This window comes from Geodermatophilus sp. SYSU D01045 (assembly GCF_054050295.1).
On the sequence record NZ_JBJGZB010000012.1, the window covers coordinates 1 to 54,282 of the forward strand.

Below are 54,282 nucleotides of genomic sequence, written 5' to 3' on the forward strand. Positions count from 1 at the left end.
CGAGATCACGTGATCTCGACGCTCCGGGGGCCCGTACGTGCCGAGATCACGTGATCTCGACGGGGCTGTGGACGGCGTCAGCGGACAGCTGTGGTCCCGCGGCAAGGTGCCGCGGTGCCCAGCCGACGCCGTCAGCGCATCACCGGACCCACGACCCGCGCCGCCGCGCACGCGGCAGGACTCGGCGACCGGCACCTGCGCCACCCCACGATGCAGCGGCTGTCACGCGACACCTACCTGCCGCGTGCCCTGGTGGACGACGTCGGCGCGCGGGTCGCCGCGGTGCTGATGACCGCCCCGCCCGGTGCCGTCGTCAGCCACCGGACCGCTGCGGACCTGTGGGGTCTCCGGCTCCCGCTGCAGGACGTCGCCGACCGCCGCGTCGACCTGACCGTCCCGGGAGCCACCCGCGCGGAGAGCCGCCGGGACCGGCGCGTGCACCGGCTGCCCCTGGCAGGCGACGAGGTGACGCACCGGTGGGGGCAACCGGTCACCACCCCGTCGCGCACGTGGCGCGATCTGGCCGGGGTGCTCGAGCCGCCGGCCCTGCTGGCGGCGACCGACCAGCTCCTGGGCGGCCTGTGCTCGACCGCCGACCTCCGGCGTCAGCTCGCCCGCCGGCCGACGGGCCGGGGCGCGGCCCGGGCCCGGAGGGTCGTCCCCGTCGCCGACGCGCGGTCCGAGTCACCGATGGAGTCGGTGCTGCGCTGGCTGCTGCACCAGGCCCGGACACCCGCTCCGGTGGTCCAGTACGAGATCCGCGACGCGGCCGGGTTCGTGGCGCGCGTCGACCTCGCCTGGCCTGATCACCGCGTCGTCGTCGAGTTCGACGGCGACGGGCACCGCGACCGCGACGTGTTCGTCAACGACGCCCGACGCCAGAACCGCCTGGTCGCCGCCGGCTGGACCGTCCTCCGGTTCACCTCCGCCGACGTCCTTGGCCGGCCCGACGACGTCGTCGCCACCATCCGCGCGGCGCTGCGCTGACGAGATCACGTGATCTCGACCGTCTCCGGCCCGGGCGGGGGCGAGATCGCGCGATCTCGACCGTCTCCGGCCCACACGGCGGCGAGATCACGTGATCTCGACCGCGGGGACAGCGCCGGTCTCGCAGGGACGAACCGGCCGGGTGCGGGCGCCCGGTAGGCTCGGGAGCCGTGCCGCAGGTGGTCGTCGACGTCGTCCTCAAGCCGGAGATCTCCGACCCGCAGGGGCAGGCGGTGCTCGGCGCACTCGGCCGGCTCGGCCACACGCAGGTCACCGGGGTCCGTCAGGGCAAGCACTTCGTGCTCGACGTCGAGGGCACCCCGGACGAGGCGGAGCTGAAGCAGATCGCGGAGACGCTGCTGGCCAACCCGGTCATCGAGGACGTCGAGCTGCACCTGCCGGGGGCCTGAGCCGTGCGCATCGGTGTCATCACCTTCCCCGGCTCCCTCGACGACGTCGACGCCGCCCGCGCGGTGCGGCTGGCCGGCGCCGAGCCCGTCGTCCTCTGGCACGCCGACCACGACCTCAAGGACGTCGACGCGGTCGTCCTGCCCGGCGGCTTCTCCTACGGCGACTACCTGCGCGCCGGCGCCATCGCCGCCCGCGCGCCCCTGATGCAGGACGTCGTCGACCGGGCGCGCCAGGGCATGCCGGTCCTCGGCATCTGCAACGGCTTCCAGGTCCTCTGCGAGGCGGGGCTGCTGCCCGGCGCGCTCACCCGCAACAGCCACCTGCACTTCCGCAACCGCGACCAGCGGCTGCGCATCGAGCGGGCCGACACCGCGTGGACGTCCGCCTACGCCGAGGGCCAGGAGATCGTCGTCCCGGTCAAGAACGGCGAGGGGCGCTACGTCGCCGCGCCGGCCGAGCTCGAGCGGCTCGAGGGCGAGGGCCGGGTCGCGGTCCGCTACGTGGGCGGGAACCCGAACGGCAGCCTCCGCGACGTCGCCGGGGTCACCAGCGAGGACGGCCGGGTGGTCGGGCTCATGCCCCACCCCGAGCACGCCGTCGAGGACCTCACCGGGCCGTCGACCGACGGGCTCGGCTTCTTCACCAGCGTCCTGAAGGCGGTCGTCAGCGCATGACGCAGGGTCTCTCCGACCTCGACACGGGCCCCGGCCCGCTGGCCGACCGGCTCGACACCGTCGCGCTCGCGGAGAGCACCCCGGACGTCGAGCAGCCCTTCGCCGAGCTCGGCCTCAAGAGCGACGAGTACGCGCGGATCCGCGACATCCTCGGCCGCCGGCCCACCACCGCCGAGCTGGCGATGTACTCGGTCATGTGGAGCGAGCACTGCTCCTACAAGAGCTCCAAGGTGCACCTGCGGCAGTTCGGCGACCTGCCGCGCAGCGAGCACCTGCTCGTCGGCATCGGCGAGAACGCCGGCGTGGTCGACGTCGGCGACGGCTACGCGGTCACCTTCAAGGTCGAGTCGCACAACCACCCCAGCTACGTCGAGCCGTACCAGGGCGCGGCCACCGGGGTCGGCGGCATCGTCCGCGACATCCTCACCATGGGCGCCCGGCCGGTCGCCGTCATGGACTCGCTGCGCTTCGGCCGCGCCGACGCCCCCGACACCGCCCGCGTGCTGCCCGGCGTCGTCGCCGGCGTCGGCGGCTACGGCAACTGCCTGGGCCTGCCCAACATCGGCGGCGAGCTGCTGTTCGACGAGTGCTACGCCGGCAACCCGCTGGTCAACGCGCTGTGCGTCGGGGTTATGAAGCACGAGGACGTCCGCCTGGCCAAGGCCGAGGGCGTGGGCAACAAGGTCGTCCTGTTCGGCGCCCGCACCGGCGGCGACGGCATCGGCGGCGTGAGCGTGCTGGCCAGCGAGACCTTCGACCAGGAGGGGCCGGCCAAGCGCCCGAGCGTGCAGGTCGGCGACCCGTTCACCGAGAAGCTGCTCATCGAGGCGTGCCTGGAGATCTTCGCCGCCGACCTGGTCACCGGGATCCAGGACCTCGGCGGCGCCGGGCTGTCCTGCGCCACCTCCGAGCTGGCCAGCGCCGGCACCGGCGGCATGCACGTCGACCTCGACCGCGTCCCGCTGCGCGACAGCACCCTGACGCCCGCCGAGATCCTCATGAGCGAGTCGCAGGAGCGCATGTGCGCGATCGTCGAGCCGGGCAAGGTGGACGCCTTCCTCGCCGTCTGCCGCAGGTGGGACGTGCTGGCCACCGTCATCGGTGAGGTGACCGAGGGCGACCGGCTGACCGTCGACTGGCACGGCGAGCGCATCGTCGACGTCCCGCCGCGCACCGTCGCCCACGAGGGCCCGGTCTACGAACGGCCGGTGCAGCGCCCCGCCGACCTCGACGCCCTGCAGGCCGACGACCCGGCCGCGCTGCCCCGCCCGGCCACGCCGGCGGAGCTCACCGCGCACTGGCTGGCCGTCGTCGCCAGCCCCGACGGCGCGGACAAGACCTGGGTCACCGAGCAGTACGACCGCTACGTCCGTGGCAACACCGTGCTCGCCCAGCCCGACGACGCCGGCGTGGTCCGCATCGACGAGGAGTCGCACCGCGGCATCGCCCTCGCCCTGGACGGCAACGCCCGGTTCGCCCGGCTGGACCCCTACGCCGGCGCGCAGCTCAACCTCGCCGAGGCCTACCGCAACGTCGCCGTCACCGGCGCCCGGCCGCTGGCGGTCACCAACTGCCTGAACTTCGGCTCCCCGGAGGAGCCCGAGGTCATGTGGCAGTTCGCCGAGGCCGTCCGGGGCCTGGCCGACGCCTGCCGCGACCTCGGCCTGCCGGTCACCGGCGGCAACGTGAGCCTCTACAACCAGACCGGCGACGTCGCCATCAACCCGACCCCGGTCATCGGCGTCCTGGGCGTGCACGACGACGTCCGCACGCGGATCCCCACCGGCTGGCGGGCCGGCGGCGAGACCGTGCTGCTGCTCGGCGAGACCCGGCCGGAGTTCGGCGGGTCGGCGTGGGCGAGCGTCGTCCACGGCCACCTCGGCGGCCGCCCGCCGGCCGTGGACCTCGAGGCCGAGCGCACCCTGGGCGAGCTTCTCGGCGCGCTGGGCCGCGAGGGCCTGGTCACCTCCGCGCACGACCTGGCCGACGGCGGCCTCGCCCAGGCGCTGGCCGAGTCCGCGCTCCGCTACGGCACCGGGGCCACGCTGCGGCTCGGCGGTCCCGACGGCATCGACGCGTTCACCGCACTGTTCAGCGAGTCCGGTGCCCGCGTCGTCGTCACCACGACCGACCCCGAGGCGGTGCGCGCCACCGCCGAGTGGGCCGGCGTCGCGGTCACCGAGCTCGGCACCACCGGCGGGGACGTCCTCGCCGTCGAGGGCGTCGGCGAGCTGCCGCTGGCCGAGCTGCGGGCGGCGTGGACGGCGACCCTCCCGGCGCTGTTCGGCTCGCCGGAGGCCACGGTGGGCACCGTCCCCGCGGGCACCGTCCCCACCAGCTGATGCCCGCGCAGCAGCCGATCCCCGCCGAGGAGCTGCGCGCCGCCGTCGACGCCGTCCGCCCCTGGCTGGCCGGGGAGGCCGAGCAGCCCGCGCGGTCGGTGCTGGGCGCGGCGGTGAAGACCACCGCCCGGTGGCTGGCCCAGCAGGTGCCCGGCCGCTCCGTGGAGCTGCGGGTGCCGCCGCACGTCGCCGTCCAGCTGGTGCCCGGGCCGCGGCACACCCGCGGTACGCCGCCGAACGTCGTCGAGACCGACGCGGGCACCTGGCTGCGGCTGGCCACCGGCGAGCTCGGCTGGGCCGAGGCCGTCGCCGGGGGCCGGGTCAGCGCCAGCGGCAACCGCGCCGACCTGTCGGCCCACCTGCCCCTGCGCCCGCTGAGGAGCCACTAGCGCGACAGAGGCTCCCCACCCGGGCGGGGCGTCAGCCGGTGAAGAGGGTCAGCGCGGTCTTGACCGTCTGGTACAGGCCGTAGGCCAGCGGGACGCCGACCAGCGTCCACGCGAACGCGATCAGCCCGGTGGGCGTGTGCACGGGCTGCTGCCCGTCGGGGGAGGTCTGCTGCGACAGCGGCGTGCTCATCGGGCGGCGCTCCGTTCCGGGGTCGAGGGGGCGGCCGGGGCGGCGTCGCGGTGCGGCTCGTGCCACTTGCCGGCCACCGGCCGCACCAGCAGGTTCGCGACGAACCCGACGGCGAGCAGGCCGACCATGATGAACAGCGCCGGCCGGTAGTTGGCCGCCACGAGGCTGCCCGGCTCGCCCTGGGTGTCGAGGACGCTGTTGACGATCAACGGACCGGCCACGCCGGCCGCCGACCACGCGGTGAGCAGCCGGCCGTGGATGGCGCCCACCTGGTAGGTGCCGAACAGGTCGCGCAGGTAGGCCGGGATGGTCGCGAACCCGCCGCCGTAGAACGAGATGATCACCGCGGCGAGCAGGACGAACACCCAGGTGGCGCTGCTGCCGATGGTGGCCAGCGCGACGTACAGGACCAGGCCGACGCCGAGGTACACCATGTAGATCGGCTTGCGGCCGATGAAGTCCGACGTCGAGGACCACACGAACCGGCCGGCCATGTTGAACAGCGACAGGACGCCGACGAAGCCGGCGGCCGCGGTGGCGGCGACCGTCGAGGTGTCCCCGCTGCGGAAGAAGTCCTGGATCATCGGCGCGGCCTGCTCGAGGATGCCGATGCCCGCGGTGACGTTGCAGAACAGCACGGTCCACAGCAGCCAGAACTGCGGCGTCTTGACGGCGTTGGCGGCCGAGACGCTCTCCGTGGTGACCAGCGCCTTCTGCTTGACCGAGGCCGGGTCGAAGCCGGCCGGCCTCCAGCCCTCGGCCGGCACCCGGACGATGAAGGCGCCGAACATCATGAAGACCAGGTAGACCGCGGCGAAGGTGAAGAACAGCGCCGCGACGGCGCCGCCGTTGGGCACCGTGCCGGCGGTGCCGTCGTAGCCGGGGTCGTACCAGCTCATCAGCTGCCGGGACAGCGGCGAGGCGATGAGCGCACCGCCGCCGAAGCCCATGATCGCCATTCCGGTGGCCAGGCCCGGCCGGTCGGGGAACCACTTGATCAGCGTGGAGACCGGCGAGATGTAGCCGATGCCCAGCCCGATGCCGCCGATGACGCCGTAGCCGAGGTAGAGCAGCCACAGCTGCCGGGTCTCGATGCCCAGGCCGCCGACGAGGAAGCCGGTGACCCAGAAGCACGCCGACACGAACATCGCCGCGCGCGGGCCGTTGCGGTCGACCCAGGTGCCGAACAGGGCGGCCGAGAGGCCCAGCATCACGATCGCGATGGAGAAGACGACGCCGATCGCCGTCTGGGAGGTGCCGAAGTCCTCGACCAGCGCGGTCTTGTAGACGCTGGTGGCGTAGGCCTGCCCGATGCACAGGTGCACCGCCAGGGCCGCCGGCGGGATCAGCCAGCGGTTGAAGCCGGGACGGGCGACGATGCGCTCACGGCGCAGGAAGCCGGGTAGCGCCACGGGGGACCTCCAGGGGACGGCGGCTGTGGGGAACGCTACGGCCGGGTTCGGGAACCTGCCCGTCGGGACGGGGTTCCCGGCCAGCGGGAGCAGCGGGCGCGGACCCCCCGGGCCGCCCATAGGCTCCCGGCATGGCCTACGAGGTGAGGGGCGTCGTCGCCCGCGGCAAGGGAGAACCGGTCAGCGTCGAGACGGTCCTGGTGCCCGATCCGGGGCCGGGCGAGGCGGTGGTCGACGTCGCGGCCTGCGGGGTGTGCGCCACCGACCTGCACTACCGCCAGGGCAACATCAACGACGACTTCCCCTTCCTGCTCGGCCACGAGGCCGCCGGGACCGTCGCCGCGGTCGGCGAGGGCGTGACCGACGTGGCCGTCGGCGACTTCGTCGTCCTCAACTGGCGGGCGGTGTGCGGGCAGTGCCGCGCCTGCCTCAAGGGCCAGCTGCAGTACTGCTTCAACACCCACAACGCCACGCAGAAGATGACCCTCGAGGACGGCACGGAGCTGTCCCCGGCGCTGGGCATCGGCGCGTTCGTGGAGAAGACGCTGGTCGCCTCCGGCCAGTGCACCAAGGTCGACCCCGAGGCGCCGGCCACCGCCGCCGGGCTGATCGGCTGCGGCGTGATGGCCGGCGTGGGCGCGGCGATCAACACCGGCGCGGTGCAGCGCGGGGAGTCCGTCGCCGTGTTCGGCTGCGGCGGCGTCGGGAACGCCGCGATCGCCGGGGCGGAGCTGGCCGGCGCGACGACGATCGTCGCCGTCGACGTCGACGACCGGAAGCTCGAGTGGGCGAGGCAGTTCGGCGCCACCCACACGGTCAACTCGCGGGAGAGCGACGCCGTCGAGGCGATCAAGGGGTTCACCGGCGGGTTCGGCGTCGACGTCGCGATCGACGCCGTCGGCCGCCCGGAGGTGTTCGAGCAGGCCTTCTACGCCCGCGACCTGGCCGGCCGGGTCGTGCTGGTCGGCGTCCCGACCCCGGACATGCAGCTCACCCTGCCGATGATCGAGCTGTTCGGCCGCGGCGGGGCGCTGAAGTCCTCCTGGTACGGCGACTGCCTGCCCAGCCGCGACTTCCCGATGCTGGTCGACCTCTACCGGCAGGGCCGCTTCCCGCTGGAGGACTTCGTCAGCGAGACCGTCGGCATCGACGACGTCGAGGCCGCCTTCGAGAAGATGCGCTCCGGCGACGTGCTGCGCTCGGTCGTGGTGTTGGAGAAGTGACCGCCCGCATCGACAAGGCCGTCGTCTCCGGGGTGTTCAGCCTCGACGGGCAGGACTTCGACGTCGACAACAACGTCTGGCTCGTCGGCGACGACGACGAGGTGCTGGTGGTCGACGCGCCGCACCGCGCCGAGCCGATCGTCGAGGCGATCGGCGGGCGGAGGGTCACCGCGATCGTGCTCACCCACGGGCACAACGACCACATCACCGCCGCGGTCGACCTGCGCGAGGCCACCGGCGCGCCGGTCTGGTTCCACCCCGCCGACCGGATGCTGTGGGAGATGGTCCACCAGAGCGCCGAGCCCGACGAGGCGCTGGCCGAGGGCACCCGGTTCCGGGTGGCCGGCACGTCGCTGACCGCGCTGCACACCCCGGGTCACTCGCCGGGCAGCACCTGCCTGCACGCGCCGGACCTGGCCGCCGTCTTCACCGGCGACACGCTGTTCCACGGCGGCCCGGGCGCCACCGGCCGCAGCTTCAGCGACCACCCGACGATCGTGCGGTCCATCCGCAGCAAGCTGCTGACCCTGCACGGCGACACGGTGGTGCACACCGGCCACGGCGAGGACACCCGCATCTCCGCCGAGATCGGCACCGTCCGGTAGGACGGCGCCGACCCCGACGTCACGCCGGGCCGGCGTCGTCCCCGGCCGTGGTCCCGTCGGTGCGGGGCTCCGCGGCCGGGGCCTCCGGCGTGCCCGACCGCTCCAGGCGCTGGCGGATCGCCGCGACGTTGAGCGCCAGGTCCTCCAGCGCCTCGACGGCGCGGGTGGCGAGCGCGAACGTGAGGTTCTCCCGCCGCTCCTCGGCGCTGGGCCCGTGGTGGCGCTGCCGCGTGTCGCGGTCGGTCGCCCGCCGCCACGGGTCGTCGTCCTCGCCCTCGGCGCCGCGCGACGGGTCGAACAGCCCGCGCAGCATGCGCTGGGCCATCTCGAGGAAGTCGTTGGGGTCGGGCCGGTCGCTGCTCATGTCGGCTCCTCTCAGGTGGACCGTCCGTCAACGCGCCGGACCCCGGCCGGGGTTCCGCACGCCCGTGACGCACGCGGACCTGCGCGGGTCCGCGGCCGGGTGGTCACGATCACGGCTCGGACAGGAGGTACCCACGGGGGCGCCGGTACTCTCGTCGGTGTGCCTCGCGGTGACGGACGGCTGACGCACGACCTCGACCCCCACGCTCCCGGCCCCCAGGACGCCTGCGGCGTCTTCGGTGTCTGGGCCCCGGGGGAGGAGGTCGCGAAGCTGACCTACTTCGGCCTGTACGCCCTCCAGCACCGCGGTCAGGAGGCGGCGGGCATCGCGGTCTCCGACGGTGCCTCGGTGGTCGTCTACAAGGACCTCGGCCTGGTCAGCCAGGTGTTCGACGAGTCCACCCTGGGCAGCCTGCGCGGCCACCTCGCCGTCGGGCACACCCGCTACTCCACCACCGGCGCGTCCACCTGGGAGAACGCCCAGCCGACGTTCCGCACCACCGACGCCGGCACCGGCCTGGCGCTGTGCCACAACGGCAACCTGGTCAACACCGCGGAGCTCGCGAGCCGGGCCGCCGACGCCGGCGTCCCCGGCGCCTTCACCGCCAGCACCGACTCCGACCTCGTCACCTCGCTCATCGCCGCCCGCCCCGACATGAGCATCGAGGCCGCGGCCATGGAGGTGCTCCCGCAGCTGCGCGGCGCGTTCAGCCTCACCTTCATGGACGAGGACACCCTGTACGCCGCCCGCGACCCGCAGGGCGTGCGCCCGCTGGTCCTCGGCCGGCTGGAGCGCGGCTGGGTGGTGGCCAGCGAGACCGCGGCCCTCGACATCGTCGGCGCCTCCGTGGTCCGCGAGGTCGAGCCCGGCGAGCTGCTGGCCATCGACGAGAACGGCCTGCGCAGCCAGCACTTCGCCCCGGCCGAGCCCAAGGGCTGCGTCTTCGAGTACGTCTACCTCGCCCGGCCCGACACCACGATCGGCGGCCGCAGCGTGCACGCCGCCCGCGTCGAGATCGGCCGCCGGCTGGCCAAGGAGCAGCCCGCCGACGCCGACCTGGTGATCCCGGTCCCGGAGTCCGGCACGCCGGCCGCGGTCGGGTACGCCGAGGCGAGCGGCATCCCCTACGGGCTCGGGCTGGTCAAGAACTCCTACGTCGGCCGCACGTTCATCCAGCCGTCGCAGACCATCCGGCAGCTCGGCATCCGGCTCAAGCTCAACCCGCTGCGTGACGTCATCCGCGGCAAGCGGCTGGTCGTCGTCGACGACTCGATCGTGCGCGGCAACACCCAGCGCGCGCTGATCCGCATGCTGCGCGAGGCCGGCGCGGTCGAGGTGCACGTGCGCATCTCCAGCCCGCCGGTGAAGTGGCCGTGCTTCTACGGCATCGACTTCGCCAGCCGCGCCGAGCTGATCGCCAACGGCCTCGACGTCGACGGCGTGCGCGCCTCCATCAACGCCGACTCCCTCGGCTACGTCTCCGAGCAGGGCCTGATCGCGGCCACCGAGCAGCCGGTCAACCGGCTGTGCACCGCCTGCTTCACCGGCCGGTACCCGATCCCGCTCGGCGAGTCCGGGGTGCTCGGCAAGCACGTCCTCGAGGGCGGTCTCCCCGCCGGCGTGGCCCGCACGCCGATGCCGCGCGTCGACGACGGCGAGCGCGCGGTCACCGGCTGGACCGGCCAGCAGGCCGGCAGCCCCGCCCTGCCCGGTGGTGCCGACGACGCCCTGCGCCGTCCGTGAGCCCGACGTCCGGGGGGCAGGCGTCCGGGGACAGTGGCTTCACCTACGCGGCGTCCGGCGTCGACATCGCCGCCGGTGAGCGGGCCGTCGACCTCATGCGGACGGCGGTCGAGCGGACCCGCCGGCCCGAGGTGGTCGGCGGCCTGGGCGGCTTCGCCGGGCTGTTCGCGCTCGACACCACGCGCTACCGGCGCCCGCTGATCGCCTCGTCCACCGACGGCGTCGGCACCAAGATCGCCCTGGCGCGGCAGCTGGACCGGCACGACACCGTGGGCATCGACCTCGTCGCCATGGTCGTCGACGACCTGGTGGCCTGCGGCGCCGAGCCGCTGTTCCTCCAGGACTACGTCGCCTGCGGGAAGGTCGTCCCCGAGAGGATCGCCGCGATCGTCACCGGCATCGCGGCCGGGTGCGCGCAGGCCGGGGCCTCGCTGGTCGGCGGGGAGACCGCCGAGCACGGCGACCTCATGGCCGCCGACGAGTACGACCTGGCCGCCACCGCGGTCGGCGTCGTCGAGGCCGACGCGGTGCTCGGGCCCGAGCGGGTCCGCGACGGCGACGTCGTCGTCGCGATGGCCTCGAGCGGGTTCCACTCCAACGGCTACTCCCTGGTGCGCCGCGTGGTGTCCGCCGCCGGGCTGGACCTCGCCGCCACCCCGGCCGGGCTGGACCGGCCGCTGGGCGACGTGCTGCTCGAGCCCACGCGGATCTACGCCCTCGACTGCCTGGCGCTGGTGGCCGGGCTCGGCGTCGACGGCGTGCACGCGTTCGCGCACGTCACCGGCGGCGGGCTCACCGGCAACACCGCGCGGGTGGTGCCCGACGGGCTGGAGGCGGTGCTCGACCGCGGCACCTGGGCGCTGCCGGCCGTGGTGTCCCTGCTCGAGGAGCACGGCGTGCCGCGCGAGGAGTCCGAGCGGGCGTTCAACTGCGGCGTCGGCATGGTCGCCGTCGTCGCGGCCGACGAGGCCGAGCGGGCGGTGGGCCTGCTGACCGGCCGCGGGGTGCCGGCCTGGGTGGCGGGCACCGTCGGCACCGGCGGGACCGGCGCCCGGCTGGTGGGGTCCTACCGCTGACCACGGCACACACCGCCGCCCCGCGGGGGACGGCGGTGTGTCGTGTCGATCAGACCGGCGGGGAGCCGACCCTCAGCGACTGGCTGCCCAGTCGTCCTCGGAGTCGTCGTCCGCCCACCGGTCGGTGTACTCGTCGTCGTCCTCGTCGTCGTCCTTGGCGGCACGCGACGCGGTGTACGGAGACGGAGAACCGGCCAGCTCGCGCTGCAGCGCGGAGAGGTCGGTGTTGGGTGAGCTGTACTTGAGCTCACGGGCCACGCGTGTCTGCTTGGCCTTCGCTCGGCCGCGCCCCATCGGCTCGACCCCCTCGTGACGGAGAACGGGAGTCCAGCTCACGGGCTGGACGGCCCGCGTGGCGACCCCGACTGAGTGACTGTGTCTTGACCCAGCCTACGACACGGACGAGGCGCGGGCACGGGTCCTCCCCCGCGGTCCCCCGACCGGGGCGTGGTCCGCGCCACGCCGCGGCCGAGGGCGCAGGTCAGCGGGGCAGCCGGATGGTCGCCAGCCGCCCGACCGAGGCGATCCGCTGCTCGGCCAGCCGGTCGGCGGCGACGGCGGGGGAGACGCCCTCGGTCGCGGCGGTCTCGAACACCCGCAGCGCGACGTCGAAGATGCCGGCCGCCTTGGCCTCGGCACGGGCGAAGGAGAAGCCGTGCCGCTCGTCCTCGACCTGGATGACCCCGCCGGCGTTCACCAGGTAGTCGGGGGCGTAGAGGATGCCGCGCGCGGTCAGCTGGTCCGGGATGCCCTCGTGCGCGAGCTGGTTGTTCGCGCCGCCGCACACCACCTCGGCCTGCAGGGCTGCGACCGTCGCGTCGTCGAGCGCGCCGCCGAGGGCGCAGGGCGCGTAGACGTCGGCGGGGCAGCGCACCAGGGTCGCGGTGTCGGCGACCGCCTCCACGCCGGGGTGCCGGGCGAGGACCCGCTGCACCGCGGCGGGGTCGACGTCGGTGACGAGGACGTCGGCGCCGTCGGCCACCAGCCGGTCGACCAGCCAGCCGCCCACCTTGCCGACGCCGGCGACGGCGACGGTGCGCCCGGACAGCGTCGGCTCGCCCCAGCGGTGTTGGGCGGCGGCGCGCATGCCCTGGAAGACGCCGAACGCGGTGAGCACCGAGGAGTCCCCGCACCCGCCGTAGACCTCGGAGCGGCCGTGGGCGAAGCGGGTCTCCCGGCCCACGAGGTCGAGGTCGGCGTTGGTCGTGCCGACGTCGCACGCGGTCAGGTACCGGCCGCCGAGGGCCTCGACGAACCGGCCGTAGGCGCGCAGCAGCGCCTCGGTCTTGTCGGTCCGCGGATCCCCGATGACGACGGCCTTGCCCCCGCCGAGGTCGAGGCCGGCCAGGCTGTTCTTGTACGTCATCGCCCGCGCCAGGCGCAGCGCGTCGGCGACCGCCTCGTCCTCGGTGGCGTAGGGGTGGAAGCGGGTGCCGCCGAGCGCGGGACCCAGCGCCGTCGAGTGGACGGCGATCACCGCCCTCAGGCCCGAGGCCGGGTCGGAGCAGAAGACCACCTGTTCAGCACCGGAGCCGAAGACGTCCACGACCGCCGAGCCTAGAACGTGCGGAAGTGCCGTCCGTCACCCCCGAGGGGTCTCAAGTCCCGCGCCCCGGGTGTCGACAAGTGGTGTGACGGATGTCGATGACTGTGTCGTGCGGTCACGGTGTGACATCCGTGCCGCGTGTTGCCACTGTGACGCGTGTCCGCCGGACGACGCTGACGCCGCGACCCCGCACCACCTCCTCTTCCCCAAGGAGTGCCCGAATGCCGCAGTGCCGTCCCGCCCGGACCGGCCGTCGCCGTGGAGGCGTGCGCACCGCCCTGGTCGGCCTGCTCTCCTGCGTGGTGCTCCTCGGCACCGCCGGGCCCGCGTCGGCCGTGCCGCCGCCGCCGGTGAACCCGAGCGACGGCGAGATCGCCGACGCGCAGGCCGCCCAGGACGCCGCCGCCGCGGAGGTGGGCCGCCTGGCCGCCGAGGTGGCCGCGGCCGAGAGCGAGCTGGAGCGGCTCGGCGTGCAGGCCGAGGCCGCCGGCACCGCCTTCCTCGCCGCCGAGGAGGCCCTCGTCCAGGCCCAGGCGGCCGCCGCGCAGGCCGCCGCCGACCTGCAGGCCGCGACCGACGACGTCGACGCCGCGATCGGCCGCATCGCGGGGTTCGCCCGCGACAGCTACGTCAACGACCCCACCCTGGCCACCGCGTCCGCGCTGCTGGACTCCGCCGGCCCCGGTGAGCTCGTCCAGCGGGCCGCGCTGCTGGAGTACGTCGCCGACACCCAGGTCGACGTGCTCGAGGAGTTCGAGGTGGCCCGGGTCCGGCAGGCCAACGCCGAGTCCGCCGCGCGGGCCACCCGGGACGCGGCCGCGGCCGCCGAGCAGCAGGCCGCCGACGCCAAGGCGGCCGCCGACGCCCAGGTGGCCGCGCAGCAGGACGCCGTCGCCGCGGCCGAGGCGAACAAGGCCGCGCTGGACCAGCAGCTGCAGGCGGCGCAGATCCACCTGCTCGAGCTGCAGGGCGCCCGCGACGCCTACCAGGAGTGGCAGCGGCAGAAGGCCGAGGAGGAGGCCGCCGCGGCTGCGGCCGCCGCCCGCGCTGCCGAGGAGGCCGCCGCCGCGGCCGCCGCCGCCCGCGCCGCGGCGTCGAGCGCCGCGTCGTCGAGCACCGCGTCGTCGGGGACGGCGACGGCCGCCGCCTCCGAGGTCAGCGGGTCCGGCTACGTGAAGCCGACCTCGGGCCGGACGTCGAGCTGCTTCGGCTCCCGCTGGGGCGTGCTGCACGGCGGCGTCGACATCGCCGCCCCGATCGGGACGCCGATCTACGCCGCCACCTCCGGCGTCGTGGTCCGGCACGGCCCGGCGACCGGCTTCGGCCTGGCGATCTACGTCCGCGGCGACGACGGCGCGGTCACCGTGTACGGCCACGTCAACGCCGAGTACGTCGGCACCGGGGAGCGCGTCGTCGCGGGCGACCTGATCGCCGAGGTCGGCAACCGCGGCCAGTCCACCGGCCCGCACCTGCACTTCGAGGTCCACCCCTCGGGCGCCCTCTACGGCGGCCAGGTCGACCCGGTGCCGTGGCTGCGCGCCCGCGGGGTGTCGATCAGCGGCTGCTGAGCCGGGCGCGCCGGGCCGCGCCGATCCGCTGCAGCGCCGCCAGCGCGGCGGCGGTCGCCGGGGGGCGCGGCCCCGGCAGCACCGCCGCCTGCACCCGGCGGGAACCGGGCTCGTCGGCCAGCGGGCGCAGCACCAGGTCGTGCCCGCCGACGACCACGGTGAGCTCGTGGGTCAGCGCGACGCCGCGGCCGGCCGCCACGAGCGCCTGGGTCTCCACCGGCTCGTCCCCGTGGCCGGCCAGCAGCAGCGGGGGCGTCACCCCGGCGCGGGCGAGCACCGCGTCCAGCCGGCGGGCGGCCGAGCCGTCGTGCGGGCGGATCCAGGTGTCCGCGGCCAGGTCGCGCACCCGCACCGCGGCGGCGCCGGCCAGGCGGTGGCCGGCCGGCAGCGCGACGCGCAGCGGGTCGTCGAACAGCGGGTGCAGCTCGACGTCGTCGGCGGGAGGGGCGGGCTCCAGGTCGGGCTCGAAGACGAGGGCGAGGTCGAGCCCGCCGCGGCGCAGCCGGGCCAGGGCGGCGGCGCGGTCGACCAGCTCGTCGACGACGACGAGGCCGGGATGGCGCTCGCCGAGCGCCGCGGCCAGCTCGGCGGACAGGTGCACGAGGGCGGAGAAGAAGGAGCCCAGCCGCACGGTGCCGCGGGCCAGGCCGGCCAGCTCGCGCACCTCCCGCTCGGCCCGCTCCAGGCCCGCGAGCAGCGTCTCCGCGTGGGCGAGCAGCAGGCGGCCGGCCTCGGTGGGCCGCACGCCCTGCTGCGTGCGGTGGACCAGCAGCGTGCCGAGCTGCCGCTCCAGCAGGCTCACCTGCCGGGAGACCGCGGGCTGAGTGAGGTGCAGCGCGGCCGCCGCCGCGGTGAACGAGCCGTGCGTGAGGACGGCGTGCAGCGTCGCGAGCCTCGTCGTGTCCAGCACGGCCCGCAGTGTCCCCGCCCCATGACCGCGTGTCAGGACCGTCCCCGCCGATCCTGATGGATGGTCATGGCCGCGGCGGGGATGCCTCCCGGGTGACCGCCGAGCACCCCGTCCCGGTCCGGGCCCTGACGGCGGCCCGGGTCCTCTTCCTCCTCACCGGCCTGCTCGCGGCAAGCTGGGCCGGGCGGGTCCCGGCGGTGCAGGAACGGCTGGACCTGTCGCCGGGCGGCCTGGCGGTCGCGGTCCTCGGCATCGAGGGTGGGGCGCTGCTCGGCCTGCCGCTGGGCGGCGCGCTGGTCACCCGCCTCGGCAGCCGCGCCGGGGCGGCGCTCGGCCTGGCCGGCTACGCGCCGCTGCTGCCCGTCGCGGCGGCGGCGCCGTCGTTGCCCTGGCTGGCGGCCGCGCTGGCCGGCTGGGCCGCCGCCAACAGCGTCGTCGACGTCGCGCTCAACGCCCAGGGCGTGGAGCTGGAGCGGCGGTGCGGGCGCCCGGTGCTGTCCGGCCTGCACGCCGCCCAGGGGCTCGGGCTGCTGCTCGGTGCGCTCGGGGCGACGGCGGCCGCCGCCGCGGACGTCCCGCTCGGCGTGCACCTCGGCGCGGCCACCGCGGCCGGCCTCCTCGCGGGCGGGCCCGCGACGCGGCTGCTGGTGCGCGGGCCCCGGGTGCCCGCGCACCCGCGCCCCGCCGGGTCCCGCCGGGGCCTGCTCGGCCTGGGCGCGGTGGCCTCGTGCGCGTTCCTGGTCGACGCCTCGGCCACCCAGTGGGTCGCCGTCCACCTGCGGACCGACCACGGCGCCGGGCCGGGGCTGGCCGCCGCGGGCCTGCTGGCCGTCACCGCCGCGCTGGTCGTGGGCCGGCTGCCCGGGGACCGGTTGCTCCTGCGGTACCGCCGCGCCACCGTCGTCCGGGGCTGCGGGCTGGCCGTCGCAGCCGGGGCGGGGCTGGCGGTGCTGGCGCCCACCGCGGGGTGGGCGCTCGCCGGCTGGGCGTTCGTCGGGCTGGCCGTGGCCCCGCTGGCGCCGGTCGTGCTCGGCGCCGCCCCGGACGCGCCGCGCCGTCGGAGCGCCGGGATCCCGGCCCCGGTGGCGATCGCCACGGTCACCACCGTCGGCTACCTCAGCTCGGCCGCCGGTCCGCCCGCCGTCGGCGCGCTCGCCGAGGGCGTCGGGCTGTCCGCGGCGCTGCTGCTCGTCGTGCTCGCCGGCCTGGCCGCCGCGGTGCTCGCCGGGACCGTCCCCGCCCGCCGCTGACCGGGCCGGACACCACGACGGCCCGCCCCCGGGCGGGGAGCGGGCCGTGTCGTGTCCGGGGACTAGCTCGTGGGGGCGGCGGCGCCGCAGTTCTCCTCGCCGAACCGGGCCACGTTGGTGGCCTCCGGGCCCTGCGCGACGGTCACGAACTGCTGGGCGGCGGTCTGGAGCTGGGCCTGCCCGTCGGGGGTGGAGAGGTCGACGGAGTTGGCGGTGTCGGAGAAGGCCTGCACGGCGTCGCCCACGACCTGCCAGTCGTTCGCGATCTCGGCCGGCGGCTGCACGGAGTCGAACGCGGCGGCCGCCTGCTGCAGCAGGCCGGGCAGCTGCTCGGTCGTCGCGGCGGAGAGCTGGTTGCCGAGCTCCTCGTACTGCGCGGCCTGCTCGCAGAACGCCGCGACGGCGGCGTCGTCGCCGCCCGCGGAGGACGAGCTGCCCGAGCCGCCGCTGGAGTCGGCGGAGCTGGAGGTGCTCGCGGCGGTGGACTCGGCGGTCTCCTCGCTGCCCGACCCGTCGGCCCCGCCGCAGGCGGTGAGCACGACGGCCGCGGCCGCGGCGACGACGGCGGAGCGGGACGGGGACGCGATCGATCGCATGCCCGGAGGCTAACGGCCGGGCGGGCGGTACGCGTCCGGGCGCGGCTACCGTGCGGGCGTGCGCGCCCCCGCCGACCCCCGCGTCACCTGGGACCTCCCCGCCCCCGGCGGGCTGCCGCGGACGGCGGACCTCGAGCCGCTGGTCACCCGCGTGCTGGCCCCCAACCCGTCGGACATGACCCTCGACGGCACCAACACCTACGTCGTCGGCGCGCCGGGCAGCGGCCAGGCCGTCGTGGTCGACCCCGGCCCCGACGACCCCGCCCACCTCGCCGCGGTGGAGGAGGTGCTGGCCGCCCGCGACGCGCGCTGCGTCGCCGTCCTCGTGACCCACCACCACGGCGACCACGCCGAGGCCGCGCAGCCGTGGGGAGCCCGTTTCGACGCGCCGGTCGCCGCCGCCGACGCCACCGTCGCCGGCCCCGGTGGCCGGGTGCTCGAGCCGGGGGAGCGGCTGCGGCTGGCGGGCACCGCGCTGGACGTCGTCCCGACGCCCGGGCACACGGCCGACCACCTGGCCTTCCGGCTGGAGTCCGGGGCGGTGCTGGTCGGCGACCACGTCCTGGGGCGCGGCACGTCGGTGGTCACCCACCCGGAGGGCGACGTCGTCGCCTACCTGGAGTCGCTGCGGCGGGTGCACGACCTCGGGCCGAGCGCGCTGTACTGCGGGCACGGGCCGGAGCTGACCGAGGACCCGGGCGCCGTCCTCGACTTCTACCTGGCCCACCGGGCGTTCCGGGAGTCGCAGCTGCTGGCCGCGCTGGTCCGCGGGGCGGGCACGGTCGACGCGGTGGTGGCCGACGTCTACGCCGAGGTGCCGCGGGAGCTGTGGCCGGCGGCCGCGCAGTCCACCCGCGCCACGCTGGCCAAGCTCGCCGCCGACGGGCACGTCGTCGTCGAGGGCGAGCGGGTGCGGCTGCCGTGAGCGACGGGGTCGCCGTCGTCCGGGCCGCCGACAGCGAGCGCGACCAGCGGCGGGCCGCGGCCGCGCTGCGGGCGGCCGGGCTGCGGCGCGGCGACCGGCTGCTGGTCTCGGCGGCGTCCTCCCCGGCGCTGCTGGCGGTCGTCCTCGGCGCGCTGCGCACCGGGATCGTGCCCGTGGTGCTCGACCCGGCGCTGCCCGCCGCCGAGCGGGCCGCCCTCGCCGACGACGCCGACGCCGCCCTCGACGCCGGCGCGGCGCCCGAGCGGCTGCTCGCCGCCGACGACGAGGCCGGCCTGGCCGACGTGCCGCTGGCCCGGCCGATGCACTACACGTCGGGCACCACCGGGCGGCGCAAGGGCGTGTGGTCCGGCGTCCTCGACGACGGCGACGCCCGCGCGCTGGCCGCCGAGGAGATCGGCCTCTGGGGCTTCACCGCCGCCGACCGGCACCTGGTGCTCTCGCCGCTGCACCACTCCGCGCCGCTGCGCTTCGCCGTGCACACGCTGCTGGCCGGCGGCGAGGTGCTGCTGCCCGGCCCGTTCGACGCCGTCCGGGCGGCCGCGGCGATCAGCGGGCTCGCCCCCACGACGACGTTCTGCGTCCCCACCCACCTGCGCCGGCTGCTCGCCCGCGACGACGTGGACTGGTCCTCCTTCCGCGTCCTCGCGCACGCCGGCGCGCCCTGCCCCGAGCCGCTCAAGCGGGCGGTGCTCGACGCGCTGCCGGCGGGCAGCGTCTGGGAGTTCTACGGCTCCACCGAGGCCCAGTTCACCGTCTGCTCCACCGAGGACTGGCTGGCGCACCCGGGCAGCGTCGGCCGCGCCCGGCCGGGCCGGCGGCTGGAGACCGACGAGCGGGGCCAGCTGTGGTGCGCCGTGCCGCGGTGGGCACGGTTCGAGTACTGGCGCGCGCCGGAGAAGACGGCGGCGGCGTGGCGCGGCGACCGGGTGACCGTCGGCGACCTCGGCCGGGTCGACGCCGACGGCACCGTCTGGCTCGACGGCCGCCGCGAGGACCTGGTCATCTCCGGCGGGGTGAACGTCTACCCGGCCGAGGTCGAGGCGGTCCTCGACGCCCACCCGGGCGTGGTGGAGAGCGCGGTCGTCGGCGTCCCCGACGACGAGTGGGGGCAGCGGGTGGTCGCCGCCTACGTGGGCGCCGCGGACCCCGCCGACCTCGCCGCCTGGGCGCGGGAGCGGCTGTCCCCGGCCAAGCGGCCCAAGAGCCTGCACCCGGTGGGGGGGCTGCCGCGCACCTCCACCGGCAAGGTCCGGCGGCTGGACCTGCCGGGGGTCCTCGGCCTGTGAGCGGGGACGCCGGCGGCTGGGACGTCGTCGTGGTGGGCGCCGGCTCGTCCGGCTGCGCGCTGGCCGCCCGCCTCGCCGACACCGGCCGCCGGGTGCTGCTGCTCGAGGCCGGCGCCGACCACCCCCGGCCCGCCGACTTCCCCGACGACCTGCGCGACCCCGCCACGCTGCGCGCCACCGTGCCGGGACACCCGGCGAACTGGTCGTTCACCACCGAGCTGACCCCGGGCAGGACCGCCCCGCTGCCGCGCGGGCGCGTGGTCGGCGGGTCCAGCGCCGTCAACGGCGGCTACTTCGTCCGCGCCACCCCTGCCGACCACGCCGGCTGGGCCGCCGCCGGCAACGACCTGTGGAGCCTGGCGGCCACGCTGCCGGCCTGGCGGCGGCTCGAGGACGACCGCCAGTACGGCGACCGGCCGGGGCACGGCCGTGGCGGTCCGCTGCCGGTCACCCGGCCCGGTGGTGGCTCGCCGCTGACCGAGGCGCTCGCCGCGGCGGCCGCCGAGCTCGGCGTCCCGGAGGAGCCGGACAAGAACGCCGGCGGCCCGCCGGGCTACGGGCCGGTGCCGTTCACCGTCGACGGCGGCCTGCGGGTCAACGCGGCGATGGCCTACCTGTCCCCGCGGCGCGGGTCGCCGCTGCTGACCGTGCGCGGCGGGGTGCGGGTGCGGCGGGTGCTCGTCGAGCGCGGCCGCGCGGTGGGCGTGGCCACCGACGCCGGCACGGTGCGCGCCGCCGAGGTGGTGCTGGCCGCGGGCGCCGTCGGCTCGCCGCACCTGCTGCTGCTGTCCGGCATCGGCCCGGCCGCGCACCTGCGCGCGCACGGCCTCGATGTCGTCGCCGACCTGCCCGGGGTGGGCGCCGGGCTGACCGACCACCCGCTGGTGTACCTGCCCTGGGTCCCGGTGCCGGGGCTGCCCGAGGGCGACTGGCCGCTGCCGCTGCACGGATCGCTGAACGCCACCTCCTCGGACTCGCCCGTGCCCGGCGACCTGGAGGTGCTGCCGTGGCTGCGGCCCTGGGGGCGGGTGGTCCCCGGCGGGGGCGGGGACGACCGCACGCTGTCGCTGGCCGCCGGCCTGTACCGGGAGGAGAGCCGCGGCCGGCTGACGCTGACGTCGGCGGACCCGGCGGCGCCGCCGCGCATCGAGCACCGGTACCTGGCCACGGCGACCGACCGGCGGCGGCTTCGCGAGGTGGTGCGCCTGGCCGACGGCCTGCTGCGCACCCGCGCGCTGGCCCCGCTGGTCGCCGCCCGCCCCGGCCCGCCGGCCGGCGTCCTCACCGACGACGCCGCCCTCGACGGCTGGGTCCGCGCGCACCTCACGACCGCGGTGCACCTCGCCGGCAGCGCCCGGATGGGGCCCGGTGACGACCCGGGCGCCGTCGTCGACCAGCGCCTGCGCGTGCGCGGCGTCGACGGGCTCCGGGTGGCCGACACGTCGGTGCTGCCGGCGGCGCCCTCGCGCGGGCCGGCGGCGACCGCGGTGATGCTCGGCGAGCGGGCCGCGGAGCTGGTGGCCGGCGGCTGACCCCGGGTGCGACGCAGGTCACGTCCTCGGTAGCGTCCCGGTCCCCGGACGGCGCCGTCCGGGACGGCCCAGAGGAGGACCCGTTGCCCCAGGTGCAGACCGTTCGCGGCCCCGTCGACACCGCCGAACTCGGCCCGACCCTCATGCACGAGCACGTGTTCGTGCTCAACGCCGACGTCCAGCAGAACTACCCCGGCGAGTGGGGCAGCGAGGACGACCGGGTCGCCGACGCGGTGCAGAAGCTGCGGAAGCTGGCCGGGACCGGCGTGCGCACCATCGTCGACCCCACCGTCATCGGCCTCGGCCGCTACATCCCGCGCATCCAGCGGATCGCCGAGCAGGTCGACCTCAACATCGTCGTCGCGACCGGCTGCTACACCTACGACGACGTCCCGTTCTTCTTCCACTACCGCGGCCCGGCGCTGAACGAGGCCGTCGGCGCCGAGGTGCCCGACCCGATGGTCGACATGTTCGTCGGCGACATCCGGGACGGGATCGCCGGCACCGGGGTCCGGGCGGCGTTCCTCAAGTGCGCCATCGACCACCAGGGCCTCACGCCCGGCGTGGAGCGGGTCATGCGCGCCGTCGCCAAGGCGCACCGCGCCACCGGCGCCCCGATCACCGTGCACACCCACCCGGGCAGCCACACCGGGCTCGACGTGCAGAAGGTGCTGGCGGACGAGGGCGTCGACCCGGGCCGGGTCGTGCTCGGGCACAGCGGGGACACCACCGACGTCGACCACCTGTCCGAGCTCGCCGACGCGGGCTTCGTCCTCGGCATGGACCGCTTCGGCATCAACCTGGACACGACCTTCGAGGCCCGCGCCGACACGCTGGTCGAGATGTGCCGCCGCGGCTACGCCGACCGGATGGTGCTCTCCCAGGACGCCTCCTGCTACATCGACTGGCTGGCCCCCGGCGTCATGGACCTCCTGCCGCAGTGGCACTACACGCACATCCACGACGACGTCCTGCCCTACGTGCGCGAGCACGGCGTCACCGAGGAGCAGATCACCACGATGCTGGTGGACGTCCCGCGCCGGTACTTCGAGAACGTGGGGACGTACTGAGATGGCGCTGCACCCCTTCGACGAGGCAGGGGTCGAGCGCGACGCGGCCGGCGTCAAGCACTACACCGACCTGCCGGAGTCCGTCGTCGCGATGCTGCGGGCCTCGGTCGAGCGCGATCCGGGCGGCGAGGCGGTCGTCGAGGTCGACGGCCCGCGGCTGACCTTCCAGGAGCTGTGGGACGGCGCGGCGCGGGTCGCCGGCGGGCTCCGCGAGGCCGGTGTCGGCCGCGGCGACCGGGTGGCGATCCGGCTGGGCAACGGCGTCGACTGGGTGCTGGGCTTCTTCGGCACGCTGCTGGCCGGTGGCGTCGCGGTGCCGGTGAACACCCGGTTCACCGAGCCCGAGGCGCAGTACGTGGTCGACGACAGCGGGGCCCGGGTGGTGCTGGCGCCGGGGGACCCGCTGCCCGACGGCGCCCCGTACGCCGAGGAGGGGCTCGCCCTGTCGGACCTCGCGGCGATCTTCTACACCTCGGGGACGACCGGCTTCCCCAAGGGCGCGATGACCAGCCACGAGAACTTCCTGACCAACACGGAGAACGCGCGCCGGGTGGTCGGGCTGGGCCGGCACGACCCGTCGCTGCGGAACCTGGTCAGCGTGCCGCTGTTCCACGTCACCGGCTGCAACAGCCAGCTGCTGCCGGCGCTGCAGGGCGGCGCGGCGGCCGTGGTCATGCCGGCGTTCGAGGTCGGCCGGTTCCTGCGGGTGATCCCGGAGGAGCGGATCGCGGTCGTCACCTCGGTGCCCGCGGTGTTCTGGCTGGCGGTCAACCAGCCCGCCTTCGCCGACGTCGACGTGAGCGGGGTGCGGTTCGCCACCTACGGCGGGGCGCCGATCGCACCGGAGCTGGTCGCGCGGATCAAGCAGGCGTTCCCGGCGGCGCGGGTGGGCAACGGGTTCGGCCTGTCGGAGACGTCGTCGATCTCGACGTTCCTGCCGCACGAGTACGCCGGCACGCACGCCGACTCGGTGGGCTTCCCCGCGCCCGTGGTCGACCTCCAGGTGGCCGACCCCGATCCGGAGACCGGCGTCGGGGAGCTGCTGATCCGCGGCGCCAACGTCGTGCAGGGCTACTGGAACAAGCCGGAGGCGACCGCGCAGGCGTTCACCGACGGCTGGCTGCACTCCGGCGACCTGGCCCGCATCGACGACGACGGGTTCACCTACGTCGTCGACCGCGCCAAGGACATGATCAACCGCGGCGGCGAGAACGTGTACTGCGTCGAGGTGGAGAACGCGCTGGCGGCCGCGCCGGGGGTCTTCGAGGTCGCCGTCGTCGGGGTGCCCGACCCGGTGATGGGGGAGAAGGTCGGCGCCGTCGTCGTGCCGGTGCCCGGCACCGAGCTCGACGTCGAGGCGTTCATGGTGCACGCCCGCGCGCACCTGGCCGACTTCAAGGTGCCGCAGTTCGTGTCCGTGCGGACGGCGGTGCTGCCCCGCAACCCCGGCGGCAAGGTGCTCAAGCCGGTGCTGCGCGCCGAGTCGGAGTGGGCGCCGGTGCGCCGCTGAGGGGACGGGTCGTCCCGGCGGCGCGCCGTCCGCAGCCGCCGGGACGCCGGACCAGGGGCCCGGTCAGCGGACCGGGCGGATCTCCGTCGTCGTGGTGATCGGCGACCACGCGTCGGGGTGGGGGCGGCCGGCGTCGGCCACCCAGCCGGCCGAGCGCTCACCGGGCCGCGGAGCGGTGCGGGGAGCAGGCCGGGAACTCAGGGCGACGATCAGGGCCAGCAGCAGGAGCAGCCCGGCGAGGACCCCGCCGGTGACCAGGAGCGTCGTGAGCACTGACCGACCGTATGCGGCGGATTGCTCCGTGTCACAGGCAAGGAACGACGGACATCCCGCCCGGCCACCGGCAGGTCCTGCCGGTTGACGAACGACACGTGCAGGGCCCGGGGGCGCGGGTAGGGCAGCGGCGTGCACGACCTCGCGAGACTGGCCGGACGACTGGCCGCGGTGCCGCTCGGTGCGCTGGCGCGCCGGCGCCGCGGCAAGCCCATGCACCCTCGCGGCGCCGTCGTCACGGCCGTGCTCGAGCGGACCGGCCTCCCCGGCTCCTGGGGCGTCCCGTGGCTGGAGGAGCCCGCGCGCGAGGCCGCCGTCGTCCGGCTGTCCCGCGGGGCGGGCCTGCCCGCCCCGCTGCCGGACCTCCTGGGCCTCGCGGTCCGCCTGCCCGACGGCGGCCGGCCCGTGGACCTGCTGCTGTCGAGCACCGGCTCCGGCCGCTGGACGCGGCTCCTGCCGGTGCTCCGCGTCGACGCCGCGACCACCTACTCGTCGATCATGGGCTACCGCTCGGCCGCGGGGACGCTCCGGCTCGCCGCGGTCCCGGACCGGCCGGAGGCCCTGCCGTCGGACCCGGCGCCGGTCGCCGCCGCGGCCCCCGGGACCACGTTCCGCCTGGTGGTCGCCCGCGGGGCGGGCGAGTGGGTGCCCTTCGCCCGGCTGACCCTCGGGGACCCGGTCGACGGCCTCGACCCGGACCTGCGCTTCGACGCCGTCCGCAACCCGCCGCCGGGGCTGCTCGCCGACGGCCCGATCGCCCGGTTCCGGGCCCCGGCGTACGCCGCCGCGCGGGAGGCGCGCAGCAGCGCCGGCTGAGCCCCCATCGGGTGACGCAGGCCACCCGGTGAGGCTCCACACGGTTGTGCGGCACCATCCTGGGTACCGGAACTCCCCGGAGTTCATCGAGGAGCACCGCCCCTGCTGTCGCAGTGCTCGACCGCAGGAGGAGTGCACCACCGAGTGATGCACGCACTACCGACGTCCGCGTCGCCCGCGCGGATCCGCGTCGCGACGGTGCCGCACGCCGACCCCTACGTCGACGCCGTGCTGCCCGCCTCCGCGGTGCGGGTGGGGCCCGCCCACGACCCCAGCCCCTGGCTGGACCCGGCGTACCTCACCGCGCACGCCGGCCTGGTCGACGTCGTGCACCTGCACGCCGGCTACGGGCACCTGCACGAGGACGAGGTGGTCAGCTGGACCGAGGCGCTGCGCCGCACCGGCGTGCCGCTGGTCGTCACCGTGCACCAGTCGCGCGACCCCGCCCAGCCCGCCCGGCACCGGCACGACGCCCACCTGGCCGCGCTGCTGGCCACCGCGGAGGTCGTCTTCACGCTGACCCCCGGCGCCGCCGACGAGATCGCCGAGCGCTTCGGGCGGACGGCGATCGTCGTCGCCCACCCCTCGGTGGCCGCGGCCGACCCGGACGCCGGCGCCGAGCGCGGCCTGGTCGGGCTGGCGCTCGGGATCGCGGGGACGACGGTGACCGACCCGGGCGCGATGGTGCGGGCCGCGCTGTCGGGGGCGGTCTCCGGCGGCGGGCGGCTGCGGGTGTTCCTCGAGCCCGGGCAGGCGCTCGCCCTCGACCCGGACCTGGCCCGCGCCGAGGGGCTGGAGGTGGTCGTCCGGGACCCGGCGCGCTGGGCCGCGCAGTTGCAGGAGCTGCACGTGGCGGTGCTGCCGCAGCGCTGCGGCACGCACTCCCGGGACCTGGAGGTGTGCCGCGACGTCGGCACGCGGGTGGTGGCGCCCCGCTGCGGGTGGTTCGCCGACCAGTGGTCCGACGTCGTCGGCTACGGCAACGACGAGGAGTGCGGGTTCGACCCGGTGTCGCTCGGCGTGGCCGTCGGCGCGGCGCTGACCCGGCCGATGCCCCGCCCGGCCGACCGCGCCTGGCGGGCGGAGCAGCGGGCAGCGGTGCAGGCCGTGCACGAGCAGGTCTACGACCAGGTGGTGGCCGACCGCGCCGTCGGCGTCTGAGGCGGGCTGCGGGGCGGGTGGAGCGGGTCGACCACCCACAGGCCCGGCAGCACCTCGCGCCCGCCCACCTCGGCGAACCCGGCCCGGGCGTAGAGCCGGCGGGCCGGGGTGTTGGCGCGGCCGGTGGACACGGTGACCGGGCGGTCCCCGGCCCGCTCCAGCACGGCGGCGACCAGGGCCAGCCCGGTGCCGCGGCGCGCGTGCGCCGGGTCGACGACGAGCCGGTCGACGTCGACACCGCCAGCGGTGTCCCGCCGGCCGAGGGCGCCGAGGACGGTCCCGCCGTCGCGGGCGACCAGCCAGGACAGGCCGGCGGCCCGCAGGGCGGCCAGATCCTCGTGCAGGGCGGGGATGCGGTCGTCGCCGATGAGCCGCGCCTCGACGGCGTAGGCGGCGTGCTGGACCTCGAGCAGGCGGGCGGCGAGGGCGGCGTCCCGGGCCGGGTCGCGCTCCTCGACGACCACCGGGCTCCGTGGGGGAGAGAGTGTGTGGGCAGGGGCGGGGTCGAACCGCCGACCTCTCGCTTTTCAGGCGAGCGCTCGTACCGACTGAGCTACCTGCCCCTCCCGGTGACGCTGCACCGGGGAAGCGACCCTGACGGGACTCGAACCCGCGACCTCCGCCGTGACAGGGCGGCGCGCTAACCAACTGCGCTACAGGGCCTTGCTGGTATTGCTGGTGGTGCCGTGCCCCCAACGGGGTTCGAACCCGTGCTACCGCCTTGAAAGGGCGGCGTCCTGGACCGCTAGACGATGGGGGCTCGTGTTCGCCGGGGGCAGGGAGAACGATACACGGCCCCCGGAGGGCCCCTGACACCACCCCTCGGCCAGGCGTGGCGGGCCCGCCCGGAACCCGCCGGCTGTCACGATCCGCGGGTGTCCCGCCGTGCGCTCGCCCCCGTCTCCACCCTGCTCACCGCGGCGCTCCTGCTGACCGGCTGCGGCGGGGAGGAGCAGCCGGCGGCCGGCGAGTCCTCGACCGCGGCGCCGTCCTCCACGACGTCCTCGACCGCGGCGTCGTCCTCCACGGCGTCGTCCTCCGCGACGTCGTCGGCCGGCGGGTCCGCCTCGCCGACCCAGAGGGAGACCGACGGGGACGCCGGCACCGCCGCGCCCTCGTTCCCCGCCGACACGCGGCCCGACACCGCCGGCGCCTCCGCCGGCGCGGCCGTGACGGTGCGCGACGTCCGCACCGGCCGCCACGACGGCTTCGACCGCGTGGTGTTCGAGGCCGGCGGCACGGGGACGCCGGGCTGGGACGTCCGCTACGTCGACGTCGCCAGCTCGCAGGGCAGCGGCGAGGAGGTCGACGTGGCCGGCGAGGCGGTCCTGCAGGTGACGATCACCGGCGCCGGCTACCCGTACGACACCGGCGTCGAGGAGTACGCGGGCCCCGACCCCCTGCCGGGCGCGGGCACCGCCACGGTCACCGAGGTGGTCTTCGACGCGACCTTCGAGGGGACGACGGTCGCCTTCGTCGGCACCCGCTCGCAGGCGCCGTTCCGGGTCTACGCGCTCGAGGCCCCGACCCGGGTGGTCGTCGAGGTCGCCGACGCCGGCTAGGTGCGGCCCCGCTGCAGGGGCCCGCCGCGAGCTCGCGAGTGGTGGGGCAGGGGGTCCTCCGTCAGCCGAGGCTGGCGGTGAGCTCGACCGAGTCGCCGGACACGCTGGTGCACTCCAGCGACAGGCTCCCGGCGGACACGGACTCGCCCTCCCCGCAGGACACGCTCGCGCCGGCGACGCTGATCGACGCCCGGCCGTCCTGCACGCTCCCCAGCGTCACCGTCGTCCCCAGGACCTCGACCTCGCTGCCCTCGCCGTTGAGCGTGACCGTGCAGGTCGACCCGGAGCAGGAGAAGCCGTTGGAGGTGAACGAGCAACCGGCCACGGGGACCAGGGCCAGCGCCCCGGCGAGGACACCGGCGGCCAGGCGGGGAGTCGGAGCCATGCCGCGAGCCTAGGGCGGGCGGCTCAGTCGGTCGGGGAGGACGGGGTCCCGTCGCCGGTGCCGTCCTCCGTGCCGTCGGCGGGGACGTCGTCGGCGGTCGGCTCCGGGACGACGGTGCGCACGATCGTCGCCTCGGTCTCGCCCAGGCCGCCGAGGGTGATGTCGTCGTAGGCGACCAGCGCCCCGGTGTCCGGGTCGAGGTAGAGGACCGTGCAGGTCAGCGGTTCGGGGTACTCGCCCTGCAGGCCGCGGAGCCCGGCGCCGCCGGTCGACCCCTGCACCATGAGCAGCGTCCCGCCGTCGAGGGTCTCGACCTCCCGCTCGTGGGTGTGCCCGGCCAGGACCAGCGGGACCACGCCGTCCAGCGGCCCGGCCTGCCCGGGGTCGTGCACCATCGCGATCGCCGGCGTCTCCGGCTGCTCCTCGGCGACCTCGGCGAGGTCCTCGCCGGTCTGCTCCAGCGACTCGCCGTCGCCGGAGGCGTCCTTGTCGGGGGTGAACCGGGGGTCCCGGGCGCCGACCACGGTCAGGCCGGCGACCGTCGTCGCGGAGTCGTCGAGGACGGTGGCGTTGGGCTGGGAGGCGACCAGCGCGGCGGTGGTCGCGGAGTCGTGGTTGCCGCGGACGTACACGTAGGGGACGCCGAGCGCGCCGATGGAGCCGATCAGCCGGTTCTCCGGCTCGCTGCCCCAGTCGGTGATGTCGCCGGTGTCGAGGACGGCGTCGACGTCGAACTGGTCGGCCACCTGCGCCACCAGGTCGAAGCCGGCCGGGTTGAGGTGGACGTCGGAGACGTGCAGCAGGGCCACGGTGTCGGTGGGCCCGCCCGGCGCCGGCAGGGCCGACAGCGTCGAGTACAGCGTGCCGACGTTGGTGACCAGCTCCTCGAGCGACTCCCGGTAGGCGCTGAACCGGGCGACGATGTCCTCGGCGCTGCCGATCAGGCTGGTCGCGTTGACCAGCAGGCCGGTGTAGGTGGGCTGGGACAGCGCCTCGGGCCGCCAGGTCGCCGCACCCAGGCCGGCGGTGCCCGCCAGCAGGACCACGGAGACGCCCGCGGCCACCAGCGGCTCGCGCCAGCGGCGGTACAGGAGCAGGGAGGCGACGGCGGCGCCGCCCACCCCGGCGGCGGCCGTGGTCCAGGCCAGCCGGACGACGGCGTCCTGTAGGTCGGCGCTGACCCGGTCGACCACGCCGTCGAGCCGCGCCGGGTCGTTGACCAGCGCCTGGATGCGCGTCTCGTCCACGCGGCGCAGCTGGACGTCGAGCCCGAGCGGGCCGTCGTAGGCGTCGACCTCCAGCGTCCCGAGCGGCGGCACCTCCACGGTCGCGCCGCCGCCGGTGGGGGTCAGCGCGAGGCCGGCGTCGAAGGGGCCGATGGGCGCCTCGACGCGGCCGAGCAGCAGGATGCCGAGCAGCGCCCCGGCGGCCGCGACGGCGAGGCGGACCGCCCAGCGCCCGGCGACCCGTGCCGGACGCCTCCAGCGCCCGGGCGCCCGCGTGGTCGGCCCGCTCATCCCGTCGAGGCTAGTTCCGGGTCTCCGGCCCTGCTCGGGACGGCGACGGCCGGCCGGGAGCTCCCCCGGCCGGCCGTCGCGGTGCGTCCGTGCAGGTCAGGCGGCCAGCTTCGCGGACACCTCGGCCAGCCGGCGGCCCTGGTAGCGGGCCGCCGCCAGCTCGGCCTCGGAGGCGGTGGCCGACTTGCCGCCCGAGGCGTTCGAGACGCCGTAGGGGTTGCCGCCGGCCTCGAACAGCAGCGGGTCGGTGTAGCCGGGCGGCACGATCACCGCGCCGAAGTGCGAGAAGACGTTGAAGAACGTGAGGATCGTCGACTCGTTGCCCCCGTGGACGTTCTGCGCGCTGGTGAACGCGGTGGCGCCCTTGTTCGCGAGCTTCCCGGTGAACCACAGGCCGCCGAGCTGGTCGATGAACTGCTTCATCTGGGAGGCGGGCGTGCCGAAGCGGGTGGGGCTGCCCAGCGCGTAGCCGTCGGCCCACTCCAGGTCGGCCGGCGTGGCCTCCTGCACCTCGCTCGCGGTGGAGTCGACGTGCGCCCGCCAGAGCGGGTTGCTGTCGATGGCCTCCTCGGGGGCCAGTTCCGGGACCCGGCGCAGGCGCACCTCGGCGCCGGCCTCCTCGGCGCCCTCGGCCAGGGCGCTGGCCAGCTGGTGCACGTTCCCGGTGGACGAGTAGTAGATGACGGCGATCTTCGCCACGGTTCCCTCGGCTCTCGTGTCGCGTACGCGGTCTCGTGGTTGCGCGTTCAACCACTGCTGGCCTGTGTGCTCGCGACACGCGCGCGCCAAACACCCGGCGGTCGACCGGGCCGGGGGGTCAGGCGGGCTGGGGGCGGAAGACCCAGCGCAGCGCCAGGAAGCGCAGCGTCCCGATGGTCGCGGTGACCAGGGCGATGACCGCCAGCTCGGCGACGACGGACGGCTCGCTGACCGCGGCGTTGAACCAGCTCAGCGCCAGGCTGGTGGCCACCATGCCGGCGATCGCCAGCGCGCCGCCCTCCCACTGCGCGGCGAACCAGCCGACCCGCTCACCGGCGCGGAAGGTCAGCCGCCGGTGCATCTCGTTGGCGAGCATCGACGACAGCGCCGAGCCGACCACGTTGGCCTGCACCCCGCCCAGGTCGCGCAGCAGCCAGAACAGCAGCGCGTAGACGGCGCTGGAGAACCCGCCGACCATCACGAACCGGGCGAACTGGCCCAGGGCCCGGTCGGAGCGCACCAGGGTGTTCAGGCCCGCCGCGAGGTCGGTGACCACGTCGACGACCGCGGGGCGGTGCAGCAGCGACGGGCAGGTCACGGCACACCTCCTCGCTGGTCACGGCGTCGTCGGGGATCACTGTCCAGGATCCTCCTGACAATGGCCGGGGGGCGAGCGAGTTACTCCCCGCGGGTCGCTGTGTCGGGTGTGCGTCCGCTCACTCCGGGTCGCCGCAGGCCGCTCCCAGGGGCCTGCCAGGGACGTGCGCCACAGTCGGGCGATGAGGTCGCTGCTGTCCGCCGCCCTCGCCGTGGCGCTGGCCGTCGTCGCCGCGCTCACGCTGCTGCCCACCGGCGACGGGGGCTGGGCCTGGGGCTCGCCCGCCGTCGAGGCGCACTGGTACCTCTCCGGCCTGGACTCGCGCGCGACCGTGCGGCAGCTGCTGGGCAACCTGCTGCTGCTGACCCCGGCGGCCGCGCTGGCCGTCCTCCGCTTCCCGGCCCTGCGCCGGCCGGCCGCCCTCGCGGGTGCGGCCGTCACCGCGGGCGCGGCGATCGAGGTGCTGCAGTGGCTGCTGCCGCTCGGCCGGGTCGTGTCCCCGCTGGACGCGCTGCTGAACGCGGCCGGCGCGCTCGCGGCGGGACTGCTCGTGATCGCGCTGGTCAGCCCCGTGGCCGGTGGCGTCAGGGTGGCCCGGCGGGGGTAGGAGCCCGCGCATGAGCCTGATGGGGATCCTCGACCGACTCGCGGACGTGAGCACCTTCGACCGGGCGATCGAGCCGGCCCGCCGGGCGGTCCAGGCGGTCCTGCGGCCGGGGGCGCTCAAGGACGCGCTCCACGGCACCTGGCTCGGCCACCCGCTGCACCCGGTGCTCGTGCAGGTCCCCGTGGGGAGCTGGACCTCGGCCGGCCTCCTCGACGCCGTCCCGCCGCTGCGGCCGGCGGCCACCGTCCTGATCGCCACCGGGGTGGTGGTCTCGGTGCCCGCGGCGATGTCCGGTGCGGCCGACTGGTCGGAGCAGGAGGTGGGCGTCCGCCGGCTGGGCGCGGTGCACGCGGTCTCCAACGTGGCCGCGCTGGGTCTCTACGTCGGCTCCCTCGTCGCGCGGGCCCGGGGCCGCGGCACGCTGGGCCGGGTGCTCGCCTACGCCGGGCTGGGCATCGCCACCGGGTCCGCGGCGATCGGCGGGCACATGTCCTACGCCCAGTCCTCGGGCGCCTCGCACGCGGCGACGGCGGCCCGCGCCCTGACCTCCGAGTGGATCGACCTCGGCCCGCTCGACGACCTGCCGGAGGGGCGGCCGGCGCTGCGGACCGCGGGCGGCAGCGGGGTCGCCGCGCCGCTGGCCGCCGTCCGCCGGGGCGCGCGGGTCGACGTCTTCGTGGGCGCCTGCTCGCACCTCGCCGGGCCGCTGTACGAGGGCACCGTCGAGGAGGTGCGCGGGCACACCTGCCTGGTCTGCCCGTGGCACGGCTCGGCGTTCGACCTGGAGGACGGGGAGCCGCGGCGCGGGCCGGCGGCGAACCCGCAGGAGAAGCTCGAGGTGCGCATGGAGGCCGGCCGGGTGATGGCGCGGCTGCCCTCCCGCCACCAGTAGCCCGCCGCCCTACGCTCGCCGCATGCGGCGGACGGCGGCGGTGCTGGCCGTGCTGCTGTGCGCCGCGTGCGGCTCCGCCCGGCCGTCGGCCGCCGAGCCGGCCTCACCGGTGCCGCCGTCGTCCACGCCCGCTCCCGGGCCGGCCGTGCCGCCGGTGCCCGGGATCGAGGCCGAGGCGGTGGAGCTGCGCACCGACGCGGCGGTCGGCGGGCAGGTGCAGGTGCGGGTCACCGACACCGGTGCCGAGCCGTTCACCGTCACCGCCGTGGCGATCGACTCGCCCGGCTTCGCGCCGCTGCCGGACCGGGCGCTGACCGCCGCCTACGCCCCCGGCCGCACCATCGACCTGCCCACGTCCTACGGCGAGGTGGTGTGCGACCGGACCGCCGAGCCCGCCGCGGCGCGGCTGACCGTCGTCCGGCCCGACGGGCGCACCGAGACGCTGCGGGTGCCGCTGGCCGCCGAGGTGCTCGGCCGCATCCACGACGAGCGGTGCGCCGTCCGCGCCGTCCTCGCCGTCGCGGGGGTCGCCGTCTCCGGCCTCGCGTCGGTCGGCGACGCCGTCACCGGGACGCTCGTGCTGACCCGGGCCGGCGACGACGACCGCCCGGTGACCGTGACCCGGCTGGAGGGCAACGTCCTCTACGACGTCGCCGCGGACCTGCCGCGGACGCTGGAGGCGGGCGAGCCGACGCTGGAGGTCCCGGTCTGGTTCACGATGGCGCGCTGCGACCCGCACGCACTGGCGGAGGTCAAGCAGCCCTACCTGTTCGTGCTCGGGCTGCAGGTGGGTGACGACGACGAGGTGCCGGCGGACCTGCCGATGGACCAGGCGCAGCGGGACGTCCTCTCCGGGCTGGTCGCCACCGCCTGCTGACGGTCCCGGGAAGGGACCGGCCCGGCGGTCCCGGGGGGAACGGGACGGCCGGGCCGGAGTGGTCGCACGCGGTCAGGACCGGCGCGCTGGGGATGACCGTAGGTAGTGGCCCCCGGTGCCACGATCCCCTGAACGGGTGCCCGTCCCCGACCGGGTGGCGACGGCTCGTGACACCCGGTTGCCGACGGCGCACGGTGGGCACCCCGACCGGGTGTTCCTGTACTTCTCCGGCCGCCTGGGCTGCCTGGGCTCCCTGCTCGTGTCGGCGGTGCTGACCCTGGTCGTGCTGCTGGTCCTCGACGTGCTGTGACCGACGCCGAGGTCCTGGGTGCACTGGCGGCCGCCACGGAGGCGGACCGGGCCGGGGTCCGCGCCGCCGTAGCGGCGGTGGGGGAGGCCGACGGTGCCCTCGTGGAGTGGCGCGGGGGACGGCCGGGTGCCGACGGCGTCGTGCAGGTGACGTACCCGGTGTACGCGCCGGCGGTGCACCAGTTGCTCGGCGCGCTGGCGGGGGCGGGCGCCGTCCCGGTGTTCGCCTGGCCGTCCTGGGACGGTGTGCGGCGGCTGCGGTCGGTGGACGACCTGGCGGCCGCCCCGCTGGCCGACGTCGCACGGTTCCTGACGACGGTGGTGCGCGGGGAACGGTTCTCCGAGGGAACGGTCGCCGCCGCCCTCGAGGACGGCCGGCTGCTGACCGCGGCGCGCCGCGTGGCCGACGGGCGGTGACCGCGACCCCGTGACCGCGCGTGCACCGGGGGACCGCAGCCTGCTGCGCAGCGCCGCGGGCCCCGGCGCGACCGGCGTGTCCGGGACGAGCGGTCCGGGAGGCCGCCACAGGATCGGCGCCCTCGGAACCCCAGGCGTGCACGGACGTGCGCCGACGAGATCGGAGGGCACCGATGCAGGACCCGACTCCCCGACGAGCCCAGCCCGACCAGCGGCGCCGCCCCGGCCTGCGCGAGATCCCCGCCGTCCGGAGAGGTGAGGAGGACGAGCGCAGGGCACCGGCGAGGGCCGCGCGCGCCGACGCCTGAGCCACCGCGGCGCGGCGCGCCGGCCGGACCCGCCGGCCGCGCCGCGTCCCCGGTCAGCCCCCGGGACGAGCGGCCGTGCCCGCCGGCGCCCAGGGCATCCGCGCGCGGCCGGCCCGCGCGAGCGCGGAGGCGCCCGCGCCGAGCGCCGCCGCGACCAGCGCCGCCGAGGCCGTCGGGGGCAGCCGGCGGTCCAGCAGCCGGATGAGCAGCGCCGTCGCGCCGCCGGCCGCCATGGAGCCGAGCACGGCCGAGCCGCCGAGCAGGCGCACGCCCTCCCGCGAGTCGCGGTACGGGCGGGTGATCTCGTCCCGGACCCGCTCGACCTCGCGGTGCACCACCGCGCCGATCTCCTCGGTCAGCGGCTGCAGCAGGTCACGGCCGGGAAGTCCCGGGATCTGCGACGTCATGGCACCCTCCCCGGTCCCGACGGTCGCGGTGCCTGCGATTGTCGCTCCGGTAGAGCCCGCCGCGGGGCTCGCGCGTCCTACCGCTCGCGCTCCTCGTTCCCGCGGCCGGTGATCTTCTCGACGAAGTCCTCGATCTTCTCGGCGGGACCGCTCAGCTTCTTCTTCACGACCATCCTGGCGCCGCCCTCGAGGGTGTCCTCGAAGAGCCCGGGCAGGCCCCGGGGCTCGCTCTCGGGGTAGAGGTCGAGTCGGTTCACCGCCTCCGCGAACCGCAGGTAGGTGTCCACGCTGGCGATGACCACCCGCGCGTCGACGGTCACCAGCTCGATGCCCAGCAGCGCCACGCGTGCGTAGGCGTCGAGCACGATGCCCTTGTCCAGGACCACGTCGAGGACGTCGGCCAGGCCGCTGGGGCGCGGCGCGCGGTTGACGGTCGACACGGTCATGGGCTCCCCCAGGTCTGCGGCTGCCTCCCCACGATGGCCCTCCGCCCGTCGGTACGCAGGGCGAGCCGCCCCGTCGTGTCGGTGCGTCGCCGGAGGGTTCCGGACCGTCACGGGATCGCGGACCGGCTGAACGTGCCGCCGTCGGCCTGCGACGGCGGTCCCGGCCGGCGCGACCATGCGGGTGTCGCACCCCGCCCGCGGCCCCGCGCGGGCGAGCGGGCGGACGGGAGAGGGTGCCGCCATGCCGCAGGGAACCCGTCGCCGGGCCCAGCCACCCCAGCGACGTCTGAACCCGACGCGCCAGGCGCCGCGGAGGGCGTCGAAGCCCCGCGCGACGGGGGGCACGGGCCAGAAGCAGTCGTTCGGCACCCAGCTGTGGAAGGGGTTCCTGGAGGGCCTGCGGAGCCGACGGTGACGTCCGGAGGCCGCCGGCCCGACGTTCGCGGGCTGTGACGGTGGCACCGGAGCAGCGGTCACCGGCCGACCGGTGCGCTTCGTCCTCGGGCGAGTACGCAGGTGTGGCCTTCGCCTGCGGTGGCGGAGAAGGCCAGCTGCAGCGCCCGGGGACCGACGCCGGCGGCGTGGGCGACGTCGGTGACGGAGATCGGCAGCGAGGCGTGGCCGTCGATGAAGGCCACCGCCCGGCGCACCACCACCGGCGCCACCGCACCCCCGCCGGGCAGGTGGTCCGGCGTCATCGTGGTGTTCGGGACCGTCGCCAGCGCGGTCGCCGCATCAGCTCGGCCAGTTGGGCGGCGACCAGCGGGTGGCTCATGCCGGAGGCGGCGTCGGCCATTCGCTGGTGCACGAAGCGCATCAGGCCCGGCCAGGTGCGGCGCATCGGCTCGGACACCGGGCTCGACCCGTCGAACCGCACGTCGGCCTCGGGCACGCCCAGCCGCTCCTCGGCCACCCGCTCGACCACCGCCACCGGCAGCCGCACGACGCTCATGTCCACGTCGTGCCACTCGTTGGCGAACGGCACGCCGGTCGGCACCGGAACAGCACGCCGGGCAGCGTGTCGACCTGCCCCCGGCCCACGCCGGGCCGTGACTGACCCGCTCCGCCGGCAGCACCGGCCCCGCCGACGCTGGACCGCAACCCGCCTGGAGCGAAGGCCCCGCCGAGCGGAGCCCGGGCGGCCCACGGACCCGGCGGTAGCCTCGGACCAGGCAGCGGACAGCCCAGGACGACCCGTGCCTCGTCCCGCGGTCCCCCGCACGCCGGGCCTCTAGCTCAACTGGCAGAGCAGCGGACTTTTAATCCGCGGGTTGTGGGTTCGATCCCCACGGGGCCCACCGGTTCGACTTGCAGTTCTGCTGTCTCGGCGGGAGGTCGGGCACGACGGCTGCCGGTGGCCCCGGCTTCCGGTCGCGACGGCTGCTGTGCGGCGACGACCGCGGCCGGGTCGCTCAGGTGGAGTAGGTGATGCGGCACGAGTACGGCGGCGGCGAGCACCTCGCGTGCGTGCCGGCTCCGCGCGTACGAGTGCCGGCCCGACGTGAGGCGGAGGGCCGCCCTGTCTCCTGGGAGACACCAGGCAGAGGGAGAGTCGGGCTCTTCCCGGCTTCCGAGCCTCTCTGCTCCTCGCTCGCCCGGCCGGACGGGCAGCCGATCGTCCTCCCGAGCGCTCAGGCCCACGTCGAGCACCCTGGCCGGGCGTGCAGGATCCACCGGTCGTGACGCAGGAGTGACGCTCCCGTGACGCTCCGATGCGAGTCTTCGCCCGCGAGAGCATGGGACAGCGAACCGAAGGCGGTGGGGCAAGCACCTGCAGCAGCAGAAGCACGCTTGCATCCCGGTCGGAGCGACGCGCCCGTGTCTCTGCCCACCGGTCCGAGCAGGCCGATTTCCGCTCCATCGCGGGCTGCTCGGGAGCATCCGGGGGGCGGAAGACGTCGTGGTGCCGATCGAGGCGACGTCTGGGTCGAGTCCACGAGAGAGAAGCCGGTCCCGTGATCATCCAGTTGTCGACCATGACCAAGGTCGAAGAGTGGTCTTGTCCCGCTTCGGTCGACTTCCCCGGGAAGACGTTGGTGTTCAGCGACAACGTGTGGTGGCAGAGCGTCGGCACCCACACCGTGCGGACTCCCCAAGGCGATCCGGTCCTCGCCGGCACGCATTCGGGCACGAATCGGATCGTCCGGGTGGCCGGGGCCGGCGATGGCGTCTATCCACAGGATGTGGTGGTGCAGGAACACGAGGCCACGTGGGTCCTCGGAGCCGTGACCGTTCCGGGCACGGCACTGGCCGCGGGGCAGGTGACGGTCCGGGGCGTGCTCTTCCATCGGCACACGCCTCCGTTGCCGTTGGAACTCCAGGAGCAGCGGTTCGCGATCACCGGGGGGACGGGACCGTACGCGCAGGCCCGAGGCACCATCGTCGAGACGGGGGCCAACCGCACGATGGACATCGTGCTGTAGCGCCGGCAGGTCCGGCGGCGAGGCGCGATGCGGTGGCGCCGCGGCTCGGGCGGGTCTCACCTGTCCTGACGCCTGCCGCGTCTGACCACTCGAACCACACGACCCCGTGCCGACTGGTGAGCCCACGTGGACCCTCGACCGTGACCGAGTCGGGTGGGATGCCATCGGCACGACCCTGAGTGCCATCGCGCGGGGCCGGAGGAGCGCCGATGAGTTCGGCGGCCGGCGCCCGTCATGACCACATGAGCGTCGGGACCCCGTCGATCCGCCTGGACATGACCGTCTCCCTCGACGGTCTCGTCGTCGGACCGGAGGACAGCCCGGAGGAGCCGATGGGCATCGGCGGGTTCCGGCTGTTCAACTGGCTGGACCACCGCCTCGACCCGGGACCGAACGGTCGGGTCTTCGCCGAGGCGACCGCGACCCGGGCCGTCATCGCGGGCCGCCGCACCTACGAGCACGCGAACCGCTGGAACGGCGACCACCACGACGGCGTCCCGGTCTTCGTGCTCACCCACCGGGTGCCGGAGGAGCCCCCGCCGGGCAGCGTGCGGTACGTGACCGAGGTCCACGCCTGCGCCGCGCAGGCCCGCACCGCCGCCGGCGACGCCGACGTGCTGGTCCTGGGCGCCGGGGCCGCCCAGGCGTTGCTCCGGGCCGGCGAGCTCGACGAGATGGAGCTGCACGTCGTCCCCGTCCTCCTCGGACGGGGACGGCGGCTGTTCGACCACCTCCCCGCCGAGCGGACCGAGCTCGAGCTCATCCGCGAGCTGGACGCCGCGGACACCGACCCCGAGCACCGGGTCCTGCACCTCCGCTACCGGGTACGGCGGCCGCTGCCCACCGAGGACGCGGGAGGGAACCGATGAGGACGTTGCACGTCGGCCTCCGGGTCGCCGATGCCGAGCGGGCGGTCGCCTTCTACACGGCCGTCGGCTACGAGGTGGTCGGACGGGTGCCGGAGACCCCGATCGGCCAGCTGACGATGCTCAAGCTGCCCGGCGACGACGTGGTCAGCATCGAACTGGTCTGCGACCCCCGCGAGGCCGACCGCGACCGGGGCACCGGCCTCAGCCACCTCGTCGTCCAGGTGGACTCGATGGCCGCCACGGTCACCGACCTCAGGACGAAGGGCATCGAGGTCGCGGAGCCCGGGTCTCCCGACGGTTCCGCGGACTTCCTGACCACCTGGATCACGGATCCCGACGGCAACCGCATCGAGCTGGTCCAGTGGCCCCCCGGCCACGCCGTCGGTCTCACCGCGGCCGACTGGTCCTGACGGCACCGGGGCTGTCGCCCCCGGGACGGAGCGGCGGGAGGGCAGCGGGTGCTGCCGGCCCGTCCCCCGGATTGGGGACCGGAGGACCCCGCAGAATGGCCCGGCGGACGGTCCGGTTCCGTGGTCATCGTGCGCCATGATCGGAGCTGCAGGGCAGTCGCCCGCGCACGTCGTCCGAGCAGTCGACGACCGGGAGATGCCGATGATCGAAGTCCTCGTGGCCGACGACCACGCGTTCTTCCGGGCTGCCGTCGTCGATCTCCTGACCGACGCGGACGACACCGCGGTCGTCGCCGAGTGCAGCAACGGCGCCGAGGTGCTGCCGGCGTTCCGGCGGGTCCGGCCGGACGTCGTCCTCCTCGACCTGGCCATGCCCGGGACCACCGGCCTCGAGGCCGCGCGTGCCGTCCTCGCCGCGGACCCCGGCGCCCGGGTCCTGATGCTCACCGGCGACGCGTCCGCGGAGTCGGTCCGCGAGGCGCGTCGGCTCGGGGTGGCCGGCTACCTGCTCAAGGACGACGACCCGGCGATGCTCCCCGTCCACGTGCGGACGGTCGCGGAGGGCGGCAGCGTGTGGAGCGACGGCGTCCGGTCACTCGTCGACGTGCCGGCCGATCATCCGGAACCGTGAGAGACAGGTCACGTTCCGCGAGGACTCGCGGCGTCTGCCCCGACAGGGTCAGGACTTAGGTCCCGGGGCGTCGTCGCGTCCCTTCCCGGCTGTGAGCCCTGATGGCGTAATGCCGCCGTCCGCGCCCACCGTGGTCGCGGCCGTCACTCACGGGGACCGCCTTGACTCTCGCGCCTGCCGAAACCCTGCCCCACACGCGCACCGTCCTCGTCGTGGACGACCACGTGACCTTCGCCGAACTGCTCGCCGGCGCCCTCGAGTCGTCCGGCATGACCGCGCTCGGCATCGCCTCCTCGGCGGCGCAGGCGGTGGCGATGGCCCGCGAGCTGCAGCCCGACGTCGTGGTGATGGACATCGAGATGCCGCACCAGGACGGGCTGGCGGCCACCCGGCGGATCCGTGAGGTGGCCCCCGGCGCGGTGGTCGCGGTGGTCACCGCGCACCGCGACCCCGACTGGGTGGTCCGCGCGGCGCAGGCCGGGGCGTCGGCGTTCGTCCCGAAGGACGGGTCGCTGGCCGAGATGATCGACGTCCTCAGCCGGGTGCGCGCGGGCCAGATGCTCGTGGCGCCGTCGACCTTCTCCAGCGGGGCGCCGAGGATCCCGGTCCCCCGCGGGCCCGTGCGTCCGCAGCTGACCCGCCGCGAGCAGGAGGTGCTCGACTGCCTGGGCCGCGGGATGCAGGTCAAGAGCATCGCCAGGGTCCTCGGGATCACCCTCGAGACCTGCCGCGGGTACGTGAAGGCCCTGCACGCCAAGCTCGGGGTCCGCTCCCAGCTCGAGGCCGTGGTGAAGGCCCAGGAGCTGGGTCTGCTGAGCCCGAGTGGTCACTGAGGCCCCCGGCCGCCGGCGCCGGGACCGGGCGCGGTCCCAGTTCACCCTCTTCGTCGCCGCGGCCCTGCTCGTGCTGGTGGCGGTGGCCGCCGCCACCGTCCTGATCAGCGACCGGATCGCCCGGTCCAACGCCCTCGCCGAGGCCGAGCGCATCGGCGTCCGGCTGGCCGACCTGATCGTCGCCCCGCTGGTCCGCGAGGCCGTCGCAGGGGAGAGCGGGCGGTGGGAGGAGCTCGACCGCGTCCTCACCCACCGGCTGAGCGACGGCTCGGTGGCGTCGGTGGTCGTGTGGACCGGGCGGGGTGAGGTCCTCTACGCGACGGAGGAGGAGCTCGTCGGCCAGCGGATGGAGCCCTCCGAGGACCTCGTGACCGCCCTGGGCGGGGAGGTCGTCGCGCACGTCGACGAGGAGCCCGAGACCGCCTACGGGGACGCGGTCGAGCCGCTGCTCGAGGTGTACGTGCCCGTCGACGTCGGCACGGAGCGGATGGCCGTGGAGGCCTACTTCGCCACCGAGGCCATCGACGAGCAGGCGGCCCGGTTGCGCGGGGAGATCGTGCCCCTGGCCGTCGGGGCGCTGGTCGTGCTGCAGCTGGTCCAGTTGCCGATCGCCGCCTCGCTCGCCCGCCGGGTCCGCCGGCAGGAGGCCGAGCGCCTCGACCTGGTGACCCGCAGTCTCGCGGCCTCCGACCGCGAGCGGCGGGCCATCGCCGCCGACGTCCACGACGGGCCGGTCCAGGACCTCGCCGGGGTGAGCTACGCGCTGGGCGCCCTGCGCTCGGCCGTCCCCGCCGAGCGGCAGCCCTCCGTCGACCGGCTGGTGTCCACGGTGCGGCACGCCGTGACCTCGTTGCGGCGGCTCATGTTCGACATCTACCCGCCGGACCTCAGCGCCGTCGGCCTGGTCGCGGCCCTGGACGACCTCGCCGAGCGGCTGCGCGCCGACGGCGTCGACGTCGAGGTCCGGACCGACCCGCTGCCCGAGCTGCGTCCCGAGGTCGCGGCCGTCCTCTACCGGACGGTCAAGGAGGCGCTGGCCAACGTGGCCCGGCACGCCGCGGCCGCGCGAGCGGAGGTGTGCCTCACCGTGACCGGGCCCGACGGCGACCCGGCAGCGCTCCTGACCGTCGCCGACGACGGTGTGGGCGTCGAGGAGGGGTACGACGCCGGCGCCGGCCACCTGGGCCTGCGGCTGGTGCACGACCGGGTGCGCGACCTCGGCGGGACGGTCCGCGTCGAGCCGGGCACCGACGGCGGCACCGTGCTGACCGCGCTCCTCCCCCTGCGTGACGGAGCGTGACGACACCCGTGTCAGCCCCCCAGCTCTAGGGGGCGGTCCGGCCCCCTCCTCGCGGCTGGGACACCCCTCCTGACCTCGGCAGATTGGGCGCAGAGCCCCACCGCCCGAGGAGTCACCGTGAGTACATCCACCGTGAGTCGACGAGACCTGCTGAAGGTCGGCGCCCTGGGGGCCGCCGCCCTCGCCGTCCCGTGGCAGGGCGTGCTGTCGGCCAAGGCCGCCTCGCGCATCGCGAGCAGCAAGCTGCCCCGGCCCTACACCGTCCCCTTCGCGGTGCCGCCAGTGCTCCGGGCCCTCCGCAGCGACGCCACCACCGACTACTACCGGATCGTCCAGAAGCCGTTCGTCGGGCAGATCCTGCCGGGCGTGCAGACGCCGCTGTGGGGCTACGACGGCATGGTCCCCGGTCCCACGATCAAGGCCACCCACGGCCGGCGGACGGTCGTGCGCCAGGTCAACGCGCTGCCCCAGACCCACCCGACGCTGGGCTACACCCCCTGGACCTCCACCCACCTGCACGGGATGCCGTCGGAACCGCAGTACGACGGGTACGCCGGCGACAACTCCCTGCCGGGCCAGTGGAAGGACTACGTCTACCCGAACACCTGCGAGGCGCGGACGCTCTGGTACCACGACCACGGGGTCCACCACACGGCGGAGAACGTCTACATGGGCCTGGCCGGGCAGTACCACGTCAGCGACCCCGTCGAGGCCGCGCTGCCCCTCCCGCGCGGTCACTACGACGTCCCGTTGACCATCGGCGACGTCGCCTTCGCGGAGAACGGGGCGCTGCTGTGGGACGACAACAGCCACTCCGGGGTCTACGGCGACGTCATCCTGGTCAACGGCCGGCCCTGGCCCACCATGCGGGTGGAGCAGCGCAAGTACCGCTTCCGCATCCTCAACGCCTCGATCGCCCGGGGCTACCGGCTGCGGCTCAGCAACGGCCAGCCGTTCCAGGTCATCGCCACCGACGGCGGGCTGATGGCCGCCCCGCAGACGGTCACCCAGATCACCGTCGGGATGGCCGAGCGCTACGAGATCGTCGTCGACTTCGCCAGGATCACCGCCGGCCAGAAGATCCAGCTGGTCAACCTCGGCGTCAACAACGCGGTGGACTACGACCACACCGGCAAGGTGATGCAGTTCGAGGTGAGCGGGCCGGCGACCGACACCCGCAACAACACGGTGCCCGGCGTCCTGGCGCCGCCGCACCCGGCCATGGCGCTCACCGCGGGCATGGCGACGGCGACCCGCCGGATGCGGCTGGAGCGCACCGGCGAGCCGGGGCTGTGGACGATCAACGGCAAGACGTGGAAGGACGTGGAGGACGGCGAGTACGAGCCGCTGTTCGCCCGGGTCGACCCGGGTGCGGTGGAGATCTGGGAGGTCGAGAACCGCTCCGGCGGCTGGTTCCACCCCCTGCACATCCACCTCGTGGACTTCCAGGTCCTGTCCCGGAACGGCCGGCCGCCGCGACCCGAGGAACGCGGACCCAAGGACGTCGTCTACGTGGGCGAGAACGAGACGGTCCGGCTGCTCATGCGCTTCTCGTCACCCGAGGGGCCGCACGGGCGGTACATGGTCCACTGCCACAACCTCAGCCACGAGGACCACGACATGATGACCCAGTTCCAGGTCGGGGACCACGACCCGGACTGCGACCCGATCCACGCGGCCCCGCCGAGCTGGGGCCCGGAGCCGGCGCTGTGACCGGCGGGACCGCCGTGGTCAGCCCGGTCGCCACCGAGGCCCGGCGCACCGCCGCCTGGCGGTGGGGGGCGGCGGCGGCGGACGGAGCGGCCGCGGGCCTGCACGTCCTGGCGGCCCTCGACCACCTCCGGACCAGCGACCTCGTCGTCGGCTTCTTCCTGCTCGTCGCCCTCGCGCAGTTCGGCGCCGCCGCCTGGCTGGCCCTGGGGCCCGACGGCGCGCGGGACCCGCGGTTCCTGACCGCCGCGCTCACCGCGACCGCCGGCCTGCTGCTGCTCTACGTCGTCGGCCACGCCACCGACCTGCTCGACCCGCTCCTCGGGCACGACCACTCCACGGCGTCGGGCGGCGCGGCCGACCACGCGGCGCACACCACCGCGACCGGCCCGGTCGCGCTCGGCACCGAACCGCTCGAGACGCCGGAGGCCCCCGTCCTGGGGACGCTCACCGCCGGTGCCGAGTGCCTGGCCCTGGTCGCCCTCGCCGCCCTGCTGCCCGCGACCGCGCGCCGGTGGGCGCTGAACGGGCTGCTGGTGACGGGCGCGGTCGTCTGGTCCCTGTGGCTGACCGGCGTCCTCGCCTGAGCACCCCCGCGGGGCGCCGGACGGCCGCCGGTCCCCGCCGCGCGGTCCGGGCGGCGTCGGCACTGGCGGGGGTCCTGGTGCTGCTCGTCGCCGCCTCGGTCGCGGGCCTGATGCCCCTCCAGCCGATGCGCGTCGACTCCGACAGCATGCGACCGGCCCTGGCCGCCGGGGACCTCGTCCTGGTCGAGCACGACCCGGGCCCGATCGGCCGGATGGACGTCGTCGCCATCCGGTCGCCGGTCACCGGCGGCCTGCTGGTCAAGCGCGTCGTGGGCACGGCGGGCGACCGGGTCGCGCTCGAGGACGGCCGGCTCGTGGTCGACGGCGAGCGTGTCTGCGAGGCGGGCATCGACCACAGCCGGCTCGACGGCGTCTTCTTCGGCCCGGTGACCGTCCCCGCCGGCGAACTGTTCCTGCTCGGCGACGCGCGAGGGGACTCCGTCGACTCCCGCGCGTTCGGCACCGTCGCGGTGACGGAGGTCGTCGGGACGGTGCGCGCCCGGATCTGGCCGGCACCCGGCGCGCTGGCCGCGCACGGCTGCTGAGCGGCCTCCCCGCGGGTGGCCCGGGCCCGAGTGCCCGGGATCAGGGATCCGCCAGCCACGCCAGCGTGCGGCCCTGCGACCAGCACCGGCCGACGGCCTCGGCGTGCAGGGCCGAGCCGTCGAACACGGCCACGCCCAGGACGCTGTGGCCGGAGGCGCGGCGGTCGCCGAACGTCGGGACGGCGGGCGCGACGCCGACCCCCTCGGCGGACACCCACGCCACGGTCCGGCCGGCCGCCGCGTCGCCGAGGCGCTGCAGGAAACGCAGCCGGGCCTCGAGGGGGAGGCGCGCCAGCGCCCACGTCGTCGTGACGACGGGCAGCGCGTCCGCGGGCACCCGGGCCAGCGCGTCGGGCAGCACCTGGACGGCGTCGCCGCGCAGCAGCAGGGGACGAGCCGTCGCCACCAGCGCGATCTCCGCCTCGAGCAGCGCCCTCCGGTCCGGCCGGTCCGGCGGCAGGCAGGCGCGCAGCCACCGGGCGTCGCCTGCGTCGGTCACGTCCAGCGGGTCGCGGTCGACGCCGATCCGGGCGACCACCTCGGGCACCGCCCGCGCCGGCACGGGCCGGTCCCCCACGACCCGGCACGCCGTCCGCACCGGGGACGACGGGTCGCCCAGCGTCCGGCCGTCGCCGTAGGTGACGCCGACCCGGTCGACGGCCAGGTCGAACCCGGCGCCGCAGTCCACGGCGACCAGCCCGACCGCGGCCGCGCCCGCCCGGTGCGCCGCCTCGGCGACCAGCGGGTACAGCACGGCGCCGTGCCCGGTCTCGTCGGCCCGCACCGGCCGGCGCGCGGCGACGGCCGCGACCGCGTCGGTCGTCCGCAGCAGCGTGTCGACCGCCGCGTCCGCGGCGGCGTCGCCGTCCCCGGCGGCGTAGGCGGCGGCGAGCGCCGGGGCGCGTCCGGCGAGGGCGAGGTCGTGCAGCGCGGCCAGGACGACGTCGGGACTCCGCCTGCGCGCGGGCAGCGTCCCGATCGCGCGCAGCGCCTCGTCGGACCCGCCCAGCGCGGCGGCGACGCGCTCGTACAGGGGCGACGTCCCGGCGTGGACCTCCCCGGAGCGCCGGTACGCCCGGGCGAGTGCACCGGTCGCCATGCGAGGACCCCAGGAGGGCCGCTCAGAACGGCGGGCGGCTGCCGGAGACCCCGTACGCCGTCACGTCGACCCCGCGGAACGGGATGCCGGGGTCCGGGGCGGCGGCGTGCGCGCGCCACGCCTCGACGGCCTCCCAGGACTCCCACCGCTCGAACACCTCGACGCGCCGGGGGTCGACCGTGTCGGCGGTGATGGCGAAGTCCAGGCAGCCGGGCGCCCGGCGACCGCGCTCGACGAGCTCCCGGTGCTCGGCGACGTACCGGTCCCGTGCGTCCTCGTCGACCAGGACGTGTCCCGCGATGATCCACATCGGCGCTCCCGAGGTCGTGGTCCTCCGTACCGGGTGGTGACCGGTCGCCGCGCCGGACCTCATCGGCCCGGCGGTCCCCGTCCCGGGCTTGACCCTGGACCCGGGTCACAGGCCTAGCGTCGGCCGCATGACAGCGACAGCCGTCCGCGGGCTCCGCGTCGCCGAGCTGGCGTCCGCGGCAGGGGTCCCGACGGACACCGTCCGCTACTACGAGCGCGTCGGCCTCCTGCCGGAGCCGGAGCGGACCGCGTCGGGTTACCGCAGCTACGACGCCGGCGCCGTCGACCGGCTGCGCTTCATCCGCGGCGCCCAGCGCCTGGGCCTGCGGCTGTCCGACATCCGCGCCCTGCTGGACGTGCGCGACACCGGGACGTGTCCCTGCGAGCCGGCCGAGCAGCTGCTGCGCCGGCGTCTCGCCGAGGTCGACGCCGAGATCGCCCGCCTCGTGGCCCTGCGCACGGAGATGCGGGCGATGGCCGACGCCCTCCCCTCGGCGGAGTGCCCGCCACCCAGCCCCGGCACCTGGTGCCCGCCCGCGAGGGGAGGTGACGGACCGTGAGCGACCCGATCGACGACGAGTGCTGCGACGAGACCTGCGACTGCTGCTGAGCGAGCACGCCTGACGCGAGGGCCGCCGGGCCCGGGACCGGTGTCTCTCCACAGCGGGACGACCTCTCGTTCGTCGACAACTGTCCATCGACAATCGATCGGTAATGCGCGACAGTCGATGCATGTCACGTGTGCATCGGGTGGTGCTGCCCCTGCGGGTCCTGCTCGTCGTCGTGTTCGCCGCGCTGGCCGCCGCCCAGGTCTGGGCCGTGCCGGAGCTGGTGCCGGACGTCGCCGACCCGTCGCTGGAGCAGGCGGCCATGGGCTGGGTGATGTGGACGGTCCTGGTCCTCGCGCTCGTGTGCGTCCAGGTCGTCATCGTCTGCACCTGGCAGCTGCTGACGCTGGTCACGGCCGACCGCATCTTCAGCGCGAGCTCCCAGCCGTGGGTGGACGCGATCGTCGGCGCGATGGCCGCCGGCTGGCTGGTGCTCCTCGGCGCCTTCGTCTGCTCCTACTACTTCGTGATCGACGAGGTCAGCGACGACCCCGTGCTCCCCGCGCTCCTGGTCGTGCTGCTGCTGGTCGGGGCCGTGGTCGGGCTGCTCATGGTCGTCATGCGGGCGCTGCTGCGGCAGGCCACCGTCCTGCGCAGCGACATGGAAGCGGTCATCTGATGCCCATCGTCGTGCGTCTCGACGTCGAGCTGGCCCGGCGGAAGATGAGCGTGGGCGAGTTCGCCGAGCGGGTGGGGCTCACCCCGGCGAACGTCGCGGTGCTCAAGAACGGCCGGGCCAAGGCGGTCCGCTTCAGCACCCTCGAGGCGATGTGCCGGGTGCTCGACTGCCAGCCCGGCGACCTCCTCGAGTGGGTGCCCGACGGGCAGGAGGCGTCGCAGCCGGCGCACGAGGCCTCCCGGTGATCGAGGTCCGCGGCCTGACCAGGCGCTACGGCGACGTCCTCGCCGTCGACGACCTGAGCTTCGACGTCGCGCCCGGGACGGTGACCGGCTTCCTCGGCCCCAACGGGGCGGGCAAGTCGACGACGATGCGGATGGTCCTCGGCCTGGACCGCCCCACCGCGGGGACGGCGCTGGTCGGCGGACGGCGGTTCGCGGAGCTGACCGAGCCGCTGCGCGAGGTCGGCGCGCTGCTCGACCCCGGCGCCGTCCACCCCGGCCGCACCGGGCGCGACCACCTGCGCGTGGCGGCCCGCACCAACGGCATCCCGGCACGCCGCGTCGACGAGGTGCTCGGGCAGGTCGGGCTGGAGCGTGCCGCCCGCCGCCGCATCCGCGCGTACTCGCTCGGCATGCGCCAGCGGCTGGGCATCGCGGCCGCGCTGCTCGGCGACCCCCGCGTGCTGCTGTTCGACGAGCCGGTCAACGGGCTGGACCTCGACGGCGTCCGCTGGATCCGCGGGCTGCTGCGCGGGCTCGCCGACGAGGGCCGCACCGTGCTCGTCTCCAGCCACCTGCTCGGCGAGGTGCAGGCGGTCGCCGACCGGCTGGTCGTCATCGGCCGCGGCCGCCTCGTCGCCGACGTCACCACCGACGAGCTCCTGCGCGGGCTCGGCCGGCCCCGGGTCCGGGTCCGCACCCCGCAGCCCGGGGCGCTGACGGCGCTGCTCCGGCGGCACGGCCTGTCCGTCGAGCCGGCCGGCGCCGCGGAGCTGCAGGTCGAGGGCGGCACCGCCGCGCAGGTGGGCGACCTCTCCGCCGCCGCCGCGATCCCGCTGCACCACCTGTCCGAGACGGCCGCCTCCCTCGAGGAGGCCTACCTCGCCCTCACCGGCGAGGCCGTCGAGCACGCCGGCCGGCCCGTCGCGGCGACCGTGGAGGCAGCGCGGTGACCGCGGTGTCGGCCCCCGGGGTGACCACCGGGCGCCTGCTCGCGCGTACCGCAGCCGCCGAGTGGACCCGGCTGTGGACCGTCCGCGCCACCTGGTGGTGCCTGGCGGCCGCCGCCGCGACGACGGCCGGCATCGACGCCGTCGCCGGCGCGGAGGCGGCCGCGGACCCGCCGTCGGGGAGCGGCGCCTGGGCGGCGGTGGCCGTGCCCGTGCTGCCCGCGCAGTTCGCGCTGCTCACGCTGGTCCTGCTGGCGGTCACGTCCGACCACGCCACCGGCGGGATCGTGCCGACGCTGCAGTGGACGCCGCGCCGCGGGGTCCTGATGGCGGCCCGCACGCTCGTCCCGGTCGCCGTCGCGACCGTCCTCGGGGTGGCGATCGCCCTGGCCGGCGCGCTGGCCGCCTTCGCCGCGCCGCACCCGGAGATCACCCTCTCCTGGGACGACGGCCCGGGCGTGCTCGCCGACGTCGCCCTGGTGCTCGTGGCCGGCACCAGCCTCGCCGCCGGGCTCGGCTTCCTGCTGCGCAGCACGGCCGGCGCCCTCGTGACCGCCTTCCTCCTGCTCCTGGTGCTGCCGCTGCTGCTCCCGGCGGTCGGCGCCGGCTGGTCGGCGGCGGTGGCCGAGGTGCTGCCCGGGTCCGGGGCGGCGTTCCTCCTGCTCGGCGGGGAGGTGCCGGGCATGACGCGGGCGTCGTCGGTCGCCGTGCTCCTCGCCTGGGCCGCCGGTGCGCTGCTGCTCGGCCTCCTGCGCCTCGTCCGCGGCGACGCCGACCGGTGAGCGGCCCCGACACGGCCGACGTGCTCGTCGTCGGCGCCGGGCTGGCCGGCCTCCACACCGCCACGCTGCTCGCGCGCCGCGGCCACGACGTGCTGCTGGCCGACCGGCGGCGACGCCTCGACGGCGCGATCCGCACCACCGGCATCTTCGTCCGCAAGACGCTGGACGACTTCGCGCTGCCGCCGGACTGCCTCGGGCCGCCGATCCGGCGGGTGGTGCTGTACCCGCCGGACCGGCGCCGTCCGGTGGTCCTGGACAGCGACCGCGACGAGTACCGGGTGGGCGACATGGGTGCGCTCTACCGGGCCACCGCCCGCGAGGCGGCCGACGCCGGCGTGCGGCTCGCCCTCGGCACCCGCTACACCGGACGCGCGGACGGGGTCTCCCTCCTGGCCGGCCCGGACGGGGGCACGCGGGTGCGGGCGCGCTTCGTCGTCGGCGCGGACGGCGCCCGGTCCGCCGTCGCCCGCGACCTCGGCCTGGACCGCAACACGCACCTGCTGGTCGGCGCGGAGGAGGTGTTCCCGGTCGCGGACGGCGGAGGCCCGCCGACGTTCCACTGCGTGCTCGACCCCGCCCTGGCACCCGGCTACCTGGCCTGGGTGGTCGACGATGGCCGGCACGCCCACGTCGGCGTCGCCGGGTACGCCGCCCGCTTCCCGGACGGCATGCGCACCGCCTTGCAGCGGTTCGCCGCCGCGGCGCCCGGCCTGCCCACGGGCCGGCCCGGCGAGGTGGAACGGCGCGGCGGCCCGATCCCCGTCGGCGGCCTGCTGCGCCGGATCGGCTGCGCGGACGGGCTGCTCGTGGGGGACGCCGCCGGCGCGGTCTCCCCGCTCACCGCCGGCGGTCTCGACCCGTGCCTGCGGCTGTCCCGGCACGCCGCCGACGTCCTCGACGACGCGCTGTGCTCCGGGCGGGCCGACGCGCTGCGGCACTACGACGGCGCCGCGCTGCGCGCCGCGTTCCGCGGCCGGCTGCTGCTGCGCCGGGGACTCGCCGCGGTGCGCACGCCGGGGATGGCGGCGGCCGCCTTCCCGGTGCTGCGCACGCCACCGGGACGAGCCGCGGCACGCCGTGTGCTCTTCGGGGACCGCTCCTTCCCCGACCCCGGGCGTCGTACCGTCTCCTGAGGCCGGTCGTCCCCGCCGCGGGGAGTCCGGCGGCCGGGGACCGGCCACCGGACGACGAGGGGGAGAGGACCGATGCGCCCGACGGGCGACCTGCTGGGCGGCCGCTACCGGCTGGACTCCGTGCTCGCCAGCGGCGGCATGGGACGGGTCTGGCGGGCACACGACACGCTGCTCGGCCGCCCGGTCGCCATCAAGGTCCTGCGCAGCGAGTACACCGGCGACCCGTCCTTCCTGCAGCGCTTCCGCGCCGAGGCGCGGCACGCCGCGCAGCTGTCCGACCCGCACATCGCCGCGGTGCACGACTACGGCGAGACGGTGAGCGCCGACGGCGAGCCGCTGGCCTACCTGGTGATGGAACTGGTCGTCGGGGAGCCGCTGTCGGCGGTGCTCGCCCGCACCGGCGGACTGGACGCGACGGAGACGCTCCGCATCGTGCGGCAGGCCGCCGCGGGGCTGGCCACGGCGCACGCCGCCGGCGTCGTCCACCGGGACGTCAAGCCCGGCAACGTGCTCGTCACGCCGGACGGCGGGGTGAAGATCACCGACTTCGGGATCGCCTGGTCGGCGTCGAGCGTCCACATGACCCAGACCGGGCAGGTGATGGGCACCGCCCAGTACATCTCCCCGGAGCAGGTGCAGGGCGCGAAGGCCTCGCCGGCCAGCGACGTCTACGGCCTCGGCGTCGTCGCCCACCAGTGCCTCACGGGACGGGTCCCCTTCGACGCCGAGAGCCCGGTGCAGGTGCTCCTCATGCACGTCCAGCAGCAGCCGCCGCCGCTGCCGGCCGGCGTGCCGGCGGACGTCCGGGCGCTGGTCGAGCGGGCGATGGCCAAGGACCCGGCCGCCCGCTTCCCCGACGGCGCCGCCCTGCGCGACGCCGTCGACGCGGTGCTCGCCGGCCGGCCGGCACCGAGCGCGTCGTCGGCCACGCTCGTCCTCCCCGTCCTGCCCGTGCAGCAGACGACCGTCCTCCCGGCCGACGCCACCGCACCCGCCGACGTCCCCGGGGAGGCGCCGCGCCGCCGCCGGCTGCTCGCCGGTGCCCTCGTGCTGCTCGTCCTCGCCCTCGCCGGCGTGGCGGTCGTGCTCGGCACCCGCGGGGACCCGGCCCCGGCCGCGGCGCCGTCCTCGACCCCGCCGCCCTCGTCGTCCGCGGCACCGTCGTCGTCCGCGCCGGCCACCACCGAGCCCGCTCCGCCGCCCACGGTCGACGTCGTGGCCGCCGCCCTCGTCGGGCGCCCCTTCCCCGACGTGCAGGCGGAGCTGACCGCCCTCGGCCTGCAGGTGCAGCCGAGCACGGTCGCGACCGGCGACGTCCCGGAGGGCCGGGTGGTCGCCGTCGACCCGACCGGGCCGGTCGTGGTGGGGCAGGCGGTCACCGTCACCTACGCCACCCCGCTCCCGGTGCAGGACGCGGGCGACCGGGAGGACGAGGGCGGGGACGACGAGGGCAACGGGAACGGCAACGGGAACGGCCGGGGGAACGGTCGGGGGAACGGCAACGGCGGCGACGACTGACCGCCCCCGGCCTCACAGCACGGACAGGCCGTACATCTCCCCGAGCGGGTCGGCGATGAGCTCGATGCGGGCGCCGTCGGGGTCGCGGAAGTAGACCGAGACGCCGCTGTGCACCTCGTGCGGCACCCCGGCGTCGGTGAGCCGCCGCACCAGCTCGTGCCAGCGCTCGGGCTCGACGCTGATGGCCATGTGGTGCAGCCCGCCGAGCACCTCGGCGTAGGGGCCGACGTCCAGGCCGGGGAAGTCGAAGAACGCCAGCAGGTTGCCGTTGCCGATGTCGAAGAAGAAGTGCGAGGAGCCGGGGTAGTCGCGGTTCTCGACCAGCTCGGTCAGCGGGAAGCCGAGGACGTCCTGGTAGAAGCGCACGGTCCGCTCGACGTCGCTGCTGATCAGCGCGGTGTGGTGGAGGCCGCGGGCGGTCGAGGGCGGGCGCTCGCCGGCCGGCTTCAGGTGCGCGGCGCGGATGCGGGCGCGCTCGGCCTCCAGGGCCGTCAGGTCGCGGGTCTCGGTCATCTCGGGTCTCACCTCGGGTCGTCGGGGGTCGGGTGGTCGGCGGCCGGCGCCAGCCCGAACTGTGCCCTGCGGTCGGCGGGGACGAGGTCCACGTAGTCCGGGTGCCGCCGGATGTACGCCCGGATGAACGGGCAGAACGGCAGCACGCGCGCGCCTGCCTCCCGGGCGGCGTCGAGGGCGCCGCGCGCGAGCACGGAGCCGAGCCCGCGGCCCTCGAAGGCCGGGTCGACGACGGTGTGGGTGAACGACAGCGCCGACGCCGTCCGCCGGTACTCGGCGAACCCGGCGACCGCGCCGTCCACCAGCACCTCGAAGCGGCTGGCCGCCGTGTCGTCGACGACCACCGGTGCGCTGCCGGTCGCGGGTCCGTCGGTCGTGGATCTGTCGGTCACGGGCCTCCTCCGTTCCTCCGCGCGCATCGTCGCGCGGATCGTGCCGTCCGTGGGCCGTGACCGCCGCGGCGGGTGCCCGGTCCTCCAGCGCGGCGCCGCCGGAGGACCTCACGCAGGGTGCCCGCGCCCGCGCCGGGGCGGTGTCCGCCGGGTCCCGGCCGGGGCCGGCCGGCGGGGTGCCGGACGCGCCGGGGGTTGAGCCGAAACCGCGTCGTCGTGCGGTTTCGGCAGATCCACACCCCCGCGCGAGCGTGGAACGGTCGACATGTGGGCGGTTGGAGGAGCCGGTCACCGTCCGTGTCGGAGGCCTTCGCAACGATCCGACTACGCCGTGTCACGCGAGCGTCCCCCGGGGGGCCGGAACGGGTCCCGCGCCCCTACGTTTCTGCCACCCGCTCCGCCCTCACCCGGCGGGCGCGGGCGCCGTCGCGCTTCCCCAGCGGCGGCCCCATGGACGGGATGAACGGTGGAACGAGTGGCACTCCGCAGCAGTGAGATCAGGGTCGACGGCCAGGCGCGCCTGGGCTGGTGGCTCGTCGTCGACGACGGGCAGGGACGCGACCGCCTCGTCGACGGTCCCTTCCCCGACCGGTCGGAGGCGGCCTGGGCCGCCGCGGTGCACGCCGGCGACGCCCGGCCGGTGTACGGCGTCCGCCGGCCCGACGGCGGCCTGCACCGCCGGCCCTCCCCGCAGGAGCTGGCCTGGCTCGGCCACCTCGGCGACCAGCTCGACCGGCTGCCCGCGGACTGGGACGCCGAGCTGACCGAGGAGGACCCGCTGGCCACCCTGGTCGTCGAGGTCACCGCCGCGCTGACCGAGGCCGGCCTGCCCCTCTGGGACGCCGCCGGTGCCGGCGCCGCGCTCGGCGGGGCCTGCGTCAGCGCCGAGCCCGCCCTCGACGGCGTCGTCGTGGGCTGGCGGCAGCACGACCGGATGAGCGTCGAGCAGGTGCACGGGCTGGTCGCCGACATCTCGGTGCAGGCCGTCATGAACCGCGCGCTCGCCGACGTGCTGTGGCTGCGCGGCCTCGACGTCACGCCGCTCGGCGAGGAGGCCGGCGGAAGCGTCGTCCGCTACGCCGCCGAGTAGCCCGCAGCACCCCGCACCCCGCACCCTGCAACCCCACCGGGACGCCGTCGACACCGACGGCGTCCCGGTGTCGTTCCCGGGTCCCGCCGTCCGTCGGACCCCCGTGGCAGGCTCCGTGCGACCCGGCACCCCGAGGACGGAGGCGGCCGTGCCCCAGGCCGGGTCCACCGAGGGACTGCACGAGGAGCGGCACCGCGACGGGTCCCTGCGCGCCCGCGGGCAGGTCACCGGCGGGCAACCGGACGGCTACTGGGAGTGGTTCCGCCTCGACGGGACCGGGCTGCGCTCCGGGTGGTTCGACCGCGGCCCCGCGACCGGCGAGTGGACCACCTACGACAGCAGCGGCGCGCCGTACGGGACCACCACCCGCGGCTGACCGCGCCGACACGCCGCCGTCCGGGGTCACCGACCGACCGCGGGCGCCGTCCACGCGGGGGGACGCACCGCGTGTCGACATGGCGTCGTCGGTTGCACACGGTCACCACCCACTCGCGGGGGCGTCCACAACGATCACGTGACGCCGCCGCGGGTGCCGTGTCCACCAGGGGGCCCGCGGGGCGCGCGGGCGCGAAGCTCTGCGTGTCCCCGGCACTTCCCCGGCCGGGACGACGTCCTGGAGGAACACCGTGAGCGCGCCCACCCTGCCGGCACCACGCCGGACCTCCTCGTCCCCGGTCCCGCCCGGGGACGGGCTCGGCATCGCCGACCTGCTCGACCTGCTCGGCCTCGGGTCCGACGCCGGCCTGCCCGCCGACGCCCCCCATGCATCGGCCCTCGACGCCCCGGCTCTCGACGCCCCGGCCCTCGACGCCCGCGCCGACCGCGTGCCGGTGGAC

64 protein-coding genes and 4 tRNA genes (1 of these 68 only partly in view) are annotated in these 54,282 nt (G+C 76.0%); 44 read left to right on the forward strand and 24 right to left on the reverse strand.

Annotated features, from left to right (window positions below; genetic code table 11):
• The first annotated feature begins 114 nt into the window (after positions 1 to 114).
• The 5 genes from ACI798_RS11350 (at position 115) to ACI798_RS11370 (ending at position 4,803) form a co-directional block, all read left to right on the forward strand.
• Positions 115 to 987: a DUF559 domain-containing protein gene (locus ACI798_RS11350; RefSeq protein WP_457047953.1), complete on the forward strand. Its 873-nt coding sequence runs from the start codon at positions 115 to 117 to the stop codon at positions 985 to 987.
• A gap of 170 nt (positions 988 to 1,157) precedes the next feature.
• The gene (purS, locus tag ACI798_RS11355; protein ID WP_387992145.1) at positions 1,158 to 1,397 is read left to right on the forward strand and encodes a phosphoribosylformylglycinamidine synthase subunit PurS; all 240 of its coding nucleotides are present in this window, start codon (positions 1,158 to 1,160) and stop codon (positions 1,395 to 1,397) included.
• 3 nt (positions 1,398 to 1,400) lie between these two features.
• A complete protein-coding gene (purQ, locus tag ACI798_RS11360) occupies positions 1,401 to 2,072 on the forward strand; it encodes a phosphoribosylformylglycinamidine synthase subunit PurQ (RefSeq protein WP_457047954.1) in 672 nt (223 codons plus the stop codon).
• Positions 2,069 to 4,414, forward strand: coding sequence for a phosphoribosylformylglycinamidine synthase subunit PurL (gene purL / locus ACI798_RS11365; protein WP_457047955.1), 2,346 nt, complete (start codon positions 2,069 to 2,071; stop codon positions 4,412 to 4,414). The genes purQ and purL overlap by 4 nt, the downstream gene beginning before the upstream one ends.
• Positions 4,414 to 4,803: a sterol carrier family protein gene (locus ACI798_RS11370; RefSeq protein WP_456942424.1), complete on the forward strand. Its 390-nt coding sequence runs from the start codon at positions 4,414 to 4,416 to the stop codon at positions 4,801 to 4,803. Before purL ends, ACI798_RS11370 begins: the two co-directional genes overlap by 1 nt.
• A gap of 31 nt (positions 4,804 to 4,834) precedes the next feature.
• Here ACI798_RS11370 and ACI798_RS11375 read toward each other — a convergent pair whose 3' ends face one another.
• Together ACI798_RS11375 and ACI798_RS11380 are read right to left on the reverse strand one after the other, a co-directional pair.
• Entirely contained in the window at positions 4,835 to 4,993 is a 159-nt protein-coding gene (locus tag ACI798_RS11375) for an MFS transporter small subunit (protein WP_456942425.1), read from the reverse strand.
• Positions 4,990 to 6,405, reverse strand: coding sequence for an OFA family MFS transporter (locus ACI798_RS11380; protein ID WP_457047956.1), 1,416 nt, complete (start codon positions 6,403 to 6,405; stop codon positions 4,990 to 4,992). The genes ACI798_RS11375 and ACI798_RS11380 overlap by 4 nt, the downstream gene beginning before the upstream one ends.
• A gap of 131 nt (positions 6,406 to 6,536) precedes the next feature.
• Here ACI798_RS11380 and ACI798_RS11385 point away from each other — a divergent pair, with 131 nt between their 5' ends.
• Together ACI798_RS11385 and ACI798_RS11390 are read left to right on the forward strand one after the other, a co-directional pair.
• A complete protein-coding gene (locus ACI798_RS11385; RefSeq protein ID WP_456942427.1) occupies positions 6,537 to 7,628 on the forward strand; it encodes an S-(hydroxymethyl)mycothiol dehydrogenase in 1,092 nt (363 codons plus the stop codon).
• On the forward strand, positions 7,625 to 8,233 hold the full coding sequence (locus tag ACI798_RS11390; protein ID WP_456942428.1) for an MBL fold metallo-hydrolase: 609 nt from the start codon (positions 7,625 to 7,627) through the stop codon (positions 8,231 to 8,233). Before ACI798_RS11385 ends, ACI798_RS11390 begins: the two co-directional genes overlap by 4 nt.
• Positions 8,234 to 8,252: 19 nt before the next feature.
• Here the strand turns inward: ACI798_RS11390 and ACI798_RS11395 are convergent, their stop codons facing one another.
• Positions 8,253 to 8,597 carry a hypothetical protein gene (locus ACI798_RS11395; RefSeq protein WP_456942429.1) on the reverse strand — a complete coding sequence of 115 codons (345 nt, stop codon included), beginning with the start codon at positions 8,595 to 8,597 and terminating at the stop codon, positions 8,253 to 8,255.
• Between the two features lie 159 nt (positions 8,598 to 8,756).
• On the opposite strand from ACI798_RS11395, the gene purF reads away from it, so the two are divergent.
• Positions 8,757 to 10,340, forward strand: a complete 1,584-nt coding sequence (gene purF / locus ACI798_RS11400) for an amidophosphoribosyltransferase (RefSeq protein WP_457047957.1) — start codon at positions 8,757 to 8,759, stop codon at positions 10,338 to 10,340.
• A complete protein-coding gene (gene purM, locus ACI798_RS11405; RefSeq protein ID WP_457047958.1) occupies positions 10,337 to 11,416 on the forward strand; it encodes a phosphoribosylformylglycinamidine cyclo-ligase in 1,080 nt (359 codons plus the stop codon). The genes purF and purM overlap by 4 nt, the downstream gene beginning before the upstream one ends.
• Positions 11,417 to 11,488: 72 nt before the next feature.
• Here the strand turns inward: purM and ACI798_RS11410 are convergent, their stop codons facing one another.
• A complete protein-coding gene (locus ACI798_RS11410) occupies positions 11,489 to 11,710 on the reverse strand; it encodes a DUF3073 domain-containing protein (protein ID WP_456942432.1) in 222 nt (73 codons plus the stop codon).
• Positions 11,711 to 11,897: 187 nt separating this feature from the next.
• Positions 11,898 to 12,962, reverse strand: coding sequence for a Glu/Leu/Phe/Val family dehydrogenase (locus ACI798_RS11415; RefSeq protein WP_456942433.1), 1,065 nt, complete (start codon positions 12,960 to 12,962; stop codon positions 11,898 to 11,900).
• A 266-nt stretch (positions 12,963 to 13,228) separates the two neighbouring features.
• Here ACI798_RS11415 and ACI798_RS11420 point away from each other — a divergent pair, with 266 nt between their 5' ends.
• Positions 13,229 to 14,530 carry a M23 family metallopeptidase gene (locus ACI798_RS11420; RefSeq protein WP_457047959.1) on the forward strand — a complete coding sequence of 434 codons (1,302 nt, stop codon included), beginning with the start codon at positions 13,229 to 13,231 and terminating at the stop codon, positions 14,528 to 14,530.
• Here the strand turns inward: ACI798_RS11420 and ACI798_RS11425 are convergent.
• Positions 14,517 to 15,440 carry a LysR family transcriptional regulator gene (locus tag ACI798_RS11425; protein ID WP_457047960.1) on the reverse strand — a complete coding sequence of 308 codons (924 nt, stop codon included), beginning with the start codon at positions 15,438 to 15,440 and terminating at the stop codon, positions 14,517 to 14,519. The two genes, ACI798_RS11420 and ACI798_RS11425, sit on opposite strands and share 14 nt — an antisense overlap.
• A gap of 92 nt (positions 15,441 to 15,532) precedes the next feature.
• Here ACI798_RS11425 and ACI798_RS11430 point away from each other — a divergent pair, with 92 nt between their 5' ends.
• Positions 15,533 to 16,690, forward strand: a complete 1,158-nt coding sequence (locus tag ACI798_RS11430) for an MFS transporter (RefSeq protein ID WP_457047961.1) — start codon at positions 15,533 to 15,535, stop codon at positions 16,688 to 16,690.
• A 62-nt stretch (positions 16,691 to 16,752) separates the two neighbouring features.
• Here the strand turns inward: ACI798_RS11430 and ACI798_RS11435 are convergent, their stop codons facing one another.
• Complete coding sequence (locus ACI798_RS11435; protein WP_457047962.1) at positions 16,753 to 17,286, reverse strand: hypothetical protein; 534 nt, start codon at positions 17,284 to 17,286, stop codon at positions 16,753 to 16,755.
• Positions 17,287 to 17,344: 58 nt separating this feature from the next.
• On the opposite strand from ACI798_RS11435, the gene ACI798_RS11440 reads away from it, so the two are divergent.
• From ACI798_RS11440 to ACI798_RS11460, 5 genes are all read left to right on the forward strand, one after another.
• Positions 17,345 to 18,211 (forward strand): MBL fold metallo-hydrolase, encoded by an 867-nt coding sequence (locus ACI798_RS11440; RefSeq protein ID WP_457047963.1) that lies wholly within the window; start codon positions 17,345 to 17,347, stop codon positions 18,209 to 18,211.
• Positions 18,208 to 19,518 (forward strand): class I adenylate-forming enzyme family protein, encoded by a 1,311-nt coding sequence (locus ACI798_RS11445; RefSeq protein WP_457047964.1) that lies wholly within the window; start codon positions 18,208 to 18,210, stop codon positions 19,516 to 19,518. Before ACI798_RS11440 ends, ACI798_RS11445 begins: the two co-directional genes overlap by 4 nt.
• Complete coding sequence (mftG, locus tag ACI798_RS11450; RefSeq protein WP_457047965.1) at positions 19,515 to 21,050, forward strand: mycofactocin dehydrogenase MftG; 1,536 nt, start codon at positions 19,515 to 19,517, stop codon at positions 21,048 to 21,050. The genes ACI798_RS11445 and mftG overlap by 4 nt, the downstream gene beginning before the upstream one ends.
• 92 nt (positions 21,051 to 21,142) lie before the next feature.
• A complete protein-coding gene (locus ACI798_RS11455) occupies positions 21,143 to 22,120 on the forward strand; it encodes a phosphotriesterase family protein (protein WP_456942484.1) in 978 nt (325 codons plus the stop codon).
• 1 nt (position 22,121) lies between these two features.
• Positions 22,122 to 23,630: a class I adenylate-forming enzyme family protein gene (locus ACI798_RS11460; RefSeq protein WP_457047966.1), complete on the forward strand. Its 1,509-nt coding sequence runs from the start codon at positions 22,122 to 22,124 to the stop codon at positions 23,628 to 23,630.
• Between the two features lie 63 nt (positions 23,631 to 23,693).
• Here ACI798_RS11460 and ACI798_RS11465 read toward each other — a convergent pair whose 3' ends face one another.
• Entirely contained in the window at positions 23,694 to 23,903 is a 210-nt protein-coding gene (locus tag ACI798_RS11465) for a hypothetical protein (RefSeq protein WP_456927491.1), read from the reverse strand.
• 132 nt (positions 23,904 to 24,035) lie between these two features.
• Between ACI798_RS11465 and ACI798_RS11470 the strand changes: the two genes are divergently transcribed.
• The gene (locus ACI798_RS11470; RefSeq protein WP_457047967.1) at positions 24,036 to 24,719 is read left to right on the forward strand and encodes a phosphodiesterase; all 684 of its coding nucleotides are present in this window, start codon (positions 24,036 to 24,038) and stop codon (positions 24,717 to 24,719) included.
• Positions 24,720 to 24,866: 147 nt separating this feature from the next.
• Positions 24,867 to 25,880, forward strand: coding sequence for a hypothetical protein (locus tag ACI798_RS11475; protein WP_456942443.1), 1,014 nt, complete (start codon positions 24,867 to 24,869; stop codon positions 25,878 to 25,880).
• Here the strand turns inward: ACI798_RS11475 and ACI798_RS11480 are convergent.
• The 4 genes from ACI798_RS11480 to ACI798_RS11495 all read right to left on the reverse strand — a co-directional run bounded on the left by ACI798_RS11480 (position 25,841) and on the right by ACI798_RS11495 (position 26,640).
• Positions 25,841 to 26,344, reverse strand: coding sequence for an N-acetyltransferase family protein (locus ACI798_RS11480; RefSeq protein ID WP_457047968.1), 504 nt, complete (start codon positions 26,342 to 26,344; stop codon positions 25,841 to 25,843). The genes ACI798_RS11475 and ACI798_RS11480 overlap by 40 nt on opposite strands.
• A 25-nt stretch (positions 26,345 to 26,369) precedes the next feature.
• Positions 26,370 to 26,443: transfer RNA gene (locus tag ACI798_RS11485), tRNA-Phe, on the reverse strand.
• 26 nt (positions 26,444 to 26,469) lie between these two features.
• A tRNA-Asp gene (locus tag ACI798_RS11490) sits at positions 26,470 to 26,543 on the reverse strand.
• A 24-nt stretch (positions 26,544 to 26,567) separates the two neighbouring features.
• A tRNA-Glu gene (locus tag ACI798_RS11495) sits at positions 26,568 to 26,640 on the reverse strand.
• Between the two features lie 115 nt (positions 26,641 to 26,755).
• On the opposite strand from ACI798_RS11495, the gene ACI798_RS11500 reads away from it, so the two are divergent.
• Positions 26,756 to 27,442, forward strand: coding sequence for an AMIN-like domain-containing (lipo)protein (locus tag ACI798_RS11500; RefSeq protein ID WP_457047969.1), 687 nt, complete (start codon positions 26,756 to 26,758; stop codon positions 27,440 to 27,442).
• A gap of 61 nt (positions 27,443 to 27,503) precedes the next feature.
• Here the strand turns inward: ACI798_RS11500 and ACI798_RS11505 are convergent, their stop codons facing one another.
• From ACI798_RS11505 to ACI798_RS11520, 4 genes are all read right to left on the reverse strand, one after another.
• A complete protein-coding gene (locus ACI798_RS11505; RefSeq protein WP_456942446.1) occupies positions 27,504 to 27,827 on the reverse strand; it encodes a hypothetical protein in 324 nt (107 codons plus the stop codon).
• 23 nt (positions 27,828 to 27,850) lie between these two features.
• Entirely contained in the window at positions 27,851 to 29,344 is a 1,494-nt protein-coding gene (locus tag ACI798_RS11510; RefSeq protein ID WP_457047970.1) for a metallophosphoesterase family protein, read from the reverse strand.
• A 96-nt stretch (positions 29,345 to 29,440) separates the two neighbouring features.
• On the reverse strand, positions 29,441 to 30,043 hold the full coding sequence (wrbA, locus tag ACI798_RS11515) for an NAD(P)H:quinone oxidoreductase (protein ID WP_456942448.1): 603 nt from the start codon (positions 30,041 to 30,043) through the stop codon (positions 29,441 to 29,443).
• 118 nt (positions 30,044 to 30,161) lie between these two features.
• Positions 30,162 to 30,641 (reverse strand): GtrA family protein, encoded by a 480-nt coding sequence (locus ACI798_RS11520; protein WP_456942449.1) that lies wholly within the window; start codon positions 30,639 to 30,641, stop codon positions 30,162 to 30,164.
• A gap of 181 nt (positions 30,642 to 30,822) precedes the next feature.
• Between ACI798_RS11520 and ACI798_RS11525 the strand changes: the two genes are divergently transcribed.
• From ACI798_RS11525 to ACI798_RS11545, 5 genes are all read left to right on the forward strand, one after another.
• Positions 30,823 to 31,248: a VanZ family protein gene (locus ACI798_RS11525; RefSeq protein WP_456942450.1), complete on the forward strand. Its 426-nt coding sequence runs from the start codon at positions 30,823 to 30,825 to the stop codon at positions 31,246 to 31,248.
• Between the two features lie 10 nt (positions 31,249 to 31,258).
• Positions 31,259 to 32,140, forward strand: coding sequence for a Rieske 2Fe-2S domain-containing protein (locus ACI798_RS11530; RefSeq protein ID WP_456942451.1), 882 nt, complete (start codon positions 31,259 to 31,261; stop codon positions 32,138 to 32,140).
• A gap of 22 nt (positions 32,141 to 32,162) precedes the next feature.
• Entirely contained in the window at positions 32,163 to 33,017 is an 855-nt protein-coding gene (locus tag ACI798_RS11535) for a hypothetical protein (protein ID WP_457047971.1), read from the forward strand.
• 136 nt (positions 33,018 to 33,153) lie between these two features.
• The gene (locus ACI798_RS11540; RefSeq protein WP_456942453.1) at positions 33,154 to 33,327 is read left to right on the forward strand and encodes a hypothetical protein; all 174 of its coding nucleotides are present in this window, start codon (positions 33,154 to 33,156) and stop codon (positions 33,325 to 33,327) included.
• A complete protein-coding gene (locus ACI798_RS11545) occupies positions 33,324 to 33,743 on the forward strand; it encodes a DUF6508 domain-containing protein (RefSeq protein ID WP_457047972.1) in 420 nt (139 codons plus the stop codon). The genes ACI798_RS11540 and ACI798_RS11545 overlap by 4 nt, the downstream gene beginning before the upstream one ends.
• Positions 33,744 to 34,104: 361 nt before the next feature.
• Here ACI798_RS11545 and ACI798_RS11550 read toward each other — a convergent pair whose 3' ends face one another.
• The 4 genes from ACI798_RS11550 to ACI798_RS11565 all read right to left on the reverse strand — a co-directional run bounded on the left by ACI798_RS11550 (position 34,105) and on the right by ACI798_RS11565 (position 36,126).
• On the reverse strand, positions 34,105 to 34,458 hold the full coding sequence (locus ACI798_RS11550) for a phage holin family protein (protein WP_457047973.1): 354 nt from the start codon (positions 34,456 to 34,458) through the stop codon (positions 34,105 to 34,107).
• A gap of 77 nt (positions 34,459 to 34,535) precedes the next feature.
• A complete protein-coding gene (gvpJ, locus tag ACI798_RS11555) occupies positions 34,536 to 34,904 on the reverse strand; it encodes a gas vesicle protein GvpJ (RefSeq protein WP_457047974.1) in 369 nt (122 codons plus the stop codon).
• Positions 34,905 to 35,377: 473 nt separating this feature from the next.
• Entirely contained in the window at positions 35,378 to 35,602 is a 225-nt protein-coding gene (locus ACI798_RS11560; protein WP_456942457.1) for a hypothetical protein, read from the reverse strand.
• Positions 35,599 to 36,126 (reverse strand): AraC-like ligand-binding domain-containing protein, encoded by a 528-nt coding sequence (locus ACI798_RS11565; RefSeq protein WP_457047975.1) that lies wholly within the window; start codon positions 36,124 to 36,126, stop codon positions 35,599 to 35,601. The genes ACI798_RS11560 and ACI798_RS11565 overlap by 4 nt, the downstream gene beginning before the upstream one ends.
• Positions 36,127 to 36,129: 3 nt before the next feature.
• Between ACI798_RS11565 and ACI798_RS11570 the strand changes: the two genes are divergently transcribed.
• From ACI798_RS11570 to lepB, 10 genes are all read left to right on the forward strand, one after another.
• Positions 36,130 to 36,202: transfer RNA gene (locus ACI798_RS11570), tRNA-Lys, on the forward strand.
• 657 nt (positions 36,203 to 36,859) lie between these two features.
• Positions 36,860 to 37,327: a hypothetical protein gene (locus ACI798_RS11575; protein WP_457047976.1), complete on the forward strand. Its 468-nt coding sequence runs from the start codon at positions 36,860 to 36,862 to the stop codon at positions 37,325 to 37,327.
• 242 nt (positions 37,328 to 37,569) lie between these two features.
• On the forward strand, positions 37,570 to 38,196 hold the full coding sequence (locus ACI798_RS11580; protein WP_456942460.1) for a dihydrofolate reductase family protein: 627 nt from the start codon (positions 37,570 to 37,572) through the stop codon (positions 38,194 to 38,196).
• Entirely contained in the window at positions 38,193 to 38,606 is a 414-nt protein-coding gene (locus tag ACI798_RS11585; protein WP_456942461.1) for a VOC family protein, read from the forward strand. The genes ACI798_RS11580 and ACI798_RS11585 overlap by 4 nt, the downstream gene beginning before the upstream one ends.
• Before the next feature lie 202 nt (positions 38,607 to 38,808).
• Complete coding sequence (locus ACI798_RS11590) at positions 38,809 to 39,237, forward strand: response regulator (RefSeq protein WP_456942462.1); 429 nt, start codon at positions 38,809 to 38,811, stop codon at positions 39,235 to 39,237.
• Positions 39,238 to 39,449: 212 nt separating this feature from the next.
• Positions 39,450 to 40,070 (forward strand): response regulator, encoded by a 621-nt coding sequence (locus tag ACI798_RS11595; RefSeq protein ID WP_456942463.1) that lies wholly within the window; start codon positions 39,450 to 39,452, stop codon positions 40,068 to 40,070.
• Entirely contained in the window at positions 40,060 to 41,370 is a 1,311-nt protein-coding gene (locus ACI798_RS11600; protein ID WP_456942464.1) for a sensor histidine kinase, read from the forward strand. Before ACI798_RS11595 ends, ACI798_RS11600 begins: the two co-directional genes overlap by 11 nt.
• A gap of 117 nt (positions 41,371 to 41,487) precedes the next feature.
• Complete coding sequence (locus ACI798_RS11605; RefSeq protein WP_456942465.1) at positions 41,488 to 43,083, forward strand: multicopper oxidase family protein; 1,596 nt, start codon at positions 41,488 to 41,490, stop codon at positions 43,081 to 43,083.
• Entirely contained in the window at positions 43,080 to 43,667 is a 588-nt protein-coding gene (locus ACI798_RS11610) for a hypothetical protein (RefSeq protein WP_457047977.1), read from the forward strand. The genes ACI798_RS11605 and ACI798_RS11610 overlap by 4 nt, the downstream gene beginning before the upstream one ends.
• A 77-nt stretch (positions 43,668 to 43,744) precedes the next feature.
• Positions 43,745 to 44,212: a signal peptidase I gene (gene lepB, locus ACI798_RS11615; protein ID WP_457047978.1), complete on the forward strand. Its 468-nt coding sequence runs from the start codon at positions 43,745 to 43,747 to the stop codon at positions 44,210 to 44,212.
• Positions 44,213 to 44,252: 40 nt separating this feature from the next.
• Here the strand turns inward: lepB and ACI798_RS11620 are convergent, their stop codons facing one another.
• The gene (locus tag ACI798_RS11620; protein ID WP_457047979.1) at positions 44,253 to 45,311 is read right to left on the reverse strand and encodes a DUF2332 domain-containing protein; all 1,059 of its coding nucleotides are present in this window, start codon (positions 45,309 to 45,311) and stop codon (positions 44,253 to 44,255) included.
• A gap of 22 nt (positions 45,312 to 45,333) precedes the next feature.
• Positions 45,334 to 45,621 (reverse strand): putative quinol monooxygenase, encoded by a 288-nt coding sequence (locus tag ACI798_RS11625; RefSeq protein ID WP_456942468.1) that lies wholly within the window; start codon positions 45,619 to 45,621, stop codon positions 45,334 to 45,336.
• Positions 45,622 to 45,748: 127 nt separating this feature from the next.
• On the opposite strand from ACI798_RS11625, the gene ACI798_RS11630 reads away from it, so the two are divergent.
• The 7 genes from ACI798_RS11630 (at position 45,749) to ACI798_RS11660 (ending at position 51,451) form a co-directional block, all read left to right on the forward strand.
• Positions 45,749 to 46,180, forward strand: coding sequence for a heavy metal-responsive transcriptional regulator (locus ACI798_RS11630; protein WP_456942469.1), 432 nt, complete (start codon positions 45,749 to 45,751; stop codon positions 46,178 to 46,180).
• Positions 46,181 to 46,352: 172 nt separating this feature from the next.
• A complete protein-coding gene (locus ACI798_RS11635; protein WP_456942470.1) occupies positions 46,353 to 46,847 on the forward strand; it encodes a DUF2975 domain-containing protein in 495 nt (164 codons plus the stop codon).
• Positions 46,847 to 47,092 carry a helix-turn-helix domain-containing protein gene (locus ACI798_RS11640; protein WP_456942471.1) on the forward strand — a complete coding sequence of 82 codons (246 nt, stop codon included), beginning with the start codon at positions 46,847 to 46,849 and terminating at the stop codon, positions 47,090 to 47,092. The genes ACI798_RS11635 and ACI798_RS11640 overlap by 1 nt, the downstream gene beginning before the upstream one ends.
• Complete coding sequence (locus tag ACI798_RS11645) at positions 47,089 to 48,021, forward strand: ABC transporter ATP-binding protein (RefSeq protein ID WP_456942472.1); 933 nt, start codon at positions 47,089 to 47,091, stop codon at positions 48,019 to 48,021. The genes ACI798_RS11640 and ACI798_RS11645 overlap by 4 nt, the downstream gene beginning before the upstream one ends.
• Positions 48,018 to 48,800, forward strand: a complete 783-nt coding sequence (locus tag ACI798_RS11650; RefSeq protein WP_457047980.1) for a hypothetical protein — start codon at positions 48,018 to 48,020, stop codon at positions 48,798 to 48,800. The genes ACI798_RS11645 and ACI798_RS11650 overlap by 4 nt, the downstream gene beginning before the upstream one ends.
• Positions 48,797 to 49,933 (forward strand): FAD-dependent oxidoreductase, encoded by a 1,137-nt coding sequence (locus ACI798_RS11655; RefSeq protein WP_457047981.1) that lies wholly within the window; start codon positions 48,797 to 48,799, stop codon positions 49,931 to 49,933. The genes ACI798_RS11650 and ACI798_RS11655 overlap by 4 nt, the downstream gene beginning before the upstream one ends.
• Positions 49,934 to 50,005: 72 nt before the next feature.
• Positions 50,006 to 51,451, forward strand: coding sequence for a protein kinase domain-containing protein (locus tag ACI798_RS11660; RefSeq protein ID WP_457047982.1), 1,446 nt, complete (start codon positions 50,006 to 50,008; stop codon positions 51,449 to 51,451).
• Between the two features lie 12 nt (positions 51,452 to 51,463).
• Here the strand turns inward: ACI798_RS11660 and ACI798_RS11665 are convergent, their stop codons facing one another.
• Positions 51,464 to 51,964: a VOC family protein gene (locus ACI798_RS11665; RefSeq protein WP_456942476.1), complete on the reverse strand. Its 501-nt coding sequence runs from the start codon at positions 51,962 to 51,964 to the stop codon at positions 51,464 to 51,466.
• Between the two features lie 8 nt (positions 51,965 to 51,972).
• Positions 51,973 to 52,356 (reverse strand): GNAT family N-acetyltransferase, encoded by a 384-nt coding sequence (locus ACI798_RS11670; protein WP_456942477.1) that lies wholly within the window; start codon positions 52,354 to 52,356, stop codon positions 51,973 to 51,975.
• A 475-nt stretch (positions 52,357 to 52,831) separates the two neighbouring features.
• On the opposite strand from ACI798_RS11670, the gene ACI798_RS11675 reads away from it, so the two are divergent.
• From ACI798_RS11675 to ACI798_RS11685, 3 genes are all read left to right on the forward strand, one after another.
• A complete protein-coding gene (locus ACI798_RS11675) occupies positions 52,832 to 53,446 on the forward strand; it encodes a hypothetical protein (RefSeq protein WP_456942478.1) in 615 nt (204 codons plus the stop codon).
• 148 nt (positions 53,447 to 53,594) lie between these two features.
• Positions 53,595 to 53,822, forward strand: a complete 228-nt coding sequence (locus ACI798_RS11680; RefSeq protein ID WP_457047983.1) for a hypothetical protein — start codon at positions 53,595 to 53,597, stop codon at positions 53,820 to 53,822.
• 250 nt (positions 53,823 to 54,072) lie between these two features.
• Positions 54,073 to 54,282, forward strand: partial view of a hypothetical protein gene (locus tag ACI798_RS11685; RefSeq protein ID WP_457047984.1) — the 5' portion only. 81 nt of this gene lie beyond the right edge of the window; the window shows 210 of its 291 coding nt (coding positions 1–210); the start codon lies at positions 54,073 to 54,075; its stop codon lies beyond the right edge, outside the window.

What these genes read in the sequence shown, in the direction of transcription:
- ACI798_RS11435 (WP_457047962.1), bottom strand. Translation starts at nt 17,286, where the DNA reads ATGCGATCGATCGCGTCCCCGTCCCGCTCCGCCGTCGTCGCCGCGGCC.
- ACI798_RS11580 (WP_456942460.1), top strand. Translation starts at nt 37,570, where the DNA reads ATGAGCGTCGGGACCCCGTCGATCCGCCTGGACATGACCGTCTCCCTC.
- ACI798_RS11510 (WP_457047970.1), bottom strand. Translation starts at nt 29,344, where the DNA reads ATGAGCGGGCCGACCACGCGGGCGCCCGGGCGCTGGAGGCGTCCGGCA.
- ACI798_RS11525 (WP_456942450.1), top strand. Translation starts at nt 30,823, where the DNA reads ATGAGGTCGCTGCTGTCCGCCGCCCTCGCCGTGGCGCTGGCCGTCGTC.
- ACI798_RS11505 (WP_456942446.1), bottom strand. Translation starts at nt 27,827, where the DNA reads ATGGCTCCGACTCCCCGCCTGGCCGCCGGTGTCCTCGCCGGGGCGCTG.
- gvpJ (WP_457047974.1), bottom strand. Translation starts at nt 34,904, where the DNA reads ATGACCGTGTCGACCGTCAACCGCGCGCCGCGCCCCAGCGGCCTGGCC.
- ACI798_RS11530 (WP_456942451.1), top strand. Translation starts at nt 31,259, where the DNA reads ATGAGCCTGATGGGGATCCTCGACCGACTCGCGGACGTGAGCACCTTC.
- ACI798_RS11590 (WP_456942462.1), top strand. Translation starts at nt 38,809, where the DNA reads ATGATCGAAGTCCTCGTGGCCGACGACCACGCGTTCTTCCGGGCTGCC.
- ACI798_RS11550 (WP_457047973.1), bottom strand. Translation starts at nt 34,458, where the DNA reads ATGACGTCGCAGATCCCGGGACTTCCCGGCCGTGACCTGCTGCAGCCG.
- ACI798_RS11395 (WP_456942429.1), bottom strand. Translation starts at nt 8,597, where the DNA reads ATGAGCAGCGACCGGCCCGACCCCAACGACTTCCTCGAGATGGCCCAG.
- ACI798_RS11620 (WP_457047979.1), bottom strand. Translation starts at nt 45,311, where the DNA reads ATGGCGACCGGTGCACTCGCCCGGGCGTACCGGCGCTCCGGGGAGGTC.
- ACI798_RS11640 (WP_456942471.1), top strand. Translation starts at nt 46,847, where the DNA reads ATGCCCATCGTCGTGCGTCTCGACGTCGAGCTGGCCCGGCGGAAGATG.
- ACI798_RS11560 (WP_456942457.1), bottom strand. Translation starts at nt 35,602, where the DNA reads ATGACGCCGGACCACCTGCCCGGCGGGGGTGCGGTGGCGCCGGTGGTG.
- ACI798_RS11585 (WP_456942461.1), top strand. Translation starts at nt 38,193, where the DNA reads ATGAGGACGTTGCACGTCGGCCTCCGGGTCGCCGATGCCGAGCGGGCG.
- ACI798_RS11625 (WP_456942468.1), bottom strand. Translation starts at nt 45,621, where the DNA reads ATGTGGATCATCGCGGGACACGTCCTGGTCGACGAGGACGCACGGGAC.
- ACI798_RS11635 (WP_456942470.1), top strand. Translation starts at nt 46,353, where the DNA reads ATGTCACGTGTGCATCGGGTGGTGCTGCCCCTGCGGGTCCTGCTCGTC.
- ACI798_RS11630 (WP_456942469.1), top strand. Translation starts at nt 45,749, where the DNA reads ATGACAGCGACAGCCGTCCGCGGGCTCCGCGTCGCCGAGCTGGCGTCC.
- purL (WP_457047955.1), top strand. Translation starts at nt 2,069, where the DNA reads ATGACGCAGGGTCTCTCCGACCTCGACACGGGCCCCGGCCCGCTGGCC.
- ACI798_RS11370 (WP_456942424.1), top strand. Translation starts at nt 4,414, where the DNA reads ATGCCCGCGCAGCAGCCGATCCCCGCCGAGGAGCTGCGCGCCGCCGTC.
- ACI798_RS11535 (WP_457047971.1), top strand. Translation starts at nt 32,163, where the DNA reads ATGCGGCGGACGGCGGCGGTGCTGGCCGTGCTGCTGTGCGCCGCGTGC.
- ACI798_RS11410 (WP_456942432.1), bottom strand. Translation starts at nt 11,710, where the DNA reads ATGGGGCGCGGCCGAGCGAAGGCCAAGCAGACACGCGTGGCCCGTGAG.
- ACI798_RS11375 (WP_456942425.1), bottom strand. Translation starts at nt 4,993, where the DNA reads ATGAGCACGCCGCTGTCGCAGCAGACCTCCCCCGACGGGCAGCAGCCC.
- ACI798_RS11385 (WP_456942427.1), top strand. Translation starts at nt 6,537, where the DNA reads ATGGCCTACGAGGTGAGGGGCGTCGTCGCCCGCGGCAAGGGAGAACCG.
- ACI798_RS11475 (WP_456942443.1), top strand. Translation starts at nt 24,867, where the DNA reads ATGCACGCACTACCGACGTCCGCGTCGCCCGCGCGGATCCGCGTCGCG.
- ACI798_RS11460 (WP_457047966.1), top strand. Translation starts at nt 22,122, where the DNA reads ATGGCGCTGCACCCCTTCGACGAGGCAGGGGTCGAGCGCGACGCGGCC.
- ACI798_RS11660 (WP_457047982.1), top strand. Translation starts at nt 50,006, where the DNA reads ATGCGCCCGACGGGCGACCTGCTGGGCGGCCGCTACCGGCTGGACTCC.
- ACI798_RS11665 (WP_456942476.1), bottom strand. Translation starts at nt 51,964, where the DNA reads ATGACCGAGACCCGCGACCTGACGGCCCTGGAGGCCGAGCGCGCCCGC.